Source organism: Bacteroides sp. AR29 (assembly GCF_900217715.1).
Classification (GTDB): Bacteria; Bacteroidota; Bacteroidia; order Bacteroidales; family Bacteroidaceae; genus Bacteroides; species Bacteroides uniformis.
The window spans coordinates 57,672-115,342 of record NZ_OBMS01000009.1 but is presented as its reverse complement, the minus strand read 5'-3'; the positions used below and the strand labels follow the sequence as shown (position 1 = coordinate 115,342).

The following is a 57,671-nucleotide window of genomic DNA, read 5'->3' as shown; positions in this document are numbered from 1 at the left end:
AATCAGCAGGAAGTAGCCGCTTATGAATATTAAACTGCCGAAGAATGCGGCAAGGATGTAGATAAGCCTTTTTCTGCCATTGTCTGTCAGCGGATACTCGGGTGATGCTATGACTTGCAGGTTGGCTGTCGTCATCTTGATGTTCTGTAAGCGGAGGTGTGCTTCGGCAAGGCCTGCTATCTGTCGGCGGTAATTGTCTTCGGCAATGCCCACGGCACGCTCTTTCCGCTTGATTTGGGTGCCTACGGGTGAAAAATCCCGGTATTGGTCGACAATCTCACGCTGGCGGTCAACCAATACTTTCACTTCAGCTTTGGCTTTTGCCTCATTGATGCATGCCGTCAGCCATTCTGTCACCATATCCTGAATACCTACACCTTCTTTGGAAAAACTGTACTCATTCAAATTATCGGAGAGATGGCTTATCTTTTCTTCTGCCTTTTGCAGGGCTTCTTTTTCTTTTTGAAGTTTACTACTGTTCTGCTGACTTTGTTCTGTGGTGAAAATTTCCTGTTCGAGAATGCTTTGATTCAGGGTACTGACTTTTTCCAGCTCTTGCAACAAATTAGTATTTGTGCGTATAATCTTGGCACGTATATCCATTTTATTCTCTAACATCTGGCGCAAGGCGACCGCACTTCCATAGATTCGCTGGATTTCTTCCATGCGATCATCAGTACCATATTTAGTCAGAGCCAATGCTTTGGATTGTTCATTGTAGTTGATGACTTGTTTCTGAACACTATAGTCTGTCAAATCATCTTCTTCTGCAGTAAGTGCTTTTTTGGCTATGCGCACTTGCTCTTCAAAATAGGCGATAGCACTGTTCGTGGCACTGAACCGGAGTTGCTCATAAGCCTTTAACAGTTCATCTTCCAATATCTTGAGCGTATTTTGTGTAATGCCGGGATCGGCAGAGGTATATACTAATTCTATCAGATCACTGGTACCCAACCGTTTGATGATAATTGAATTTAATGCATTATAGCTATAAAACGGATAAGGGCGGTTGAATATGGAATAGACGAAATTGCTACTGTTCTCCTTTCTGTAATTCATTAAATTAGTTACGGTTTTATCCAAAGAGGAACGGTCGACCAAAGCCAATACTTCTTTGGGAAGGATTTGGACAAGTTGTCTGTAATGTTTGGCTTGAATGTACATATTGTCTTTCCACTCATCACCGTGTACAAGATTGGTGGCAAGCAGTCGTACAGAGACCTTTGCTAAAGTGTTTTTGGACTTGCCAATATTAATGATATTGTCGAAAGTACTGTTGATGTTGATAAGCTGGCTTCCATCCAAATTGGTACCATTGGTTACGCCTGCATATAAACTACTGTTTACCGTATAGCTGTATGGTAAAAATTGAGTGAAGTATATGACCAATGCCGTAACAAGGAGGCTTCCCCACAATAACCAATAACGGATGCGGTAAAAGAAGCTTGCCAAAAATTGTACTATATTCATAATCGGTTTATTTGTCTGATATAACTTTTACATTAGTCAGCATCTCCAGTAATACGATAGAATTGTGTAAAGCTACACGACTCTGTTCATACGTGGTCACGGCACCAGTGCGGCGCGCACGTTCCAAAGAGAGTGAAATGATGTCAACGGTTCCTTGTATGAAGTTGTTTTCTGAAATTTTCATCTGTGCGTTATACAAGGCGGCCGTTTCTGCTTTGGCTTTTATAGTGGCTAATTGTTCGGTAACTGCATTGTAGGCTTCCAATACCTTTAGTCTCCGTTCTTCCATGACATCTTCTTGCATATATTGCAATTGTTCTATCTGATAGCGGTAGTCTTTCAGTTTCAGCGGTCGGTTGAACAAGTCTCCTAAAGTGATGCCGACGCTGGCCCCGACATTGAAGTTGTGCTGGGCACTTGACATCGTCGTCTGGTACATAGGGGTGAACTCGTCACTGGCATTGCCTATAATATTATAGCGTCCGTAGGAATAGTTACCGTTCAGTCTGAAGTAGTTCCACCAGTTCCGCTTTTCCAGGCGATATTGGTTCTTGACTTGCTCTACTTGGGATTGGGCTCTTTTTACTGACGCATTCTCTGTCACTGCATCAAGAAAGACAGATAGAGGGGGCAACTCTAACTTCTCAATATCTATTGATGTCTTCGGACTGATTAAACCCAATGTGTTGACTTCTATTTTTTTGTCCTCCATCTTGAGTTGCTCCAATATCTTGATGCGCTCCTCCCGTGTCAACTCCTGCTGCGCAGCCACAGACAAAGGTACCCCCAACAATCCTAAGAGGATTACACTGTAAATGATGGACGTGATATATCTTTTTATCATCTCTAAAGCCATATAATTCCTGTTATCTTTATTTTTATACATTCTCTTTCTGCACAAACGCTGTCAGCGTCTTGCACAGTATCTTCATGTCCAGCCAGAATGAAAATTCTTTGGCGTACTTAATGTCCAGTTGCTTGCGCTCTTCGGCCGACATCTTCCCGGCACCGCCTCGTTTCTCCACTTGCCACAGTCCCGTCAGTCCGGCGGGGGCCATGAAGCGCTCGATATATGCGTCGCTGGTCAGCAGCTCGGCCTCGTAGAGGGGGAGTGGGCGGTTGCCCACGATGCTCATGTCTCCTTTGAGGACGTTGAACAGCTGCGGCAGTTCGTCAATGCTGTACTTGCGGATGAAACGGCCTACGCGAGTGACGCGGGGATCGTTCTCTATCTTGACGAACGTATTCTGTTTTTCTTGGGCCTTCTTTTTGAGGAAGTCTTCTTCGGAGATGACGAAATCGTCTGAAATCAGCAGGGTAGCCTCCTCTTCGGAAGTGCCGGTCAGGTCGTCGAAGCGGATATCGGGCTGCTCGTCCGTCAGTTCTTCTTCCATCTTGTATTGGTTGAGTGCATTCAGCTCCTTCAGGCGCTTGTCTGCATTGGTGTACATGGAGCGGAACTTCAGGAAGTTGAATATCTGGTAGTTGCTGCCTACGCGCTGGGACTTGTAAATCACTTTTCCCTTGCTTTCCATGCGGATGGCTATGGCTGTCACAATGAATATCGGAGACAGTGCAATCAGTACGGCAACGGCAAAAAGGATGTCGAAGATACGCTTCCACACAGGCAGGTGGAAGGTGTTGAATATCTTACGGTGTGACTGGCTGAATTCCTGCAACTTATGCTCCTTGCGCAGTTGGAGGAATTTTGTCATTTGTTGCAGATTCCCCTCATGGGTCGTAGGGGAGAGGGTGTTATTGACACCTGCCTGCAGATAGAGTTTGCGGTTTTCCTTCTGCAGCTCCTCGGTGACAAGGATGATGTAGACGCGTGGGAAACGCTTGTGCAGGAAAGTGATGTTTTCACAGTCTTTTTGAGGGTTGCTTTGTTCGTAAAGGATAGATGTGTTATATCGTTCGCGGATGCCGTCGATGACTTTCGTTGCCTTGTTGCAGGATGAAACAGCCATGAACATGCCTCCCGTAACTTTACTTAAGTGGTCGATAGTGGCGCGGTTGCTGCCTATGTAGATATAATATAACATATCCATTGATTTTGTTGTTTAGAGGAATTTCTTGATGCGGGCTTTCAGTTCCATAGGATTGAAAGGTTTCAGTATGAAATCCTCGGCTCCGGCTTCGAGCAGGTTGATGCGCTCGGTGGTACTTTCCTCACTGGAAAGCATCACAACCGGAATGTCCTTGAAAAGTGAATTGCCTTTCAGATATGCCAGGAATTCACTGCCGGTCATCTTGGGCATGCGTATGTCCGAAATGATGAGAGCGGGCTCGTTCCCTTCATTCAGCCATTCTATGGCCCTGACGGGATCTTCGAAATAAACCAGCTCATTCTCTTTCCCTAAATAGACCGAGAGTACCTTGCCTATGGCAGGTTTGTCATCTACAAATAATATTTGTTTCATTGTTTATGATAATTGTTTGCTATATTTATCTATATACATTTTCTTCTACCGGGTGTTCGTACCATTCCGTATACTGGGTTCTGTCTTGGGCCCAATAGATGAATTCCGGATATGCGCTTGCCTCGGGGATATCAGTACGTGACACATTGATTGTTTCTTTGGGATAGCGGAAGCCATACGGCACGCAGATTGCCCACGTGTTGTTGCCTGCCAAGTCAAGATTCTCTTGCTGTATGGTTCCGGCGGCAGTGGCGCCATATCCCCAAAATTCGTAAAGATGGACTTCCATGCGTTGTTCCATGCTTTTATATTGATAACAGATGAAGAAGTCCAGATTGTCTTTTGAGAATGGGGGCTCTGTCCGGGTTTGGTCTGCCAGTTCAATAATGACTTCATAAGTGTACTTTTTGGCGGTTACTCCAATGCCGGTATTTACCATCTCACCCGGTTCAACTCCGAATACATTGTGCACCTCGCCTGCGATGGGGATTACGACACTCGGATCGGAATCTTCCATGTAAGTAACGTTGTTATACCTGAATTTGTTGTACGAGCTGTTGAATGACTCCTGGAAACGCGAATCGTCGCCTCCGGTCTTGACTTCCCGGATATCGGATTTATTGATTCCGGTAATCCGGAGCCCTACGCCCAACGGCTTGCTTGCTCCTGCTGCAGCAAGGGTCACGTCGAGCTGTATGCGCTTGATGTGGTTCGTCTTTTTCTCGCGGTGATAGTAGGTCTCCACGTCCAAGACCACGTCGTTGAAGTCATAGTCGCCTACCAACGGGAAGTTGTCTTCGAATACGTACGTATAGGAGACCGGGTCTGTAGGGGTTTCTGAGCCGGACTCGTCCGGAGTATTGCCTTCGCCCGTACAGTCTCCGGCAGGAATGGTGATGGGGGATTCTCCCCATTTGGATATGGTTCCTTCGGTGTTCTTGATAGCATCAAGGAATTTGGCTTCCCACCAGATGTCCTCGGTGATATCATCGTCAATTTCTTTCACTTCATAATGAATGTTTCCCTGGCTGGAGAAATTCCCTATATCTTCAATTTTATTGATTTTTACCAGTGCATATTCATTGTTTGGACCCATAAATTGTGCTTGTGACAATTCTGCTTCATCAAGTACGGTTATCATGGAGTTGTCACCCATCGTGATTTGGGTGTTGTAATTGTTGCTATGGTCCCCGAAATCCTCTATCTCTGCAGAAGAGGTGTCTCCCATGTTCAGTGTGCCTACAAATTCTTCCGCATATAGATAGCATCCGTTGTCTATAGTGATGTTGCTGTCGGTTTTCCCGATATAGGCTTTGCCCTGGTTGATGAATTTGCATCCGCTGTCGAAATTCATTTCATCGACACGCACGGTACCGCAATTATAGAATGCTCCTCCCTGGCTGACATGGAAATCGTCTATTTCCATAGTGCCGGCATTGTAGTTGTAGCTGCCTCCGGATGCATTGGTCAATTCGATGTCGTTCCCTTTGATGGTTCCACCCGCGTAGACGATAAACCGGCTGGATTGCACTAAAGTGAAGGTGTGCTCGTCCGGTATCACGATTTCCCCTCCGTCAATCACATAGAATTCGAAGCCTCGTTCAACGGTCATGTTGTTTCCATTGGGTTCCCAGCTGCCTTCAATGATGATGATGGCCGGATTGTCACTTCCCATGCCGTCCTTGCTGATTTTATTCCTATATATATTGTCTTTGGAGATTTTGTAGGCTTTTCCGTTTTGAAAATCGGTATTCGGCCTTATTTCTTCGGCACTTGATAGCATTGCGGTGATTTCCGCCTCAGACTTTTCCGGTGAATAGGTCTCGATGCTGACACTGCGTGTCCATGCGGCACGTGTAGTTGCAGGGGAACTGCCGAAAGCGGCATGGAGCTGACCGTTTTGGATGGATACGTATTTTACTATGTTGCGGCTGTGTGCATCGGTGCGGCACACAAAAGCGCTCGTCAGCACAGAAGGGCAGTCCATGACGGTAGTAAATACTGTTGTATTATTGGCGGTGCCTTCTGCCAGCAGTTTGGCAGATGACCGGCTGATTAAGGGGTTCTTGTCGTAAATACGTATGGTGTAGTCGATGCCGGTATCTTCGGATACAGAAACATTGACCCGGACCTGCTGAGTCATTTTCCAATCCATAGCCGGGTCTATGTTCTTGACCGGAAACCTATCCTGATAGGCTGCTTTCACTTTTTCGGGGTTAAAAACATCGTCTTTACAACCCTGCAGCAGTATGCCTACTGTAAGAATAACAAGCGGCAGAAAGCGTTTGTATAGGGTATTTTCTCCCATATTTTACATTTGTTTTGCTTGATTGTAAGCAAAAGTACGTTTATTTAAACTAATAAGCTTTATTAATGGGGGATAAAAGCGTGTTGGTTAACGCTTTTTAACGATTTTGTATGGATAGATAATGCAAGTTTGTCTTGAAAATTATCAATATTACTAAATGCCCTCTGTATTGCCGCTTTACTAAATCTTGGTGATTTCTCCTGCCAGGTCGGAATTCATGCGGTGGCGGATTTCGGCTTGGTCCAGTCCATGCCCCAGGAGGAACATGAGTTTGGTGACGGCACATTCGGGGGTACTGTCATAGCCGCTGATGACGCCTGCCTGGAGAAGTTGCAGACCGGTTTCGTAACGTCCCATCTCGACGGCGCCACTTTGGCATTGGGTGATGTTGACGATGACAATGCCACGTTCGCTGGCTTCTTTCAGCTGGCGGATGAACCATTCTTTCTGGGGGGCATTGCCGGAACCGAAGGTCTTGAGGACAACAGCTTTCAGACCGGGAACATGAAGCACGGAGTTGATGATGCTTTCCTGGATGCCGGGAAAGAGGGTGAGCACTACGACATTGGTGTCGAAAAGGTAGTGCGGCTTCATGGGGCGTGACGGGTCGGGACGGTGGATGAGGTGCTCGTTATAACGGATATGGATGCCTGCCTTTGCCAGTGCGGGATAGTTGAAGGAGCGGAAAGCGTTGAAATTCTCGGCATTGATTTTGGTGGTACGGTTGCCCCGCATCAGCTCGTTCTCGAAGAAGATGCACACTTCGGGGACGATAGGAGTACCGTCCGGATGCTTGGCGGCGGCTATTTCAATGGCGGTGATGAGGTTCTCTTTCCCGTCGGTGCGCAGGGTGCCGATGGGAAGCTGGGAACCGGTGAGGATGACCGGCTTGGAAAGGTTCTCGAGCATGAAACTGAGGGCGGAGGCTGTATAGGCCATCGTATCGGTACCGTGCAGGATGACGAAGCCGTCGAAATTGTCGTAGTTGTAGTTGATGATTTTTACAATCTTTGCCCAGAGGGAAGGTTCCATGTCGGAAGAGTCGATCGGTGGGTCGAACTGATAGGAAGAGATGCGGTAGTTGAAGCGCTTCAGTTCGGGAACATGCTGTAGCAGTTGGTCGAAGTTGAAGTTCTCAAGCGCACCGGTCTCGGGATTTTCTATCATTCCGATAGTTCCGCCAGTGTAAATCAATAGTACGGAAGGGCAATCGACTTTCATGATATTCGTATTAGAGCTTTTTTCGGGCACAAAGATAGTGAAATATGAGATGGGGAGAAAATAAAAGAGACAAGTCTTTGCAGATTTTGTCTCTTTTATTTTTTCATTGCGAAAAATATATTGTATGAAATTTGAATAAGCTCACTGTTTCAAATCTTCCTTCAACTGCCTGATAGCCTTTTCCGCATCTCCTTCCTTCTCGTTGAGCAGCGTGACGAAGCGGCTGCCGATAATGGCACCGGATGAGTGGGCGCAAGCGGCATCGAATGTCTGCTTGTTGCTGATGCCGAAGCCTACCATGCGTGGATTGCGCAGGTTCATATCCTCTATCTTCTTGAAGTAGGCTTGCTTCCGGGTGTCGAAGTCTTTCTGGGCACCGGTGGTGGCGGCACTGGACACCAGATAGATGAAGCCGTCGGTGTGGGCGTCTATTTCGCGGACGCGGGCTTCGCTGGTTTCGGGGGTAATGAGCATGATGACACGGATGTCATACTTCGAGGCGATGGCTTTGTAACTCTCTTCGTAATCGCGGAAAGGGAGGTCGGGAATGATGACGCCATCGATGCCGCATTCCACGCACTTCTGGCAGAAGGCTTCGAAGCCGAACTGCATGATGGGATTGAGGTACCCCATAAGGATGAGGGGGATGCGGACATCGCGACGGATGTCGCGCAATTGTTCGAAAAGCAGGCGGAGGGACATGCCGTTGTGCAGGGCGCGGGTGGCGGCGTTCTGAATGACAATGCCGTCGGCCATGGGGTCACTGAACGGAATTCCGATTTCAATCATGCTGACTCCGTTTCTTTCGAGGGCACGGATAACGTCGGCAGTACCGTCGAGGTTGGGACAGCCTGCACAAAAGTAAATGGACAGCAGATTCTTGGGGCTGTCCTGGAAAAGTTGGTTAATGCGGTTCAACATACTATTTTTATTTACTATTTTACAATTTACTATTTACTATTTACTATTTGGCTGCGCAATAACGCTGCATGGTACTATTTACTATTTGACAATTTACTATTTACTATTTACCATGTACAATGTACAATTTGCCATGCGGCGTATATTGCGCAGCCAAATAGTAAATAGTAAATCGTCAAATCATACCTCCCTTCAGTTCTTTCAGGAAGTTTGAGATGCGTTCCACATCCTTTATTCCCGGTGCCGTTTCGAAACGGCTGTTGATGTCGATACCTGCGAAATAGGGATGGCGAAACTCCCGGAGGGCTTTTACGCTGTAGGGGTTGATGCCACCGCTAAGCAGGAACGGGGTGGGACCGTTGTAGCGGTGCAGGAGGTTCCAGTCGAACTGGTTGCCGGAACCGCCGTACTGCGGGGTCTTGGTGTCGAAGAGGTAGTAGTCGCACAGACCATTGTAGGCAGATACGGCAAGCAGGTCCTTGGGCAGCAAGATAGAGAAAGCCTTGATGAGGTGCAGGCCTGCATTGCGCAGGGAACGGCAGTATTCGGGAGCTTCATGGCCATGCAGCTGGATGTAGTCAAGGCCGAAACGGTCGGTATACATTAGGATGTTTTCCTTACTTTCGTTGACAAAGACGCCGACGCGCTTGGCGCAGGCTGGCAGATACCCGGGCATCTGGCACAGACAACGGGGAGATTTGGGGTAGAAGATGAAACCAATCATATCTACACCTTGCAGTTCTACATTGCGGATGTTTTCTGCTTCGGTCATTCCGCATACTTTGATGAGAGGAGACATTTTATTTACGATTTACAATTTGGCTGCGCGATATAACGCTGTATGAGAGACTTATGTATTTACAATTATTGACTTTCAATTATCAACTTTCAGCTTTCAATTATTAATTAAGAGACTGTCTTGGATGAACTTTTTCAGGGTTTCGCCCGGGGTGGCTGTTTTCATGAAGGTTTCGCCGATGAGGAAACCGCGGAAGCCGGCGGCACGCAGGCGGCAGATGGTTTCGGGGTCGGAGATGCCGCTTTCGGAGACAAGGAGCGGGGATGCCGGTCCGTGGGTGGCTTCGCGCAGTTGCCGGGCTATCCGGAAGGAGTTCTCCACATCGGTGACGAAGGAGCCGAGGTTGCGGTTGTTGACACCGACCATGTCGACCTCCTTATTTATATAGGAGAGTTCCGAAGGGCTGTGGATTTCGAGCAATACCTCCAGCCCGAGTTCGTGGGCTTGGGTGGTGAGGGCGCTGCACTGCTCCGGACTGAGGCAGGCGGCAATGAGCAGTACGGCGTCGGCACCTACGATGCAGGCTTGCAGAAGCTGGTACTCGTCGATGATGAAGTCCTTGCGCAGAATGGGGATGCGGACGAGCGGACGGGCCGTGCGGATGTCGCGCAGCGTACCGCCGAAGAACTTCTCATCCGTCAGGATGGAGAGGGCGGCGGCGCCGGCGGCTTCGTAGGAGGCGGGTATTTCCTCTGCTTGGGCAGCCTCGTTTATCCAGCCTTTAGAGGGTGAACGGCGTTTGAACTCGGAGATGATTCCTGTAGAAGAAGCGGCAAGGGCCTGCTTCATGCTGCGGCGGTGGGCCGCATTCTCCCGGATGATGACTCCGGCCTGCTCCTGCAACTGTTCCGGAGAGACGGTCTGCTTTTGCAGTTCAATCTCTGTTTGCTTATGGGCGATGATTTCGGACAGTATATCTTTCATTGCTTCATTTATTAATCTCGATAAATTTTTTCAGTGTCGCCAGCGCCCGTCCGCTATCCAATGATTCGCGTGCGATGGCGATGCACTCTTCAATCTCTTTCTGCGGCTCCATCACCTGGATGGCAAAGGCGGCGTTGACAATGACGCATTGCGTTTGTGCAGGTGTGGCATGCCCCGTAAGGATATTGTCGAAGATGCGGGCGGCATCTTCCTTGCATACGCCGCCGAAGAGTTCTTCGGGACGGGCATCCTTGAAGCCGAGGGCCTGCGGACGGTAGATGCGCTCATAGTTGCGGGTCATCACCTTGAACTCGTCCGTCAGGGAGATTTCGTCGTAGCTGTCGAGGCTGTTGACCACGGCAAAGTCAATGCCGAGCTTATAGAATACGTTGGTGTATAGGCGCATCTGCGAGAGGTCTGCCACACCGAGCAGCTGATATGCCGGGCAGCATGGATTCACCAACGGGCCGAGCAGATTGAACAAGGTGCGCACTCCCAACGTCTTGCGTACGGGACCGACAAACTTCATCGCCGGATTGAAAAGCTGGGCATGAAGGTAGGCGATGTTGCACTCCTCCATGCTGCGTTTCAGCGTGTCGGGGTTGTTGGTGAAGCGTACGCCGTGCTGCTCGATGACATTGCTGGCTCCGCTCACGGAAGTGGCTCCGTAGTTGCCGTGCTTGGCAACCTTGTAGCCGGCTCCCGCCACCACGAAGCAAGCGCAGGTGGAGATGTTGAAGGTGTTCTTTCCGTCGCCGCCCGTACCTACAATGTCGATGGGGCGATAGGGGGCGAAGTCGATGGGAAGGCGTGTCTCCATCAGTGCTTCGCGGAAACCGATAAGCTCGTCCACAGTGATGCTTCGCATCTGGAAGGCAGTGAGCAGGGCTGCTATCTGCGCCTCAGGATACATTTCCTTGGTGATGTTGAGGAGGATTTGTTTGGTTTCCTCCGACGTAAGCTCTTCGTGGTTGAAGAGACGGGTGAGTATTGCTTTCATCTTGATATTTACTATTTGACAATCGATTCTATTTACTATTTGACGATTTACTATTTACTATTTGAGTTACTCTGTTCTTGTTTGAAATACCGTTCATTTGCTTCCGGAATGCCACATGTTACCGTCCGGAATGCTACATGTCAGCAGGGACGAAGTGTGGCATTTTGTCTGACAAAGTGTGGCATTTGGCTTGATGAAGTGTGGCATTCCGGACGATGAAACGCCTCATTTGAAAAGCCAGTTTTTTACGATTGTTTTCCCGTCGGGTGTCAGTACGGATTCCGGGTGGAACTGGATACCGTGTATGTCATATTCTCGATGTTTCAGCGCCATGATTTGTCCTTCGGGGCTGATGGCGGTGATGGCAAGTTCGTCGGGAAACTCCTTCGTGTCCACTACCCAGGAGTGGTATCGTCCGACGGGAATCCTATCGGGTAAACCGCAGAAGATATAGTCTTCTTCGAGAGAAATACCTTCATAATCCTTTCCCCCTAATCCTTCATCCCTTATCCCTAATCCTTCATCCTTCCTCCTTATCTCCGTCTGTACCCCATGGAATACCTCTTCCAGATTGACCAACTTTCCACCGAACGCTTGTCCGATGGCTTGTTCGCCCAGACAGACACCGAGTATGGGTTTCCGTCCGGCATAGGTGCGGATGACATCCAGCAACAGTCCGGCTTCCTCGGGGACACCGGGGCCGGGTGAGAGGATGATTTTATCGTATGGCTCCAATTCTTCGAGCCGGAATTTATCGTTGCGCAGCACATCCACTTCTGCGCCAAGCTCTTTCACCAGATGGGCAAGGTTGTAGGTGAAGGAGTCGTAATTGTCTATGATAACTGTTTTCATCTTTTGTATTTACAATCTATTTTATTTACTATTTGACGATTTACGATGTACGATTGAAGTTACTTTATTTACGATGTACGATTTGGCTGCGCAATGTACGCCGCATGGCAAATCGTACATCGTAAATCGTCAAATCGTACATAAACTCACATTTTTTCTGCCATCTCAATCGCCTTTTTCAGTGCGCCGAGCTTGTTGTTCACCTCTTGCAGTTCGTACTCGTCGTTGCTCTTGGCTACGATGCCGCCGCCTGCCTGGAACCAGAGGACACCGTTGCGGCTGACAAAAGTACGAATCGTAATCGCCTGGTTCAGCGAGCCGTTCAGTCCGATGAAACCGATGCAGCCGCCGTAGGCTCCACGGTTGTGCGGTTCCAGCCGGCTGATGAGCTGCATGGCGCGTACTTTCGGGGCGCCGCTCAGGGTACCGGCAGGAAAGGTGTCGATGAAGGCCTTGACGGGGTCGGCCTCTTCGCGGAGCGTTCCGCTGACACGGCTGACGAGGTGGATGACATGGCTGTAATACTGCGTCTCCTTATAGAAGTCCACCTTTACATCGTGGCAGTTGCGGGAGAGGTCGTTGCGGGCAAGGTCCACCAACATCACGTGTTCGGCGTTCTCTTTGGGGTCGTCGTGCAGGTACCGGGCATTGATGGCGTCCTGCTCTGCATCGCCGGTGCGCTTCGTGGTTCCGGCAATGGGGTCGATGTAGGCATGGCGGCCTTCGATGCGGCAATGGGTTTCGGGGGACGAGCCGAAAATGCGGAAGCCCCCGAAGTCGAAATAGAACAAATAGGGAGAAGGGTTGATGCTGCGCAGGGCACGGTAGAGCTTGAAGTCGTCGCCCGTGAAGCGCTGTTCGAAACGGCGGGAGAGGACTATCTGGAAAACGTCGCCGCGCAGACAGTGGGCGATGCCCCGGCGGATATTCGCCTTGTGCTCCTCGTCCGTAAGCGGGGAGGTGGTGGGGCCGACGGCGCGGAAATCGTAGGCGGTGTAGTTGCGGTTATGGATGGCCTTCTGCACCTGGTCCAGTTCGCTGGTCTCGCCGTCTTGCAGCATCTCCAGCAGCAGCATCTCGTTCTTGAAGTCGTTGAAGACGATGAGGTACTTATATAATATGTATAGCATGTCCGGTGCGTCGTTGGTAGCTTCGCGGCTGTCCTTCACGGGGATGTCCTCGAAGTAGCGGACCGCATTGAAGGACGTGTATCCGTAGAGTCCGCAGTAATTGCTGTATTCACCTTCCACGTGGAAGCGGGCGCGGAAATCGTTCAAGGCATTCTCCACCCGGTATGCATCGGTTATGGGATGCTCTTCGCGGCTGTCGTCCGGCAGGCGGAAGATAGCCGTGCCGTGGTCTATGCTGACACTAGCCAGCGGACACAGAGCGATGAACGAACGGTTGTTCTCACTGCCGTGATAGTCGGAACTCTCCATAAGTGCGCTCTGCGGAAAGATGTCACGCACCTTCAGATACGTGCTCACCGGCGTATGCAAGTCACCGAGCATGGTGCGGCTGATTGTTTTATAATCATATTGTTTCATTGTATCTTGTATTTTATTTCATTGTATCTCGTATTTTCAAATAACTCATCACTTATAACTCATCACTTATAACTCATCACTCATCACTCATCACTCAAATACGTCTCTATATCCTTATCCCCCCGTCCCGACACCGTCAGCACCACCACGTCCGTCGGCTTGAACCTCATCTTCTCCAGCGCACCCAGTGCGTGGGCGCTTTCCAATGCGGGGATGATGCCCTCGAGCCGGGTCAGTTCGTAGGCGGCACGGATGGCTTCGTCGTCGTTGACGGCGAGGACGATGGCACGCTTCTGCTTGGCAAGGTTGGCGTGCATGGGGCCGATGCCCGGATAGTCCAGTCCGGCAGAGATGGAATAGGGCTCTTCTATCTGTCCGTCCTCGTTCTGGATGACGTAGGTGCGCGAGCCGTGGATGATGCCCATCTTGCCGAGGGCGATGGTGGCGGCTGTCATTCCCGTTTCAATGCCTTTTCCGCCGGCTTCGGCGAGGACGATTTGCACGTGCGGGTCGTTGACGTAGTGATAGATGGTGCCGGCTGCATTGCTTCCTCCACCTACGCAGGCGATGAGGTAGTCGGGGCATTCGCGTCCCTCGTGTTCAAGGAGCTGCTTCCTTATTTCTTCGCTGATGACGGACTGCAGGCGTGCCACCATGTCGGGGTAGGGATGCGGGCCGACGGTGGAACCTATCACGTAGTAGGTGTCCGACGGATGGCAGCACCAGTCGCGGATGGCTTCGTTGGTGGCGTCCTTCAACGTCATATTGCCACTGGTGACGGGAACGACGGTGGCGCCGAGCATCTTCATCTTCTCCACATTGACGCGCTGGCGCTCTACGTCGGTCTTACCCATGTAGACGATGCATTCCATGTTCATCAAGGCGCAGACGGTGGCTGTGGCCACCCCGTGCTGCCCGGCTCCGGTTTCGGCGATGATGCGGCGCTTGCCCATGCGGCGTGCCAGCAATACCTGCCCGATGCTGTTGTTGATTTTGTGGGCACCGGTGTGGTTCAGGTCTTCACGCTTGAGGTAAATCCGGCAACCGTACTTCTCGGACAAGCGGTGTGCCAAGTAGAGTGGGGAAGGGCGTCCCACGTAGTCGCGCAGCAACTGGTCGTATTCACGCTTGAAGTCCTCACTTTGCAGCACCTTGAGGTAGGTGTTCTGCAACTCTTCTACACATTTGTGGAGGATTTCGGGAACGTATGCCCCGCCGAACTCTCCGTAATAACCTTCTTTGTCAACTAAGAAATTCATCATGTTATTTACTATTTGACGATTTACTATTTACTATTTCAGAAATTAAAACGCATTATTGCTTAAACGAAAAAAGCCCCGTCGCTTGGTGCGACAGGGCTCTTTTTGTTTTTTACTATATATTACATATATACATACGAGCGCTGCTCCCTTACGACTGTCGGAGTTGTAACGGGTGCCACCACCAATATGTATTTACTAACATTGTTTTCATTGACTTTTTTTGTTTTATCGGGGGCAAAGACAGTGCAAACCGAATGTATAATAAAATGAACTTGTTCATTTTTTATGCTGAGGTGCAGCCTGTCTTCGTTTTCGCGACAAATATAAGCACTTTGTTTTAACTGCCAAAATAAATATGACTTTTTTTCTGGATAAGAACATTTTTCTTGAAATATTGTTCTTATAAGTGTAGTAAAAACGAATATTCATTCAAAAAAAGAAAGGAACAAACTATGAATAGAAAACATTTAGTTGCCATAGGCGTGGTTATTGCTGTACTGTTGTTATTATACTGGCTTTTTGTGGCCGAAGATATGAATGCCTGGCTGAATGTAAACTGATTTTTCGGGATTTTCGTGTGGAGTTATTCGGATAAAGATGTATCTTCGCAAAAAAACATAGACTCATGAAAGGATTAAGTTATTCATTTTTGCGTGCTATATGTGCGCTGGTTATCGGTTTGGTGCTGGTGATGTTTCCCGACCAGGCGGGTGATTACTTTGTGATTACGATAGGGGTCATTTTCCTGGTGCCTTCGCTTATCAGCATCATAGGCTACTTTGCACAGAGCACGGAGATGCGCAGCCGTTTCCCTATCGAGGGAGTGGGCAGCCTGCTGTTTGGCTTGTGGCTGATTATCATGCCCGGTTTCTTTGCCGATTTGCTGACATTTGTATTGGGATTTATCCTGGTGATGGGAGGAGTGCAACAGATTGCCTCGCTTTCCGCTGCCCGTCGCTGGATGCCGGTACCGGGAGGTTTTTATGTGGTTCCGGTATTGATTCTGCTTGCCGGCTTGGTTGCGCTGTTCAATCCTACGGGAGTACGCTCCACGGCATTTATCATTATCGGTATCAGCAGTCTGGTCTATGCGGCTTCGGAACTGCTGAACTGGTTCAAGTTTACGCGTCGCCGCCCCAAAGCACCGGGTACAAAGGACTCCTCTTCAAGAGAAATCAATAACATTGAAGATGCTGAAATCGTAGAATAAAAAAACAGACCATGCGTTGGTTGTAAACAGATGGTCTGTTTACCCTGAACGCATGGTCTGTTGGCATTGAATAGATGGTCTGTTTCAATCAAGCGGACCATCTGTTCTTTTTATTCTTGCAGCCACTTGTTTATCAGTGAAATGGCTTCTCGTTTTTGAGCGTCGGGCAGTGTGCCGATGCGTGCCCGATGGCTTCCCCCGGGCTCTACGAATACATGGATGTTTTTCTTTCCTTTCAGCCAGGTCACTCCGGCAGCTGTCCACGGGTCGTTCTGTCCGTAGATGAATATCATTTTCGGGTCATTCTCTTTTAGGAATTTCGTGATTTTCTTGCTTAGGGTCTTGTCGAAGGGCATGTCTTTCAGCTCTTCGGGAAGCATCAGGCGATGCAGGTAACCCTTGCTCGATTGGATGGAAAGATACTTCTTGAAAGGCTTCGTATCGTAGCCATAATAGCCCAGCTCGCGGGCGGCCTGCACGAAGAATGAGGCTGTGGGACTGTCGGCAATGAAGTAGTCGGGATTACTGATGTCGAGCAGATGGGCAAATATCTCATCGTCCGAGGCCGTGGTGGCAGGAATGCTGCTGACGGGAGTTCCCCACTGCCAAAGGGCAAAAGAATACTCCAGCACGCAATAGTCGTATATCTCTTCAACGGGCGCACGGAACTTGAGTCCTTTTTCATCGCAATATTTCTCAAAGCGGGGAAGCAGTGCGGCTTTCCGTTTCAACACTTCCAACTGGAAGTCCTCAATCCGTTTGCGGTCCTCCGGAGTAGACACTTTCCTGAGGAAAGGCTCGTGGCGTCCGTCTTCCACCCCGTAGCAGAGCGGAGCTACATAAGGCACGGAAATATCCACGTCGTCCGGATAGAACGTGCGGTAGAGCAGGGTAGTCTGCCCGCCCTTGCTGATGCCGGTCGCAATCCATTTGCCGGGATAGATGCTTTTAAAGGCGTTGCGGACGGCGTGCAGGTCGTCTGCAGAATTCTCGGCGGTGAGGTATTGCCAGTCTTTAGGCTCAGGGGTGGATTCCAGGAAATAACGGTATTCCACAAAAATCATGTTGGCATCGAGCAGCTCGGAAAGTTCCTCGCGATACTTGGGATTGAGGGCATAGGCGGCTCCATAGCCTTCGGTTACAATCACCGTGGGACGGTCGAAGCCGACGTGGGAGACAATCACACGCTGGCGGAAACTGCCCTTTTCGGGACGACGGTGGTCCAACGGCTGGGTAAAATAGGTTACATACTTCTCGGAGAACCGGGTGGACTCCAACGGACGGGTTTCCGTAATGGTGGAAATCCGACCCAGTTTTTGCTGCAGATCGGTTTGTGCCGGGGCGGCAGCCGAAACGGACAGCAAGGCAAACAGCAGGAACGCTGCATAGCAGTTACGTAAATTCTTCATGATGACAGGATTGTTTTATCTGACGGGCAAAGATAGGTTATTTCCCGCTTACCGCCAACAGTTGGCATGGACGAAAAAAAGAGAGAGAACTGCCTCGCGGCACCTCTCCCCCCTGCAAACTTAAAACAACCAACAAAAGAATGAGATAGGGATTAAGGATTCATCCTTCATCCTTCATTTTTCATCTTATAAACAGTAACTCGCGATATTTGGGCAACGTCCACATCTGATTGTCGACGATGAGTTCCAGCTTGTCGATGTGGTAACGGATTTCCTCCATCATCGGTACGATGTTGTCGTGGTAGGCGATGGCTTTTTCACGTTCACTCTCAATTTTGTTGGCCACTTTGCGCGCCTCGATCATGGCATCCACATGCTCCTTGATGAAGGCGGTACGGTCGGCAATCTCTTCGATGAGTTCCAGATTCTTGGCAGACAGTTTTGCAGCCTTCTCTGCGGGGAACAGGTCTTTCATCTTGTAGACGTTGTCAATCAAATCCGACTGATACTGTGTAGCTACGGGGATAATGTGGTTCATGGCCAAATCTCCGAGCACGCGGGCTTCAATCTGTATTTTCTTGGTGTACATTTCCCATTTCACCTCGTTGCGGGCTTCCAGTTCCTTCTTCGTCATGACACCGATGGACTCGAACATCCGGATGCTCTCCGGTTTCAGGTAGTTGTCGAAAATGACGGGGACACTTGTCTCGCAGTCCAGACCGCGGCGGGCTGCTTCGGCTTTCCATTCATCGCTGTAACCGTTGCCGTCAAAGTGGATGGGTTTGCAGACTTTGATGTACCGGCGGATGACTTCGAGGATGGCGGAGATTTTCGGCTCACCCTTTTCAATCAGTTCGTCCACATCTTTCTTGAATTCCACCAACTGCTCGGCAAGGGCGGAGTTCAGCGCAATCATGGCACTGGCGCAGTTGGCCTCGGAACCCACGGCGCGGAACTCGAAGCGGTTGCCGGTGAAGGCGAACGGGCTGGTGCGGTTGCGGTCGGTATTGTCTATCATCAGTTCCGGAATCTGCGGGATGTCCAGCTTCATGCCTTGCTTGCCGCTGAGGCTGACGAGGTCGTCCTTGGTGCTCTCTTCGATGTGTTCCAGCACCTGGCTCAACTGCTTGCCCAGGAAGGAAGAGATGATGGCCGGAGGCGCTTCGTTGGCACCCAGCCGGTGGGCGTTCGTCGCACTGGAGATGGAGGCTTTCAGCAATCCGTTGTGACGGTATACGGCCATCAGCGTATTCACTACGAAGGTGATGAAACGCAGGTTCTCTTCGGGCAGTTTGCCGGGTGCGTGGAGCAGGATACCGGTGTCCGTACCCAGCGACCAGTTATTATGCTTGCCGCTACCGTTGACACCCTTGAAGGGCTTTTCGTGCAGCAGTACGCGGAAACCGTGGTTACGTGCCACTTTACGCATCAAGGCCATGATGAGCATGTTGTGGTCTACCGCCAGGTTGCATTCCTCGAAGACGGGAGCCAGCTCGAACTGGTTGGGAGCCACTTCGTTGTGACGGGTCTTGACGGGGATGCCGAGTTTCAGCGCTTCGATTTCCAGTTCCTTCATGAAAGCGGCCACACGGCTGGGGATGGCCCCGAAGTAATGGTCTTCCAGCTGCTGGTTCTTGGCGCTGTCATGGCCCATCAGCGTGCGTCCGGTCATCAGCAGGTCGGGGCGTGCGGCGTACAACCCTTCGTCAACCAGAAAATATTCCTGCTCCCAGCCCAGATAGGCAACCACTTTCTTTACTTCCGGATTGAAATAGTGGCATACGTCGACGGCAGCCTTGTCTACGGCACGCAGGGCTTTCAGCAACGGTGCCTTGTAGTCCAGAGACTCACCGGTATAGGCGATGAAAATAGTCGGGATGCAGAGCGTGTCGTCTACGATGAATGCCGGGGAGGAGGGGTCCCATGCCGAGTAGCCACGTGCCTCGAACGTATTGCGGATACCGCCGTTCGGGAAACTGGAAGCGTCCGGTTCCTGCTGCACGAGCAGTTTGCCGGTGAATTCCTCCATCACGCCGCCTTTGCCGTCGTGTTCCACAAAAGCATCGTGCTTTTCGGCAGTACCTTCGGTCAGCGGATGAAACCAGTGCGTATAGTGGGTCGCCCCCATTTCAACCGCCCATTTCTTCATACCTGCGGCAACCTCGTCGGCTATGCTGCGGTCCAGCGGAGCTCCGTTGTCAATCACATCCGTCAGTTTGGCATACACCTTGCTCGGCAGATAGCGGAACATCTTCTCCTTGTTGAATACATACTTGGCAAAATACTCTGACGGACGTTCCGCCGGGACTGCCACTGCAACGGGTTTCTTCTTGAACGCCGTTTCTACTACTCTGAATCTCAATTTTGACATAATACCTTAGAGTTGTAATTGTTGGTTTAATAAAATATAAAATCATTATGCACCGTAGGCAGACTCGCCGTGTTCGTAAATGTCGAGTCCTTCTTCCTCCACACGTTTGGAAACGCGGAGGCCGTGGATTTTGTCGAGTCCTTTGAAGATGATGAATCCCATGCCTGCTGCCCATGCGCCTACTACGAGTGCACCGAATACCTGCGCTCCGAGAAAGCTCCAGCCTGCACCGTAAAACAGTCCCTCACTGGTGGAAAACAGTCCGGTGAGGATGGTTCCCGTGAAACCGCAGACGCCGTGTACGGAACTGGCCCCTACGGGGTCGTCAATTTTCAGTGTCCGGTCGATGAATTCCACCGAATAAATCATCAGGATGCCGCAGATGGTGCCGATGATTACCGCCCCGAAGGGAGAAACCATGTCACAACCGGCCGTGATGCCTACCAATCCGGCCAGAATGCCATTCAGTGTCAGAGACAAGGAGGGTTTGCCATATTTCATCCAGCTTACCGCCAATGCAAAGAAACCGCCTGCGCAGGCTGCCAGATTGGTGGTGAGGAATACATGCGAGATGGCCCTTGCATCGTCCGTAGTGGCTGCTGCCAACTGTGAACCGGGGTTGAAGCCGAACCATCCGAACCAAAGGATGAATACACCCAGTGCCGCAATCGTGAGGTTATGTCCCGGAATGGCTCTTGACTTGCCGTCTTTGCCGTATTTCCCGATGCGCGGGCCGAGGATGGCCGCACCTACCAGGGCAATCCAGCCGCCTACGGAGTGGACGATGGTGGAACCTGCGAAGTCATGGAAAGTTGTTCCGAATGTTTCCATCATGAAGGAACCTGCCTCACCGTTCATCAGCCAGCCGCCGCCCCAAGTCCAGTGACCGGAAACGGGATAAATCAGCACACTGATGAAGATGGTGTAAACCAGGTACATGGAGAATTTGGTACGTTCTGCCATAGCGCCGGACACGATGGTGGCAGCCGTTGCGCAGAATACAGTCTGGAATACCAGGAAACCTTCCGTGGGAAGCCCGCCTCCGTCGTAGAACGAGAGGTCGAAGAAATGGGGCATTCCTATGAATCCGCCTGCACCGAACATCAGTCCGAAACCGATGAACCAGTAGAGCAGGCTGCCAAACATGAAGTCAACGAAGTTCTTCATCAGGATATTGGCCGTATTTTTTACTCTTGTAAAACCGGCTTCGACCAGTGCAAAGCCCGGCTGCATGAAGAATACCAGCATGGCGGCAAGCAGCATCCATACGGTGTTCAGTCCGTTGGTCAGTTCACTTAAAATAAGTTTATCCATAATTTCTTGTTGCTTTTAGTTGTATTGTATTTTCTTGGTTGTGGTTTGTAGCTGCCCGTTATCTTTCTTGTTCGGCATTGTAGAGTGCGATGTCGCCTCTCTCTGCAGTACGTATGCGTATGGCATCCTCAATGGGGATGACGAAGATACGTCCGTCGCCGATTTCACCGGTTTGTGCAGATTTGATGATGGCTTGTACGGTCTTTTCCGCATTCTTGTCGCGCACCACGATGGAGATAAGGATGCGCTCGATGGAACTGGTGTCGTACATGACACCACGGTAGATACGGGCTTGTCTGGATTTCCCGATGCCCCGTACATCATAATAGGAGAACCATTCGATGTCCGCTTCGAGCAGCGCGTCCTTCACGTCCTCGAACTTGGTCTTTCGGATAATAGCTTCAATCTTTTTCATACCTTAAATAATTTACGATTAGACAATTTACGATTTACTATTTGCCTTTCGGTGTGTGTAAATCATAGGTTTTTCATCTTAGAAACTTAGTCCGACTACGAAATAGGCACCTTCAGACCTTGGATTCCAGGTTGCTTTGGCAAACAACGGGAGGGAGAAGGAATCGGTGATTTTGATGTCTTTTGATACTCCCAGGCTGACGTCGCATACGGCAAATCCGTTGGCTCCATAGAAGTCCGTGGCCCAAGGGGTAGCGCCTATCTCGGCCGTCCAGTCCAGACCGCCCAGTGTGAAGGGGGCTGCCACGGAGATGTAGGATGAATAAGCACGGTCACCGTCTTTGTCAACACCGTCGTCGCCTGCAAAGTTGGTGTACCAGTTTACGGCTACGGGGCCGAAATCATAGCCGATTTGCGCCTCGAACAGATGTGAGTTGGCAGCATTGTGTGCACCGTACTGGAAGTATTTGGCTGTCACCCCATCTCCGGTCACATTGTACCAGTAGTCCGTCACCGATACGCTGAAGCCTCCGGTTGAATATCCCAGTATGAGGTCGAACTCTTTCGTGTCCGAACTCTCGATGCCTACGGAGCCCCAAGCTCCCAGAGAGAAACCTTTGTAGGCGATGGATGCGCTCGGCTGGAGGCTTACCCCTCCCAAATCCTGGCCACGCCACACGTAACCGCTTACGAGGTCGACGCCTGCCGACGCTTCCACTTTATCCTGAGCCTTTGCCGTGAAAGGCATTGCCATTGATAACAGCGCCATTGCCATTATTCCCCATTTTACACTTTTTGTTTTCATACCTTTTTACCTTTAAGTTTAGAAAAATTCCGGATGATCAGTCCGACTCGATTATAGCAAGTACCTCGCTAATTCAATTGTTTTTTTATTTCAGCCACTTCCGGATGCGCTTCATGGCTTCCACGCAGTCTTCGTGCTTGCCGAAGGCCGTCAGCCGGATATATCCTTCACCGCTGGGGCCGAAACCTACACCCGGTGTGCCCACTACATTGGCTTCGTACAGCATCTGTTCGAAGAACCGCCAGGAACTTGTTCCGTCGGGTGTTTTCAGCCAGATGTAAGGAGCGTTCACACCGCCGTAGACTTTCAGCTCGGCCGCTTCAAGGCCCTGCTTCATGGTCCGGGCATTGTCCATATAATAATCTATCGTTTCCTTTATCTGCCGCTGTCCCTCCGGTGTGTAGATGGCTTCCGCCGCTCGCTGGGTGATGTAGCTGGTGCCGTTGAACTTGGTAGATTGGCGGCGGTTCCAGAGCTTGTTCAGCGGGATGCGTTCGCCTTCCAGCGTGGCGGCAGTGAGTTCTTTCGGCACAACGGTGTAGCCACAGCGTACTCCCGTGAATCCGGCAGTCTTCGAGAAGCTGCGGAACTCGATGGCGCATTTCTTCGCTCCCTTTATCTCATAGATGGAGTGGGGCACGTCGTCTTCGCGGATGAAGGCTTCGTAGGCGGCATCGAACAGAATCAGCGTGTCGTTGGCGAGCGCATAGTCCACCCATTTCTTCAGCTCGGGCTTGGTCAGGGTGGTGCCCGTGGGGTTGTTGGGGTAGCAGAGGTAGACGATGTCGATGCGCTTGTCCGGAATCTCCGGGATGAAGTCGTTCTCGGCGGTACAAGGCATGTAGGTGACGTTGCTCCACTGGCCGTTTTCCTCCAGTACTCCGGCACGTCCGCACATCACGTTACTGTCTATATAGACCGGATAAATCGGGTCGGTCACTCCCACGCTGTTGTCGTGGCGGAGAATGTCGCCGATGTTTCCCGTGTCGCTCTTTGCTCCGTCGTTCACGAAGATTTCCGTAGGACCGAAGTGGATGCCTCGCGGAAGGTAATCGTGCTTGATGATGGCTTCTATCAGGAAGTCGTATCCCTGCTCGGGACCATATCCACGGAATGTCCGTGCGTCAGCCATCTCCTCCACTGCCTTGTGCATCGCTTCGATGCAGACCGGTGGCAGTGGCCGGGTAACGTCTCCGATACCCAGACGGATGACCTCTTGCTTGGGATGTGTTATCCTGAAAGTATTTACCTTCTTGGCTATGTCTGAAAACAGATAACTGCCCGGTAGCTTTAAAAAATGTTCGTTTACTAATGCCATAATCTTTTCTTGGTTGATAGTTGGTGGTTAGTCAATTAATTCAATTTTGCCGTCGAATACTTTGGTGGCTTCTCCCGTCATCAGTACATGCCTGGTGGCGATGTCCCATCGGATGGTGAGTGAGCCTCCGTCCATGATGATGATGGATTCCCTTCCTGCGCGTCCGGTGAGGAAGGCTGCCACGGCGGTGGCACAAGCTCCGGTTCCGCAGGCTTGGGTGATGCCCGAGCCTCGTTCCCAGACACGCATCCTTATTTTTCCTTCTCCCAATATCTGGGCAAATTCTACATTGATGCGTCCGGGGAAGAGAGGGTGATTCTCCAGTTTGGGACCGATGACTGTAAGGTCGATGGCTTCAATATCATTGACAAAGATTACCAGATGCGGGTTTCCCATGGATACGGTGGTCCCTACATATCGTTCTCCGTCCATTTCGATGGGCTGTTCTTTCATCGGTTTGGCTCCTTTGCCGTCGTAGTCTGCCGGTTCGTCGGCAGGTATGCCCATGTCTACGGTTACAGAGTTGACCTTTCCGTCTGCCAAGTGCAGGTTTAGCATCCTTATACCTGACAGTGTATCGAGTGCGATTTCTGTTTTGGAGGTCAGTCCGTAGTCAAAAAGATATTTTCCGATGCAGCGGCTTGCATTGCCGCACATCCGGGCCTCCGAGCCGTCGGCATTGAATATCCGCATGCTGAAATCGGCCTTGTCCGAAGAACCGATAAGTACCAGACCGTCACTTCCAATTCCCGTATGCGGTGCACTCCATGCCCTCGCAAGTTCTTCCGGATGGCTGATAGGATATTGGGCCGTATCTACATAAATGTAGTCGTTTCCGGCACCGTGCATCTTGGTGAATTTTATAGCTCTTGTCATTTTGTCCTTTATCGGTTGGTTAATATATCCTTTTGTTTTATTTCGATGCAAATATACGACGTTTTGTTTTGTAATTAACTGTAAAGCATATCTATTTTCTATTATTTTTTAGCGAAACTTTCATTCAATGAGAATATCTACTGTCAGGCTTTCAATTTAAAAGCATATGGCTTTGTTTTTATATAAATTGTAATCCATGTGAAAGTTTAGTTTGACTCAAAATAAGAAAAAAGATTTTTTATAAGACTAATTGCTATCTTTTTGAAAACAAGAAACCGCTCCATTGCGGACATAATGAAGCGGTTTGTTTGGTTTTTGTTTCTAAATGTATAAGGAGCGGCTATTTTTTCTTTAAAATTTCTTCCAGCACTACCGGCTCATTGGTTGTGATGAAATCTACTCCTTGGCTGATGAGCCATTCCATGTCTTTGGCTTCGTTTACGGTCCAGGCGTTTACTTTCATGCCGAGGTCGTGGCATTCCTTTATCCATTCGGGATGTTTTTGGAAGACACTGAAGTGATAGTCGGGACCGGCACAACCCCATGCTTTCAACTCTTTGGGGGTAAGGTCACCGGTCAGGTAGTAGACGGGGGTGCCTTTGGGTGCCAGACGGATAAATTCCTTGGTGGCATGTTGGGAGAAGGTGATATATTCCGTACGGTCCTCCAGCCCTTTGTCCTTTATCATTTTTACGATACCCTCTACGGCTCGTGTTTCCTGTTCGGGAGTCTTGTGGGCTTTCAGTTCGAGGATAAGGCGGGTTTTCAGGCTTTTTGCCTTGTCCAGATACTGTTGCAGGGTAGGGAGTTGTTCGCCGTTGTCCAGTTGTACGGCGGTGCATACCTTGGCTGTGGCATCTTGCATAGTCACGCCTTTAAAGGTGGCGTCATGATTGACAACCAGCTGATTGTCTGTGGTGAGCCAAACGTCGAACTCGGAGCCGTAGCAGTGGATAGAATCAGCCTTTACAAGTGCGGCAAGGGAGTTCTGAGCCGAACCGTCTGTAGTCCAGAAACCACGGTGGGCAATGACTTCCTGGGCCTGGATAGTGCCGCATGCAGCAAAGAGCAGGGCGGAAGCAAAAAATAGTTTTTTCAGATTCATAATGATTAGGGTGTTTTGTTTTGAACACAAAGATAAGTATTATATTTCTTTTATTAAATCTAACCCCTGAGTAATTTCAGTATGTACTTTCCGGGCATCACGATGCGGGCTTTCAGTTGGGGTGAGCTGTTCAACTCATATAGGATTTTCCAGATTTTCCCTCCCAGTTTTCCAAAATCTGTCAGTCTTAGGATGGCATTCAAATCGTGGATGTCGGTTACTTTCTGCCTTGCCAGCTCTTCCATCAGGCCTTGGTAATTATGCGTCTGTCTGTTGAGCGTGTACTCCGGTGGAGTCAGAAGAATCTCCTCCTTCCTTCTTCCCGTCTCCCCTTGGGGAGATAGAGAGGGGTTTTCTTTATTCTCTTTATTTAGTTTATTTGCTAAAGCGCTGCTTGTCTTGGCATCCCTGATTCTCTGCTGGTTAACCAGTCCACCGCGACGTCCGGCCTCTTTTTTAGCTTCTTGTTGGGCGTCCCATGGCTCCATGCGGCGGCTTAGTCCGGGGGATGAGAAGCTTGTCTCGTTCACCTCGAACAGCGCATAGTCATAGATGATTCGCTTCAGTGTGGCGGTTGTCACCCTTGCTTTTTGTGCCAGTATGGGAATCACTTTCAGGCTGGCTTTATATTCATTCTGCAATCTGAGGAATTCGAGCACTGTCCAGTAAATGCCATATCCTTTCATACCTTCTTCTTGTATCATAATCATTAATTTTAGGTTGCTGCCGGCATTGGCATCATGTAGTAAATAAGCCTCCATAGCTTTTGATATTGGTGTTTTTTTGTTAGTTTACTATCGGTCTCCATTCCATAAAGTTCTCAATCAGAAAAGTCCGCCAGCCTTGTTGTTCCGCGTCCCAATAGGCTACGTGAGCTTTAATGCTTGTCATGTCATGTTTCTTTTTGAAGTCGCTTTCGTAGGAAACAAGGGTTCCTTTTCCCATGTAGAAGCTGCCGTCCTGCTTTCGGTAGGCTATCAATGCATATCCGTATTGCATGTATTCCAGTAGGGAATTTATGCGCTGTGCCATCCATTGTACAGACTCCATGCTCAATGTCGTGTTTTCCATAATCCGTTTTTCCCATAGCTTTTTTGCTTTTTCTGTTTTGGATACAAATTGCTCCTCAAATTCAGTTTTCTCTTTTCCCATTTTTTATGTTTTTAGGGTTAGTAAATGTATGATAATCAGCAATGAAAAAGGGCTACTCCTTTCAGTACGGATGGCTACGCCCTTGCCTTGTTGAGGCTACACCATCCGACAAGAAAGGTGTAGCCCTTCTGTCCGGTTGCTGACGGAGGCAAAATTACTGCCTTTCCAGGTACTGAACTATCAGTGATTTATCCTTACATCATATCCGTATGGGTCAATCAGTGTGGTATCTTCCCGTTTTATGATGGCCCATACCTTCTCCAATTCGGTGATTATCGTACTGTAAGTCAAAGGCTTTTGCTCTCCTCTGGTTCTCTTTGTGAAGTTTTCGGATGCTACGAGCAGTTTGGCTATATCCGTTATTTTTCTAATTTTTGTGCCTTCAAAATAGCCTGATTTAAAGGCTCTTAAGTAACCTACATAAACATGGGTCTGGTCTCCGTAGTAAACCCGTTCTGACAATAGCTTTTCATCCACTATGGAACTGTGTTCTTTTACTTTTGTTGCTCTTAGTTTCTGTGTATCAGATTGATACGACATGCTTCTCTGTTCGTTACTGTTGAGATGCTTCTTTTTTTGAGTTCTTTCATTTGTGTAATTCTTTGTTCGTTTAACTGTTTTTTATTCTGGTTAAAAAATGCGAAAGTATAAAAAGTGAGGGAGAAATAAGGGAATTTTGGAGGGAAATGTGAAGGGCGAGTTGTAAATAGTTGATATATAAGATGATATGCTGTTTTAAAAACGTACGTTTAATGAACGCAAAGATAGAGACGTTTTTTGTAATGGCAAAATGTTTGATAGAAAAATGTTCCTAATAATAAATAATGATAAGTATATTGCATTGAATTTCAGTAGTATATGCAACATATGTAATCAGTTAAAATCTTCTTATTTTTAGCTTCTTGAATATGTCTTGTATAAGTCCGAAATAGGTGTTTTTTAAACGTACGATTAAAAAACGCTTTTTTGTTTCTAATACGTTCGTTTATAGTCTCTTACCAAAAGGTAATGAACAACCGCAGAGAATCTGTTGACAAGAAGAGCATAGTACTTGTCAAACTTCCCATAAAATGCTCGCAAGTGATTGAACTACAGTTTTGTAATAGTAGTTCAAAGCCCCCAAGGAATACCTTTTTCTAAGTAAAATTAGCAAGAATAGAAATGGATAAAGAGACCGAAGTTTGGTTTGCCATGCGTGCTACATACCGCAGGGAGCTTGAAGCTATGCATCTTCTCGAAAAGGCAAATCTTGGCTGTTTCATTCCCATGCAATATAAGATAAGTATCCGTAGGGGCAGGAAAGTCCGTGCTTTGGTTCCTGTCATCCGTAATCTGGTTTTTGTCCACGCACGTCCTTCCGAAGTGCAGCGATTTAAGTCTCAAATTACTTATTTGCAATATATTACTGATACCCGTAGCGGTCAGAAAATAATCATTCCCGACCATGATATGCAGCGTTTCATAGCCGTCGCCGGTACCTACAATGACCATCTTCTCTATTTCCAGCCCGAAGAACTGAATCTCTCCAAAGGTACGAAAGTCCGTATCACCGGTGGCGACTTCGAGGGTCAAGAAGGTGTTTTTCTAAAGGTAAAAGGTGCCCGTGATCGTCGTGTAGTGATTGCTATACAAGGTATCATCGCCGTTGCCATGGCGACCATCCATCCAGACCTCATCGAAGTAATCAAATAATCGTCGATAATCAATGATTAGTCATTGGTGATAAAATCATAACTCTGAAATCATAAATCAAAATAGCATGTCTCTTTTAGAAGAAGCACTCCTCCTTCAGCGTGCCGCGCACGATCTGATGTATTTGGGTATGGACGGCAGTCCTATCTATAGCGATGACTTGTCTCGTCGTAACAGCGAAGTCTATCGCTTGACCACAACTTTGTATAATTCTGGCACTTGGGGCACCACGGTGGAGGAGCAGGCAAATGTATGTCTTGCGCTCTTGAAGGGGTATAGTGCCTCGTTCATTGACCATGGTGAAAAACAGCAGCATGTGCAGGAGGTATTGAGGCGTTGCTGGGATACCCTTGATTCCCTTCCTTCCTCTTTGTTGAAACTCCGTTTGCTTACGGCTTGTTATGGAGAGGTTTTCGATGAGCCTTTGGCCGACGAGGGCCGTTCTATCATTGCTTCTTGGAGTGTTGCATCACTGACTGCCGAGCAGCAGGAAGCAGTTGATGAGTTTCAGAATGTGGTGGATAATCCTTATCCATGGGAGGAAATGGAATAAAAATGTATAAATAGAATTTCTCTTTGAAGAAAAAACGTATATTTGCATATAGCTTCTAAAAAAGAGAAATAAGATGGAACAGATGCGTAAACTGCCGATTGGTATACAGACTTTTGAAAAGCTGCGTGAAGAAAATTATCTTTATGTAGACAAAACAGCAATGGTCTATAAGATAGCATCCAATTCCACTCCCTATTTTTTGAGCCGTCCTCGCCGTTTCGGTAAGAGTTTGCTTATATCTACCTTCGAAGCTTACTTTCAAGGACGTAAAGATTTGTTTCACGGACTTGCCATCGAAAAACTGGAAACCCGGTGGGAGGAATATCCTGTATTGCATCTGGACTTGAATGCCCGTAAATATGAAACAGCCGGAGATTTGGTAGCCATGCTTAATCAATATCTGGAAAAGTGGGAATTGAAATATGGTGCGGAAAAGCAGGAGCGTAGTCCCGAAGAGCGCTTTGCCTATGTGATAGAGCAGGCGTATGCCCAGACGGGTAAGCAAGTGGTAGTGTTGATTGATGAATATGATAAGCCTTTGCTTCAAGCTCTTTCGGATGAAAAGCTAACGGAAGAATATCGTCGGATATTGAAAGCCTTTTATGGGGTACTGAAAAGTGCCGACCGTTATCTCCGCTTTGTTTTTTTGACGGGTGTGACGAAGTTTGCGCAGATTAGCGTGTTCAGTGATTTAAATCAGTTGCAGGACATCAGTACATGGCCCGACTATTCTTCTTTATGTGGTATTACTAAGGAAGAACTGCTCACAACGTTTACTCCGGAGATAGAACGTTTGGGTGTTTCCAATGGGATGGACTTCGATACAACTTTGGAGCGGATGACGAAGCTGTATGACGGTTATCATTTTTACCCTCATTGTGAAGGGGTTTTTAATCCTTTCAGTGTGTTGAATGCATGCAAGTCGAAGATTTTGGATAATTTCTGGTTTCAGACCGGTACTCCTACCTATTTGGTAAATTTATTGAAAGAGAGTGATTATGATTTGCGCCTTCTGATTGAGGGAGTTGAAGTGACGGCTTCCGCCTTTTTTGAGTATCGTGCGGAAGTAAAGAATCCGCTTCCCATGATTTATCAAAGTGGTTATCTGACCATCAAAGACTACGATAGGGATGTTTTATTGTACACTTTGGGTTTTCCCAATGATGAGGTACGCTATGGTTTCTTGAATTTCTTGGTTCCTTATTATACAGGAGTGACTGATGATGAAATCGGTTTCCACATAGCCAAGTTTATGCGTGAACTCCGTTCCGGTGATGTGGATGCATTCATGGAACGCCTGCAAGTATTCTTTGCAGGCATTCCCTACGAACTGAGCAACAATACCGAACGCCACTATCAGGCCATCTTTTATGTCGTCTTCACTTTGCTGGGTCAATTCGTACAGGCGGAAGTGCGCAGTGCGCGTGGTCGTGCCGATGCCGTGGTGCAGACAAAAGATGCCGTTTACGTCTTTGAGTTCAAGCTGAACGGCAGTGCCGAAGATGCCTTGAAGCAAATTGATGAGAGAGGTTATCTGATTCCTTATGTGCTGGATGGCAGGCGGCTGGTGAAAGTGGGGGTGAACTTCAGCAAGGAGACACGGAATGTGGAGAGGTATATTGTGGAATAACTCTTTAGCACTCATGCCTCGGCAAACTTCCTTTCCTATGAACGATAGGAATCCAAACTAATAATACTTAAAACTCAAGTCCTTTTTTGATATTCTTTATGTAAGCAGTCAAAAAATGGCTATTGATTGCTTTCCTTGCGGAAAAATGTTTTGAGATGGTTCATTATGCAGAACCGGGTAAAAAGCCCGGGTGGGGTTATTTCCCTTCTGAAAGCCATCCGGAGGTAGTAACCAATTTTGAAGGCACTAGGGCCACTCCTGAATTTCTGCAGGCTATTGCCTATGAAGTTTATGTAAAGAATGTGACTTTTGGTCTTCTTCACCAATGGCTGACAGATATGGGCATGACCATTTCTAAAAACACGTTGCGCAACTGGCTTAAGAAAGGTAAGACATACCTGGACGAACTGGTTTGTGTATTGAAGTCTATAGCTTTGGAAAAAGATTCGATTGTGAACTGCGATGAGACCTGGTGTAAAGTGCGCAAATACGATCACTATAAGAAGTGCTACATTTGGGTTCTGGTCAACAAGGCTCAGAAAACAGCCATTTTCTTCTATGAGAATGGCTCTCGCGGTCGTGATGTACTTACAGACTTTTTGGGCGATGCAGAGTTGAAGAGTATTATGTCCGACGGATACAATGCTTATGTATTTATCGGCAATGAGCTGAAATCAGCCCGGTTTAAAGATACTGTACACCAGGTTTGTATGTCACATGCCAAGAACAAGTTTGTCAAGGCTTCCAATCAGGGTGGTGAACCGACTGCAGAACGCTTTTCCGAAATTTTAAAGGAGTTCTTTATGAGGGAGCGTAAATACGATGATGCCGGATTAACTCCCAAGGAAAGGTTCCGAGAAAGGCAAAGCCTGGCAACGAAGGAACTTCTGATAGAGTTGCGCAGCTTGTTGGACAGTGAACTGACAAAGGATTCAGAATTTAGAAGCCGGTATTATAAAGAAGCTCTCAATTATCTGAACCGGTTCTGGAAAGAGATCTTTGCTTACTTGGATGATGGTGAATTACCGATAGACAACAACCTGGCTGAGCGAACCATTCGAAAGCTGACCACTCAACGCAACAATTCACTTCATTATGGTAGTGATGCCGGTGCAGAGATGGCAGCAACTTATCACAGTGTGATAGGAACGGTAAAGCTTCATGGCAGTTCTATCTGGAACTTCATCGGAACTTTTTCAAAAATATCTTTAACGGGTGCAGGGATTATGTTAACATGGTTCCTGACAAAATCACTTTGGCTGCCAGCCAATGTTAAATTCAAGACTAATTAATTAACAAAACTCGGTTTAGGGCACTGAAAAGTGCCCTTTCAAAGGGGGATGCCCTAAATTGAGTGCTTACTAAAGAATATGCGAAAGTAAAAGAAGAGCAGCCAAAGTTAGGATATGAATATATGCTTTTGACAATGTCGAAGATGTTTATCCCGGTTCATATGTTAAAAATAGATGGCTTGCAGTGGTACGAGATTGATGATGAACGGGATTTGAAGTACACGGAAGAAAATATAATAACGAATCTTTAAAGTAAATTGTAATGCAGGCAATTATTTTGGCAGCCGGTATGGGGCGGCGTTTGGGAGAGTTGACCAAAGACAATACCAAGTGCATGGTATGTGTCAACGGTGTTTCACTTATCGACAGAACTTTAACACAATTATCCAAGTTGAATCTTTCTCGTGTAGTCATTGTAATAGGCTATAAAGGAGAAAATCTGAAAAAATACATAGGTAATGAATATAAAGGTCTGAAAATAGAATATATAAGCAACTCTGTGTACGACAAGACTAATAACATTTATTCATTGTCATTGGCTAAAAAAGAACTTCAAGAAGATGATACACTGCTTATTGAATCAGATTTGATATTTGATGACGCGCTGTTTCCGATGATAGTGGATGATTCCCGTCCTAATCTGGCTTTGGTCGCAAAATGTGAAAGCTGGATGGACGGTACGATGGTTCGCATAGATTCGGATTGCAATATTATAAATTTTGTTCCTAAAGAGGCTTTCAGATACGAAGATGTCGATGTTTATTACAAGACGGTGAATATTTATAAGTTCAGCCGTGATTTCTCAATAAATGAATATGTCCCTTTCTTGGAGGCATATAGCCGTGTGATGGGAAATAATGAATATTATGAACAGGTGTTGCGTGTATTGACATTGCTTCATACTTCTTCTTTGAAAGCTTTACCTATCGGGGATAAGAAGTGGTATGAGATAGATGATGTGCAGGATTTGGATATCGCATCAATCATTTTTGCAGAGAGTGACAATCGGCTTTCATTATATCAGAAACGCTATGGTGGTTATTGGCGTTTTCCTCATCTTTTGGATTTTTGCTATTTGGTGAATCCATATTTCCCTTCTCAAAAGATGAAAGATGAGTTGAAAGCTAACTTTGACATATTATTGAGCGAATATCCTTCAGGCATGAAGGTGAACTCATTGTTAATATCCAAGTATTTCCATATTAGTAATAGTTATGTTGTACCAGGCAATGGAGCTGCAGAGTTGATAAAATCATTAATGGGATATTTAAAAGGAAATATCGGGGTAATTTATCCGACTTTTGAGGAATATCCGAATAGATGCGATAGCGAAAGGTTGATTGGATTTATTCCCGGTAATGTGGATTTTTCATATACAGTTGATGATTTGATAGAATATTATGCTGATAAGGACATACGGGTATTGTTATTGATAAATCCAGATAATCCTTCAGGTAATTTTGTTTTGCAAAAAGATGTATTACGTTTAGCTCTGTGGTGTAGAGAACGTTCTATTTATTTAATCGTAGATGAATCTTTCATTGATTTTGCAGAAGATGGAGCAAATAACTCTTTATTGCAGAATGATATTCTTGCAAGCAATCTTTATTTGATTATAGTGAAAAGTATTTCAAAATCTTATGGTGTTCCGGGATTGCGTTTAGGAATATTGGCTTGTGGCGACATTGAATTGATTGAACGAATAAGAAAAGATTTACCCATTTGGAACATCAATTCATTTGCAGAGTTCTATATGCAAATATTTGGTAAATATGAGTCTGATTACAAGAAAGCGTGTGGTAGATTTATATCAGAACGAAAACGATTTTACCAGAATCTTCAGAGAGTAGATTTTTTACGTGTTATTCCTTCACAAGCTAATTATTTTTTGTGTGAAGTACTCCCTCCTTATACGTCAAAACAATTGACACATGTTTTGTTGAATGATGAGATTTTGGTAAAAGATTGCAGTTCTAAGATTGCTTTTAATGGTAAAAACTATGTTCGTATTGCGGTGAGAGATAGAAATGATAATGATAAAATTGTAAAGATATTGAAAGAATTATCTGTTAGCTGAATATTATAATATTTGAAAAATATATAGTAAGCAGTCAAAAATTGGCTCATAATTGAAATCTCTATCTTCGCTGCGAACAAAAATTTTAGAATTTATGTATAGCAGTGAAGATCTTGAAAGGTTTTACTTTCAGTACCAGACCGAGGCTTTTCCTCATGGAGAATCTCTCCAATCGTTTTGTGTTAAGAACAAAGTTCCTTATAACATCTTTCAGAAATGGTACAGGGATACCCGTAAAAAAGTAGTTGAAGTCCAGGTTGATGGTGTTCCTGTAATCGGTCATGAGGAAAAATCCAGTGCCATTGATCAATCTCAACCGGTATCACCAGGCAGAAATGATCACCCGGTTCGTATTTGGGTTGAGATTCGTATCAGCAATGGCTTGCATTTGTCCCAAAAGAATTTAAGCTACCCGGATTTGGTTCGTATGGTAGAGCAGTTGGAGGGGTTATGTTGAGTGTTACCGGTCTGAATCATTTTTATTATGTCCGTGATTTTACCGATATGCGTTGTAAGCACAGCCGTGTGTTGTCTGTCATTCGTGAACGGCTTCACCGTGAGCCCAATGATGGAGACGTCTTTATAGTCATGTCTCGCAATCGCAGGATAGTCCGTATGTTTTCATTTGATAATCGTTCATATAGTCTGTTCGAAAAGAAGTTTGTAGCAGGCTATCAGTTCATGAAGGTGGAGCGGAACGGGGCAGATACTGTTTATCGGATTGCCTGGAAGGACGTGGTTTTGATTCTTGAGAATCCTATAGTTAAAACATTAAAAATCAGATAATCAATCTATTTATCCACTTGCGGTTTTGCGATTATTTTATTACCTTTAATGCTGTAAATCAAAGGTTTAAGTATGATCGATCTGCAAGATATAATTACAACAAAACGAGAGTTGTTGAGTAGGGAAACCTACTCACGCAACCCTATAAATTATAGTGCAGGTATGGCAGAGGATCAGAAAGAGCGATACATACAATACCTTGCCGAACAGAATCAGGATCTTCGGTTGACAAGTGATGCCATGAAGCTTGTTTTGGAGGATTTTATGGCTCAGATGAAGGATCTGAAGGCTCAGGTGTCCTCTATGGAATCGAAACATGCTGACCTTGAGAATCGGTTATCGGAAGAGCATAAACTTCGCAAATCGGCTGAGCGTAAGATAAAATCACTTCAGGAAAAACTTGATTATGCCCATCAGGAACGTTTTGGTGATAGACGTCAAAAGATACAATCTAAAGCTAAAACAAGTGATTCAGACCGCTGGAAGGAGAAAGATGATTATGATGGAACCGATGATACGCTTCGTACGGATTCAGTTGGTCATGCTCCATCTCAAGAGGTAAAAGAGTCTTCCAAGAAAGAGCGTGATTTATCCAATCGCCCTGACGGTTATAAAAGGATGGGAGTAGTTGGAGAGGCGACAGAGCATCCTTCCGATTTGACAAAGGTTCCCGGTCGCCTCATTGAAAGAAGAATGGTACGGGTATTCAGTTTTCGTACTTTCTTGACGGAAGAATGCTTCGAGATGGTTCATTATGCAGAGCCTGGTAAAAAGCCCAAGTGAGGCTATTTCCCTTCTGAAGGCCATCCGGAGGTGGTGACTAAATTCGAGGGTACTAAAGCTACTCCGGAGTTTCTGCAGGCTATTGCCTATGAAGTTTATGTAAAGAATGTGACTTTCGGTCTTCTTCACCAATGGCTGACAGATATGGGCATGACCGTTTCCAAAAACACATTGCGCAACTGGCTTAAGAAGGGCAAAAAATACCTGGACGAACTGGTCTGTGTATTGAAGACTATAGCTTTGGAAAAAGACTCGATTGTGAACTGCGACGAAACCTGGTGTAAAGTGCGTAAATATGATCACTATAAGAAGTGCTACATTTGGGTTCTGGTCAACAAGGCTCAGAAAACAGCCATTTTCTTCTATGAGAATGGCTCGCGCGGTCGTGATGTACTTACAGACTTTTTGGGTGATGCAGAGTTGAAGAGCATCATGTCCGACGGATACAATGCTTATGTGTTTATCGGCGATGAGCTGAAGTCAGCCCGGTTTAAAGATACTGTACATCAGGTTTGTATGTCACATGCCAAAAACAAGTTTGTCAAGGCTTCCAATCAGGGTAGTGAACCGACTGCAGAACGCTTTTCCGAAATTTTAAAGGAGTTCTTTATGAGGGAGCGTAAATACGATGCTGCCGGGTTAACTCCAAAAGAAAGGTTTCAAGAAAGGCAAAGCCTGGAAACTAAGGAACTCCTGATAGAGCTGCGCAGCTTGTTGGATAGTGAACTGTCAAGGGATTCAGAATTTAGAAGCCGGTATTATACAGAAGCTCTCAATTATCTGAACCGGTTCTGGAAAGAGATTTTTGCTTACTTGGATGATGGTGAATTACCTATAGACAACAACCTGGCTGAGCGAACCATTCGAAAGCTGACCACTCAACGCAACAATTCACTTCATTATGGTAGTGATGCCGGTGCAGAGATGGCAGCAACTTATCACAGTGTGATAGGAACGGTAAAGCTTCATGGCAGTTCTATCTGGAACTTCATCGGAACTTTTTTCAAAAATATCTTTAACGGGTGCAGGGATTATGTTAACATGGTTCCTGACAAAATCACTTTGGCTGCCAGCCAATGTTAAATTCAAAACTAATTAATTAACAAAACTCAGTTTAGGGCACTGAAAAGTGCCCTTTCGAAGGGGGATGCCCTAAATTGAGTGCTTACAAATATATATGGCAAAAGGCAGTATTGGATCAGTATTGGCTAATTCAGTGTTTTATACTTTTGGCAATATGTTGCTAAAAGTGTTTTCGTTTTTCTTGATTCCTCTATATACGGCTTATCTACAACCAGATCAGTATGGTATTCTAAATTTAGCAAGTGGTTTTACAGCTGTAGTGAGTTGTATTATAACTATGGGATTTCAATATGCTGTGATTCGTTTTTATGCAGATTTGAAAAATGATTTGTCTAAGGTCGCTCGTATGTTTGGAACAATCATATGTTCAATAGGAGGGGGAGGAATTGTTTTTTTATGTGGATTATTCCTATTTAGAAATTATTGGTGTTCCTGTATTTTTAAAGGAATTGACTTTTATCCAGTGATATTTCTTGCTATATTGATATCTTTTGTTACTTCTCTTTATTCTGTATATCAAGATGCTTTAAAAGGAATGCAGCAAGCTCGTAAATCAGTACTACTGACTTATGTGTTTTTCTTCATGATTTTAGTGGGAAATATATTAACAGTTGTTGTGCTGAATATGGGAGCTGTCGGTATATTATATGCTACTTTATTTGTGAATGTAATAATGGTAGGAATCATGTTTGTTGATTTGATTAAGCATGAGTTGTTTGTTTTTTGTATAGATAGAAAGATTTTAAAGGACTTGTTAAAATATTCATTGCCAATTGTGCCACATTCTGTGTCATATAATATTTCAAGTTTTGTAACGAGGATTATCATTAATAGTAAGATGTCTGTTTCTACTTTAGGTCTTTTTAGTCTTGCCTCACAATTTGGAGGGGTTGCTGATATTGCATTAAGTTCGGTACAATCTGCTTTTCAACCTTGGATGTTTAATCGTCTAAATGATTTCTATCACGATACAAATGATGCTGGAGTAGCGTTAACTGATATAGCAAGAATGTCTTATCTATTAATGTGGGTGTATGGATTGATATATATTATTATTGGTTCTTTTGCGCAAGAGGCAGTCTTATTAATGGCCAGTGAAAGTTATTTATCATCGTGGCTATATGTACCAATTATGGTTTTTTCTATAGCATTGAAAAGTCCTCTTTATTTTTATAATAATTTTTTATATTACAATAAAAGTAAGACTAAATTTATTTTCATCACAACTGTCATAGGTAGTGTTATAAATATATTTATAACATTTTGGTTGGTTCCGATTTATGGTATCTTGGGGTCTATTGTTGCTGATATTATAGCAATTTTCGTTCGGCTTTTTATTGTTATTCCAGTGGTATATTCTGATTCGAAGTCTGTTTATTCTTTTGTAAAATTTATAGTTTTGTCAATAGTGCCTATGATATTTATGGCAGTTGCCATCATTCCTTCTTATAGTAATGTGGAATCATTCTCCTGGTCGAATATTTTATATAAGATATTGGTAATCTTTGTATATATAGGATGTGTCTCTCTTGTATATAAGGAACAAATGAAGCGTTATATGATTGCTTTCTTTTCACATAAGTAGTTAAGTATGATAAGAAAAAAAGTAAAAAAACTGTTTGATTTTTTTTTAAAACGGTATGGATTGTATTATGTTACTGAATTGCAGCGCAAATATGTACGAGATGGGCAACGAAATTCTCGATGGTATAAATATGCATTTGCGGAATGTGGAGAACATTTGCAGATTTATGGGAATCCTTTGATCCATGATCCTGAAAAGATATATATCGGAACTCATTTTAGCATAAATAATGGTGCTCAAATATGTCCTCGTGGAAAAATTTACATTGGTAATCACGTGACAATGTCGCGTGGTTCGCAGATTACTGCAGGAATGATGGATACATCTGAATGGATTGAGAAGCGATTAATAGGAACAGTTAGCCATATAGAGAAAGATGTTTATATAGCTGATGGTACTTGGCTTTGTGTGAATTCAATAGTGCTTCCAGGAGTTTCGATTATAGGAAAGGGTGTTATTGTGGCTGCAGGTGCGGTGGTAACCAAGGATATTACAGACGATTTTGTAGTAGTAGCTGGCATTCCTGCTCAAATTGTGAAACGATTACAAAAGCAGTAAATATGGAATTGTCTAAAACAGAAGCTATTTTCCGTAAGGAAATGCATGAAAAGTTGGAAAATGATTTTAATGAATTTGTTTGTTATCAAAAATTAGTTCTTGATACATTGAATGCATTTCATAACGTTTGCATTCAGTCGCATATTGATTATTATCTTGCATATGGTACTTTATTGGGAGCAATAAGGGATAAAGGACAAATACCTTGGGATTACGATGTGGATTTATGGGTAAAATACGAAGATGTTGAAAGACTTATTAGTGCTCTTGACGAAAATTTGCCAGAGGATTATTATTATGTAACAAGGTATAAAAGTAAAAAACACAGGCATTTTATGATGCGTATTGCTCCTAAGGGGTATAGTAGTGAAGTACTGCATGTTGATGTGTTTTGGCTTTGGGGAGCCCCCTCATCCCCTATTAAGTTGAAAAGAATGAAACAACTTTATAATAAATGTAAGGTGTGGGGACTTTGGAAACTTTGTCCGATAAAATATTTAGAATGGAGGCAGGGAAAACCTCAACGGCTATATGCAAGATTTAAAAAAGAGGTTATGAGCTTTGTTCCAATATGGTATGTTGATGGATTACAAAAAAAAGCAGTTTCTTTGGCTGAAAATGATACCCCTTTTTATATTGATGAATATGGATTATTATTGGAAAAAAAATTTTTTGATAGTATTGATTTGGTGACACTGCAAAATGGTATGTTACTTAGTGTTCCAGTTGGTTATGACAACTTGTTGAAACAAATGTATGGAAATTATAACGAGTATTTGAATATTTGTGAAAGAATGAAGGAATTTGAATCTTCTTTGTGTAGGATAAGAGAACTTGGTAAAGGATAAGAGGCTGTACTTAATAGCGAGTTTTTGTTTTTATAAGATAGGACATCAAAAATAAAAAATTCTATGGCTACTTTATCGGTAATAATGAGTGTATATAATGAGCCTGTTGCTTGGATTAAGCAAGCTATAGCTTCAATATTAAATCAAACATTTAAGGATTTTGAGTTTATTATTGTGGATGATAATCCACGGGGAGATGAGCAGATAAATATTCTTCAATATTATAAAAACATTGATAGTCGAATTGAACTTGTCTTTAATAAAGAAAATGTGGGACTTGCTCATTCTTTGAATAAGGCAATAGAAATATCACGAGGAAAATATATTGCTCGCATGGATGCAGATGATATAGCAGCTCCTTCGAAATTTCAGATGCAATATGATTATCTAGAAATGCATCCCAATGTTGCAGTTTGTGGAACATGGGGCAAGAAATTCGGTAATATCCCTGTGCTTTCTTATAAAAAGTATGAAACTCCGGTTTCACCTGAACAAGTAAAGGTTGCTTCTTTATTTGCTTCTCCAATGATACATCCTTCGGTTATGTTGAGAAGTGATGTTGTGCGTAATTATATGTATAATGTAAATTTGCGTAAGGCACAAGATTATGATTTGTGGGGAAGATTGTTGCTGCATGATATTATATTGTGTAATATACCTTGTTGTTTACTTAAATATCGAATTACTCAAAAATCACAAACTACAGAAACTCTTTCAAAACAGGCGAGGGTTGCAGAAGAAGTACGAAAGGGGTTATTGGCGTATCTGGGAATAGATTTTTCAGAGAAGGAACTTGTTTTGCATAATGAGATTTGTAATGGCAGGATTTGTGATGTTGCTGCTGCAGAACAATGGTTGTTGAAATTGAGGGAATTTTTGTCGGTTCGCTATTCCAGCCAGACTTCATATATAAATCAACTGATTGCCGCTCGTTGGGCATTACTTTGTTTAAATGCAAATATATCATATAAAGTTTATAGGAAATCAGAAATATATTCAGGTTTTTCTTGGATTAACACTTTAAGATTTTTGAAAAGAAATGTATTATGACTGATATAATACTTTGTATTAGTAAAAAAGGACAGAAGAAAAGATGTAGCATTGTTCTTTATAGTATTCTTGCTTTTTTTCTCATATTCGCATTTCCAATTTTCCCTATGGTAAGTAGCGCTAAATTGGTTATGCTATTTATTGTATTTGAAATTCTTTATTTTAAGAATTTCAAGGAACGAATAGCAATGTTTGTGTATCAATTTAAGGCTTTTCCGCAAATCTATTATTTACTTTTTTTTTATACAATAGTAGTAACGGTTATTGCTTGTGCTATTGAGATGTCATTAGTATCTAAAGTGTTTTCTAGTTTTTTGCTTTATATTATTTCATTCTTTTTTTTTACTGAGGTTAATAAATATTTGGATGTCAGCAAGGTCGTTGTTTATTGTTTTTTAGTACAGAGCTTCATTATTATATTGGCTATATTTAGTGAATCTTTTTTTTCTTTTACGGCTCCTCTTAGATCTGCAGTTAATGATAATCATGAATTAGCTTATGGGCGTTTGAGGGGGAACGCTGTATGTGGGTATCAATTCTTTGGAATTGCTACTATGTTCACATTTATTGTTATTTATCTGATATTGCATTTGAAAGATTTCAAATATGGTATATTGTTATTGTTACCTATATGTTTTGCTTCCATTTGTAGTGGCCGTTTTTCAATTGTCGGCATTTTTATTGGTGTAGGTATGCTTATAGTAAAAAATGTTGTAAACGGAAAATTTAGTAATGTGATTTGGGTTTGCGCGATAGGGATATCTTTATTAATAAGTGCTATTGCATTATTATATAATAATGTAGACAATATTGAAGATCCTTTGATGTACAAGGTAGTACAACATTATTTGATAGATCCGATAGATTCTGTTTTGTTTCAAGATTCGTTTCAGACTTCTTCTACAGATCGATTATTGGAGATGTATGAGGAAGATGATATTAAACAATATTTCTGGTTAGGAGCAGGAAGATATACCAATCCAGATGGACATTATTTTGGAGGGGTTGATATAGGTTACTATCGTATGTTGGGTTATTATGGTATAATAGGTTTTCTGCTTATTACTTATACTTTATATTATTTAATTTATTGTACTCGTTCTGATTTAGATATATATACGAAGCATGCTTTTTTTATAAACTTTTTGGTACTTAACTTTAAAGGGGATGTTCAAGTATTTAATAATAATATAATACCTATAGTAGTGGCCTTTTTGTTTTTCTCTTCTAAGGAGAAACTTTTATTTAAAATTTAGAGATAATGTTTTATGAAAAAAACGGTTTACTTTATACTACAACATCTTTGTACTGGTGGAGTTGAGATTTGTGTAACTAACGTGGCTAATGCATTAGTAAGGCGAGGATACCAAGTGGTCTTTTTATCTTTATTGCAAAATAACGAGTTGGCAGAAATCATTGACCCTTTGGTGAAAATAGATTATTTGACTCCATTGAAAGCGGGGAGTAATTTCTCTGTGTTTTATAAGCTTAGAAGAAAACTATTATGTAGAGTTGCCTTGTATAGGAAATTGAGAAAGATTAGAGAATCTATCGTGATTTCAACAAGGAATGAATATAGTGTTATGGTTTCAAAATTAGTTTCTTCTGATAATTTGAAGATTGCCCAGCTTCATCATGATTATATTGATAGAAAAGGAATTATAAATGATTTTAAGTATAAATATAACCGCATTGATTATTTTTTTATATTAACTGATGATGTCCGTGTTGAAATCATGGATATAATGAAAGGTAATAATACATATACTAAATGTGTGACAGTTCCAAATTTTATTCCTAGACAAATTTCATTAAGGAGTAATAAACGAACAGAAATAGCTCTTGCTGTAGGGCGATTGTCAACAGAAAAAGGTTTTTTGCGACTTTTGGATGTTTGGAAACTAGTTGATAAGCAAAGTGAAGGTAAATATCAGTTATATATAATTGGAGAGGGGAGCGAACGCATGCATCTTGAAATGAGAATAAAAGAATTGAAACTTCACAATGCAGTAAGACTATTAGGGCTGCTACCAAATTCTGAAGTAGCTGAATGGATGCAAAAATCACGTATCTATTGTATGTCTAGTTTCACTGAAGCTTTTTCTATGGTTCTTTTAGAAGCTATGGGTAATGGTTTACCGCAAGTGGCTTTTGATGTTAGAGTAGGCCCTAGGAATCTTATTCTTGAAGGTGAAACAGGGTATTTAGTTAAAGATGGAGATATTGAAACTTATGCGGCTCGTGTATTATCTATGTTTTCTGATTCTAATCAGTGGCAAAAAATGTCTATTGCTTCTAAATTGCGTTTTAATGCTTTTAGTGAAAAAAATGTGATAGATAAATGGGAGCAAGTTTTTAATCGAGAAATATAGAGGACAAATACTGCCCAATGAAGCAATTTATATCAGATACTTACCATTATATAATGAGTATAGTGATGATATTTCCTATCCATTATATAAGGATTTCATTTCTTCGTTTCTTGCGTATGCAGATAGGAAAATATACAGCTATTTGTAGAGGTGTGGATATTCGAACTCCATACCGAATATCTATTGGGGCATACACTACAATAAATAAACATGTAGTGTTGGATGGCCGAGGAGGTATTGTGATTGGTAATTGTGTTGATATAGCGCAAGATGTAAATATATGGTCTTTGCAACATGATTATAATAGCCCTGCTTATGCGACGAAAGGTGGTAAGGTTATTATTGAAGATTATGTATGGCTCGCTTCTCGCGTAACAGTGTTACCGGGTGTCACTATTGGACGTGGGGCTGTGGTTGGAGCTTGCAGTGTTGTGACGAAAGATATACCTCCTATGTGCATAGCAGTAGGAAATCCTGCTAAAGTGATTGGTAAAAGGGAAGATTGCCTTAAATATAAATTGGGGCAACGGGGCTGGTTCAGATAAACATATTTGTGTATGAAAGTTTTATATATAGATCCGCAATCCATTTATAATTTGGCACAATATGATTATAACTTATTGAATAATGTCAATGCTGAAATAACCTATTGTTGCAATGTTAAATATGATGCAAAGATTCTAGATAAGGTCAACTATAAGTATGTCTTTGGATATAGTGAATATTCGTTGCAAGCATTAAAAGCATTAAGCTATATCATATCTATATTTAAAATAATGCTTATTGTATGTAAAGTACGACCGGATGTTATTCATATACAATGGTGGAGATTATGGTTTATAGATTATATAGTGTTGTCTTATTTTAAAAAATATTGTGGCAGTATTGTATTTACAGTCCATAATGTTATGCCACATGATAGTGGCACTGCATATAAAAAGCGTTGCACTAAATATTATAACAAAGTTGATAAATTGATAGTCCATGTAGAAAGAACCAAAGAGCAACTTATTAATGAGTTTAGTATTCTTCCAGAAAAGATTTATGTAGTTCCTCATGGTCTTTTAAGTGCAAATGTTGACCGTACGCTTGTAGACAAGTATTATATGGAATTGGAAAACAAATGGAATGTGCAAAATAGAGTTGTGTTTTCGTGTATCGGATATCAAAATCATTATAAGGGAACTGATATTGTTAAATCTATTTTGGAGAATAATCCATTTTTACAGAATAATTCCAAGGTGTTGTTTATAGTGGCAGGAAAAGGGAATGTTTTTACTTCTGAAACAATGTGCTTATATAATAATCTGCTAGTTATAAATCGTTTTATTCCAACGGAACAGTTGGAAGCTATAATGGATGCTACAGATGTTCAATTGTTACCTTATCGGGTTATTTCTCAAAGTGGTGTGTTACTGTCGACTATAGAAAAAGAAATACCCTATATTGCAACCGATGTTGGAGGGCTGTTGGATCCCATTCATATAGCTCCTATAGGTTGGAGCATTCCTATGAATTCAGCAGAGGTATTTTCTTCTTTGTTGGAATTTTTAGTGCAACATCCTGAGGAAATACTATGTAAGAAAAATAATAGGATTGGGTGGGAAAGTGTCAAACAATACTATGATTGGGAAAACATTGGAAGGAAGACAATGGAGTGTTATATGCACGTCCTATAAAATGTTGGCCTTACGCTCGATATATAAAATCATTTATTGATATTTTTATGAATATAGCAATCGTAGGTACTGGCTATGTAGGCTTAGTATCTGGCACCTGTTTTGCCGAATTGGGTGCCAATGTAACGCGTGTAGATGTGAATACACAGAAGATAGAAAGGAAAGAGTTCCGCATGCCTAGTTGGGGAATGATAAAGAAAGGAATGAAGGGGAATCCGGAACTGATAGACGGTAGGAATATGTTCGGTGCTTCGGAATTGGAGGGAATTGATTATTTGAAAATTGGATAGTTGCTATGATAGAGGGTTTGGTTTCCATAATAATGCCATCGTATAATGCTGCACGTTTTATAGGTGAAAGCATAAATTCCGTGTTGTTGCAAACATATTCCAACTGGGAACTGCTGATTGTGGACGATTGTTCAAAAGACAATTCTGTGGAGGTGGTTCGTAAGTTTGCTAATATAGATAAAAGGGTTGTATTGTTTTCGTTGGAAAAAAATGTAGGAGCGGCTGCGGCTCGTAATGTGGCTATAGAACATGCACAAGGACAATATATCGCTTTTTTGGATAGTGATGATGTGTGGGATGAATATAAATTGGAGAAGCAACTGGCCTTTATGAAGCAATATTCTTATGTCTTTACATTTTCCAATTATTATGTAATGGAAGAAAATGGGAAAAAAACGGAAAATATTGTAAAAGTCCCTTCATCGTTAAGCTATCATCAATATTTGCGAAATACGATTATTGGCTGCTTGACAGTAATAATTGACAGGCAACAGACCGGTGATTTCAAAATGCCTTTGATAAAAAGTAGCCATGATATGGCTTTGTGGTTGCTGATAATGAAACGTGGATTTAAGGCGTATGGACTGAAAGATGTGTTAGCCGGTTATCGTTTGGTTTCCACATCAAATACAGCAAAGAAATGGAAAGCAGCAAAGGATGTATGGAAGGTATATCGGGAAATTGAAGGCTTATCTGTATTGTATGCGGCTTATTGTTTTTGTGGATATGCAATAAATGCAGTTTTAAAGAGGATTTAATTATGAATGTTGTACCTAAAGAAACACTCTTTTCTTGGCTATGGAGAAAAACTCATAAAGAAAATCTACCCCCCCCCCCCCCCCTCCCTATCATTGTTATTATTCTTTACTTACTATCATTTCAAAGCCTATAAGGAAATGGTTCTCGGCAGTGCTGATACCAACAATCCCTTTTTCTAATCTAAGGGTGCAATGCTATAGATGGTGTGGCTATAAGATAGGTAAAAATACTTTCATCGGAATGCGTTGCTATTTGGATGATATGTGTTACGACAAAATAGAAATCGGGAATAATGTGACAATCTCCTATGGTGTCTTTTTTGCCTGTCATGGCCGAAAGCAAGGGCATAATAAATTGATTATAAAAGATGGCGCATACATTGGTATGAATTCTTCTATTATCGCTCGCAGTGAAGAAGGAGTAGTGATAGGGGAGAATGTGGTGGTAGGTGCATGTAGCTTGATGAATAAGTCTGTTGCAGATAATTCAATAGTGGTTGGTGTTCCGGCTAAAGCAATAAATAAGAAAGAATAGGTTACTTCAATTTTTTTTGTGTATTCTATGGATGAACTCATTGATAAGGTATGGAGTGGTGCCACTGTAGCGAAGGGCAGAAATCCAGATGTATGGCGAAAAGATTTTGCCGGTGCTTGGATAAGGCGTGACCATTATGGAGTATTCAGTAAGTTTGGTTGGCAAATTGACCATATAAAGCCTAAATCGGCGGGTGGAGATGATTCTATTGATAATCTTCAAGCTCTGCATTGGCGTAATAACAAGTCAAAAGGTACTAACTATCTTGAGATTGAAACATGTATCACCTCCAAAGGATTTGATAATATATATAGAATCAGAAGATGGCGACTCAGTATTCAGAAATAGACCAAGAAACAGGACTGACTGTAAACCCAAAAAATGCGCAAAGCGAGAATGTCGTTAATCGGAGGCTTTTTATTATAGCAGTTTTTATCACACTATTGGTTATAGTTGTTTTCGCTTGGATTTTTGGTCATAACAACATCTATGATGGTGGGAGGAATGGAAAGTCAGCCATGATGTGGTAGGTACTTATGGGGATTTTATAGGGGGAGTAATAGGTACATTGGTAGCACTATACTCAGCATATCTCCTTGTGAAGACTCTAGGATGCCAAATCTCTGTGAATAGTGATGTAATGGATACGAACAGAAATATAGTGAAAACCAATAATACCGCTATATATCAATCTTTCCTTCAAGTTTTTGATAATAAGTTTCATACGATGTTTGACAACTACAAAGAAGCGAAACAGGCTTACCGATATGAGAGTACGCGGAAACAACCACAGGTACTTATACAGTCAGATGGTGAAAAGAAGGAAGTCGTGACTACAGAACCTTTATCATATTACGATGCGGAAGCTCTCGATTTATTGGGCAAGCAGTTTACAGACAAAAATTATACAGACAAACGTACTTATCTTTCTCGTGTAAAGAGCGCACAAAACGTATTTGACGAGTTTTATTCTGAGCACAGACGGGAGATGTCGGTGCATTTCAGAAATCTCTATTTGCTCGCCAAATTAGTAGCGGAAACTGATAATGTGGATGAGGTAGGCAATCTGAAAATTAGAGAAACTGATAGAGTGGAATATGCTAAAAGTATAAGAGGACAACTCTGTGAAGGCGAGATGCTTTTATTAAGGTATAATTGCTTGACGGATAGAGGAGAGAAAATGCAATCTTTTGTCAATCAGTTTAATCTTATCAAACATTTGTCTGTGATGTCACTCTTGGAATTCAAAAAACATAGGGTAAAACTACGTTCTGATAGAGAGGCGAGCACATTGGATTCGCACTTCATCGAACTAAAGAAAAAACTTAAGGAGTACATTGGCTATGCAGCCAATGAGCAAACGGCTCTTTGGGAATTTTCCGTGAAATATTCCATCATTATGGAAATCACTCCTGACAAGAGGCAGTTTAAGTTGAAATTGAGAAGACGAAAGAATAGACCGCCAACAAGAAGCGACGGTACCCCACTTATCGAAAAAGCGCTCAACTTATTTGTTTCAATGAATGAGTTGAAAGAACTCTATAAGGATTTTATTAGGGAATCTTTGATTGTTTCTAATTTCTACTTGTTCAATGGGAGAAACAATACGAATGTAACCGGAACTGAATCTGCTGATGATACATTTGAATATGCCATCATAGAATATACGAGCCAATATATTATATCTGTGGAACCTAACCAAGCGTAAAATCAAGTTGGGAAGATTTTTTTCTGGAGAGAAAGAGAAATAGTTGAACATAAATAATATTTCTTAATATGATACTAAAATGGATTTTGGACCGATTGGTGTCTCTGATTGGGTTATTGGTCTTGTGGCCAGTATTGGTGGTTATTGCCATTCTAGTGAGGGCAAAGATGCCCGGTGGTCCTGTTATCTTCAAGCAGAAGAGAGTGGGGCATCACGGAAAATTGTTTACCATGTATAAATTCCGTTCGATGACTGCCAACCATTCTGGAAGTTCCGTATCGGTAAAAGGCGAGAGGCGTATTACTCTTTGGGGAGCCAAGTTGAGGAAATACAAGTTGGATGAATTGCCGGAGTTGTGGAACGTGTTGATAGGCGACATGAGTTTTGTAGGTCCCCGTCCGGATGTTCCGGGGTACGCAGATAAGCTACAGGGGGCTGACAGGAGGATGCTTCTTTTGAAACCGGGGATTACAGGCCCTGCCAGTTTGAAGTACCGGAATGAAGAGGAACTGTTGGCAAAGCAGGAAGACCCTCAAAAGTACAATGATGAAGTGCTGTTTCCGGATAAAGTGAAAATCAATATAGAGTATTTGGATAATTGGTCTTTCTGGTATGATATCAAAATCATCATTTATACAGTACTTGGGAAGGATTTATAAAGCTCTTTCCTTTCTTTTTGTCCCTCACTATGTGAGGAAAGTGAATCATTTAGAATAATCATATATATTTTATGGACAAGCAAATTTATCTCTGCCTCGCCCACATGAGCGAATCCGGATATGAACAGAAATATGTAAAGGAGGCATTTGATACCAATTGGGTAGTACCTTTGGGACCTAATGTAAATGCTTTCGAGGAGGATTTGAAACAGTTTACGGGCGGCACACATGAAGTGGTGGCACTGAGTGCGGGTACGGCAGCAGTACATTTGGCATTGATAGCTTGCGGTGTTGGTCCGGGAGATGAAGTGCTGGTGCAGAGCTTTACTTTCTGTGCCTCTTCGCATCCTATCACTTATCTGGGTGCCAAGCCTGTGTTTGTGGGTTCTGAACCGGAAACTTGGAATATGGACCCTGTGCTGCTGGAGGAGGCGATAAAAGACCGTATCGCCAAGATAGGAAAGAAGCCAAAGGCGATTGTTCCGGTGGCTCTCTACGGTATGCCTTACGATTGCAAACGGATTATGGAAATTGCCGACCGTTACGACATTCCGGTAGTGGAGGATGCTGCCGAGGGCTTTGGCTCTAAGTTTGACGGACGGATATTGGGTACTTTCGGTAAGTTCGGTGTGTTGAGTTTCAACGGGAACAAGATGATTACGACTTCGGGTGGTGGCGCCTTGGTTTGTCAGAACGTGGAGGACAAGAATACCGTCATGTGGTATGCCACGCAGGCGCGTGATGCTTATCCTTACTATCAGCATACGGCCATTGGCTACAACTATCGTATGAGTAATATTTGTGCAGGTATCGGTCGCGGACAGATGACGGTGGTACAGAAACATATCGACCATCACAAGCATGTGCAGGTTCTTTATGAGGAACTGTTGAAAGAGGTGAGGGGCGTGCATATCCATCGGCAACCTGCCGATTCGTGTTATGACTCTAATTACTGGCTCTGTACGGCTACGCTGGATGCCAATGTGAGGGTACAAGGTCAGGAGAATGCCTATAAAGAGGTGATAAAAACAGCCGTAGGCGGTGCTGCCGGTGTGATAAAAGCTGTGAAGAGTGCCACGACAGACTGTCAGCCCAATGACAACGTGGAGGCATTGCGTGTGTTTATGGCGGCAAACCGGATTGAAACCCGTCCGGTGTGGAAGCCCATGCACAAGCAGCCTGTGTATGCGGATGCTTCGGTTTACACCAACGGGGTGGAGGAGGAGATATTTAAGGTTGGTTTCTGTCTGCCGGCAGGTCCGTGGGTGACGGATGCGGATGTGGAATACATCGTTGAAAAGATAAAGGAAGCTATTTTTTAATGTAATTGCGCGAAACACATTAATCCATCAATCATAAACGTGAACGTATTAGTAACTGGAGCTGCCGGTTTTATCGGTAGTAATCTTTGTATGCGCCTATTGGAGGAACTGTCCGATACCCTTGTAGTGGGTTTGGACAATCTGAATGCTTATTATGATGTGAATATCAAGCGATGGCGGTTGGAGCAATTGACCGAGTTTAGAGAACGGTTTATTTTTATCAAGGGAAGTATTGCCGATAAATCACTTGTCGATAAGATATTTGATGAATATCAGCCGCAAATCGTTGTGAATCTGGCAGCACAGGCGGGTGTGCGCTATAGTATCACCAATCCGGATGCTTATATTGAAAGCAATCTGATAGGTTTTTATAATATATTGGAAGCTTGTCGCCATTCGTATGATGAGGGCAGGGAGGGGGTAAAACATCTGGTCTACGCTTCTTCATCGAGCGTGTATGGTTCGAATAAAAAGGTGCCTTATTCTACCGATGACAAGGTGGATAATCCGGTGAGCCTCTATGCTGCTACAAAGAAAAGCAATGAACTGATGGCGCACGCTTACTCTAAACTTTATGATATTCCGTCCACAGGTCTCCGTTTCTTTACGGTATATGGTCCCGCCGGACGTCCGGATATGGCCTATTTTGGCTTTACCGATAAGTTGCTCAGAGGTGAGAGAATTAAGATATTTAACTACGGGAATTGCAAGCGTGACTTTACATATGTGGATGACATTGTGGAAGGCGTGATGCGTGTGATGGCAAAAGCTCCTGAACGTAAGGTGGGTGAAGACGGTCTGCCTGTACCGCCTTATAAAGTTTATAATATAGGTAATAATCATCCTGAAAACCTTCTGGATTTTGTCCAAATATTGCAGGAGGAACTGATAAGGGCAGGTGTATTGCCTGCCGACTATGACTTCGAGGCGCATAAGGAATTAGTACCGATGCAACTGGGTGATGTGTCGGTGACTTATGCAGACACTTCTGCTTTGGAACGGGATTTCGGTTTCAAACCGAGTACTCCGCTTCGGGAAGGCCTCAGAAAGTTTGCCGGATGGTATAAGGACTTTTATATGGAATAATCCATTATTGATTTTATGATAACCCAATTGAATTGATATGAAAGATTTTGCGAATTTGCGAATAGCTGTAGCCGGTACCGGATATGTAGGACTGTCTATTGCGACACTGCTGGCACAACATCATAAAGTGATTGCTGTGGATGTGGTACCTGAAAAGGTGGAACTGATTAATAATAAGAAGTCGCCTATTCAAGATGAATATATCGAGAAGTACCTTTTGGAAAAGGAACTCAATCTGACAGCTACGCTGGATGGCAGGTCTGCCTACAAGGAGGCTGACTTTGTGGTAATAGCGGCACCTACCAATTATGATCCTCAGAAAAATTTTTTCGATACGCACCATATAGAAGATGTGATAGACCTTGTCCTTGAGGTGAATCCGGATGCCGCGATGGTGATTAAATCAACCATTCCCGTAGGGTATTGCCGTTCGCTTTACGTGAAGTATGCCCCAATGTTCCAGTATAAGCCGGAATTGAAAGGAAAGAAATTTAACCTACTTTTCTCTCCGGAATTTCTAAGGGAGAGCAAAGCACTTTATGATAACTTGTATCCTTCGCGTATTATCGTTGGTTATCCGAAGATGATTGATTTGGAAGGCCGGGTGTCAGCGGAAGAGAATGCGGCAGTTCGTGCCATCGGAAATCCTGAAGCAGAAGAACTTGCACGTATATTTGCCCGGCTGCTGCATGAGGGTGCATTGAAAGAGAACATCGACACGCTCTTCATGGGCATGAAAGAGGCAGAGGCAGTGAAGCTTTTTGCCAATACTTATCTGGCACTGCGTGTGTCGTATTTTAATGAACTGGATACATATGCCGAGATGAAGGGGCTGGATGCGCAAGCCATAATCAATGGTGTAGGTCTGGATCCCCGTATCGGTACACATTATAATAATCCCTCTTTCGGTTATGGTGGGTATTGTCTTCCCAAGGATACCAAACAGTTGCTTGCCAACTATAACGATGTGCCTCAGAATATGATGTCGGCAATTGTGGAGAGTAATCGTACGCGTAAGGACTTTATAGCCGATAGGGTGCTGCACATTGCCGGTGCATACGGAAGTAACAGTGTATATGATGCGGAGAAAGAAAAGGAGGTGACCATTGGTGTATTCCGGTTGACCATGAAGTCAAATTCGGATAATTTCCGCCAGAGTTCCATTCAAGGGGTGATGAAACGTATCAAGGCTAAAGGTGCCAAGCTGGTGATTTATGAACCTACATTGGAAGATGGCAGTACTTTCTTCGGTTCGCTTATTGTGAATGACTTGGAGGAGTTTAAACGTATCTCGCAGGCCATTATTGCCAACCGCTATGACGCATGTTTGGATGATGTGGCTGACAAAGTCTATACGAGGGATATTTTTAAACGTGATTAAATAAGGTATCTTATAATTAATACTTTATCACTTTTCTCAGAAAAACTACTCCCAAGCACCTTTTTTCTTTGGCTACATAGTTTTTAATCCTCACCTTTGCATCGTTGATCAACGAAACGTGTGAATAGGAAAACGAATTTAAATCTCTAAAGAAAAAAAGTATGAGTGTAATTTTCAGGACGGTGGAGAGACCGTCGGACCCCAGGGTTGAAAACTCTCCCAAGAAGTATTATCCGCAGTTGGTGACATTGGGGCAAAGCGTGGATTTGGCGTTTATTGCACAGAAGATGCAGGACCGCTCTTCTCTGTCTATCGGTGACATCAAGAGTACGATGCAGAACTTTGTGGAAAAGCTGAAAGAGCAGTTGCTGGAAGGAAAGACGGTTAATATAGCCGGGCTGGGTGTCTTTATACTGGCAGCCAAATCGAAAGGTGAGGAAAAGGCTGATGACGTGACAGCCAAGAGTGTGGAGAGCGTCCGTATCTGTTTTCAGGCGAATAGGGAACTGAAGATATCGAAGGCTGCTACCCGTGCTGGAGAAAGGCTGGATTTGGTGAGTTTGGATGATTATCTTAAGGGGAAGACTTCTACAGATGGCGGCTCCGGTTCGGAAGGAGGAGGCTCGGATTCGGATGGAGACCAAGGTGAGAATCCACTGGGATAACAGTAGCTATGAATTATTAATCAGATAATGGATAATCTTTATGAAGAAAACGTGGAATGTGATTTTGAAACTTATTATTGCCGTAGCGAGTGCTGTGGCAGGTGTGATTGGCGGACAGACAATGATGTTTTAGTCCGATAGGATTTGATAAATAAAAAATGAGAAGAGCTGCTGGCAGGAAATCTGTCGGCAGCTCTTTTTTTAATCCTTGTATGCTTCTTCGTGTACCCCCGCTACTGCTCGTCCGCTGGGGTCGTTCTTTCCTTGGAAAGAGGCGTCCCATGCCAGCGCTTCGGCGGTGGAGCATGCCACACTGGGTACGCTGGGAACACTCCGGGCTGCGCTTTCACTGGGGAAATGCTCTTCGAAGATGGTACGGTAGTAATACTCTTCCTTATTTTGCGGGGTATGTATCGGGAAGCGTTCGGCGGCATGTGCCATCTGTTCGTCGCTGACGGCAGCGGCAGTGACGGCTTTCAGCGTATCAATCCAACTGTAGCCCACACCGTCGGAGAACTGTTCTTTCTGCCGCCAGGCAACGCTCTGAGGGAGCATGTCGGCAAAGGCTTCGCGGACTACTTTCTTTTCTATCTCCTTGCCGGGGCACATCTTGACTGCCGGATTGATGCGCATGGCAACATCCAGGAATTCTTTGTCGAGGAAGGGGACACGTCCTTCCACTCCCCAGGCTGCAAGGCTTTTGTTGGCACGGAGGCAGTCGTACAGATGTAGTTTGGAGAGCTTGCGCACGGTTTCTTCGTGAAAGGCTTGCGGTGTGGGCGCCTTGTGGAAGTAAAGGTAACCGCCGAACACCTCGTCTGCACCTTCGCCGCTGAGTACCATCTTGATGCCCATGCTTTTGATGACACGCGCCAGCAGATACATGGGGGTGGAGGCGCGGACAGTGGTTATGTCGTAAGTCTCAATGAAATAGATGACGTCGCGGACAGCATCGAGGCCTTCTTGAACGGTATAGTTTATCTCGTGATGCACGGTACCGATATGACGGGCCACTTCGCGGGCTTTAATCAAGTCGGGAGCACCCTTCAAGCCGACGGCGAAGGAATGGAGCTGTGGCCACCAGGCATCTGCCTTGTTGTCTGTCTCGATGCGTTTGGCGGCATATTTCTTGGCGATGGCAGAGATGACGGAAGAATCGAGTCCGCCACTGAGCAGGACACCGTAGGGGACGTCGGACATCAACTGGCGCTGTACGGCGGCTTCAAGTGCGTCGTGCACAGCCGTGACTTGTGTGCTGTAGGCTGTCCGGCCTATCGAAGCCGGCGCGGCATTACGTTCGGCGGCAGGAGTGTAGTTGTCCTTCACAGCGGCATAGTCCATCCAGTCGCGGGTGTACCAGCGGTGCATCTTGCCCTCGCGCCCACGGTAGTAGTGGCCGGGAAGGAAAGGCTCATACTCGTCGCAGAAACCCTCAAGAGCTTTCAGCTCACTGCCGAAGTAGATGTGTCCGTCTTTGTCGCGTCCTATATAAAGGGGGATTACGCCGATGGGGTCGCGAGCGATGAGGTAATCGTCCGTTTCTTCATCATAGAGGGCGAAGGCGAAGATGCCGTTCAGCTCTTCGAGGAAGCGGATGCCTTTGTCTTTGTAAAGGGCAAGGATGACTTCGCAGTCGGAACCTGTCTGGAAGGCGTATTTTCCGGCATAGCGGGCACGGATGTCGCGATGGTTGTAAATCTCGCCATTGACGGCAAGCACCTGTTTGCGGTCGGGTGAATATAAGGGTTGTCCACCGGATTCCGGGTCGACAATGGAGAGGCGTTCGTGGGCGAGGATGGCGGATCCGCCTACGTAGATACCACTCCAGTCCGGTCCGCGATGACGGATTTTCTGCGCCATCCGTAGCGCTTTGTTTCTCAACTCAGGAGTTTGAGACTGTATGTTGAAGATTCCTGCTATTCCACACATGAGAATTAAAAATTAAAGGTTAAAAATTAAAGAAAGGGAAATCATTTCTTGTTTTCTTTTAGAGGTTCGAGGTAACGATCTATTTCTGTTGCCACTCGTCGTCCGTCGGCCAAGGCACGTACCACGAGGCTGGCGCCGTGGGCGGCATCGCCTGCCACGAATACGTTCTCTGCAAACTTCGGTTGCTCGGGCTTGAGGAAACCCATGGCAAGAAGCACCATATCGGCTTCGATGACCTCTTTCTTACCCGTAGATTTCATGGTAGGGCGGTTACCGTCTGTTGCCGGAAGCCACTCCACTTCTTCCACTTCCACACCGCATACCTTGCCATTCTTCCCGATGAACCGGGTAGAGGCGAGGGACCATCGACGGGTACAGCCTTCTTCGTGGCTGCTGGTGGTTTTCAGTACGACGGGCCATTGCGGCCAGGGAGTATCCGGGTTGTGTCCTATGGGTGGTTGGGGCATAATTTCAATCTGGGTTACGCTGACGGCTCCCTGGCGGATGCTGGTGCCTATACAGTCAGACCCGGTATCGCCGCCGCCGATGACGAGTACCCGTTTGCCGCGGGCGTTGACGAGTTGGTCTTTCGGGAAGGTATCTCCATCCAGAATATGGTTCTGCTGTGCCAGCATGTCGAGGGCAAAGTAGATGCCTTTCAGCTCCCTGCCCGGAATGGAGAGGTCGCGGGCGGTGGGCGTACCGGTACAAATGGCGTAGGCATCGAATCCGACGGGCAGTTTCTGTACATCGACATGGACTCCCATCTTGAACAAGATTCCTTCGGCCTTGAGGATTTTCATGCGGCGGTCGATGACGGCTTTGTCCAGTTTGAAGTTGGGGATGCCGTAACGCAACAGTCCTCCCGGCATCGGTTTGCTGTCGAATAGGGTAACTTCGTAACCTTTGGCGTTCAGCCGTACGGCAACGCTCAATCCGGCAGGGCCGGCGCCGATGACGGCTACTTTCTTTCCGTTGCGTTCGGGCTGGAGGGGGGTGATGTAGCCCTCGCGAAAAGCAGCCTCGGCAATGGCGGCTTCGTTCTCGCGGATAGTGACCGGTTCGTTGCACGAGAGTTTCAGTACGCACGACTTCTCGCAAAGGGCAGGGCAGATGCGTCCCGTAAATTCCGGAAAATCATTCGTACTGTTCAGTATTTGATAGGCTTCGCGCCATTTGCCCCGGTAGAGCGCGTCTTGGAATTCCGGGTCTTTATTGCCCAGCGGACATGCCCAGTGGCAGAAGGGTACGCCGCAGTCCATACAGCGCGAGGCCTGGAGCTTGCGGTCGTGGCTGTTCAGTGTCTGTTCCACTTGGCTGAAGTCTGTGATACGTTCGTGTATCGGACGGTAACCCGCCTCTTGGCGGGGGATATTGAGGAATGCTTTTGGATCTCCCATGATGAACAAATTAAAAAGTTAAAGAATTAAAGAATGAAAGGGGAATTTCCTCAGTCTTTCATTCTTTCATTATTAATTCGCGATTCAATAATCGCGTTGCATTTCTGCAATCTTCTGTTGCAATTTCTGCATCTGCTCCTCTTGCAGCACTTTTTTGTATTCGATAGGGACTACCTGGATGAACTGGTCGGCATAGCGTGGCCAGTCATCGAGCATGGTGCGTGCCAGTTTGGAACCGGTGTACAGGTAGTGCTGGCGGATGAGCTCGTGCAGTTCCTTGCGGTAGGAGGCCTCTTCGATGAGGCTCAGTTCTACCATTTCCATGTTGCAGAAATAGTCGAAGTTGCCGTCCCGGTTCCATACGTAGGCCACACCGCCGGACATGCCTGCGGCAAAGTTGCGTCCCGTCTGTCCGAGTACTACCACACGCCCGCCGGTCATATACTCGCAGCAGTGGTCGCCTACACCCTCCACTACGGCTGTGGCACCGGAGTTGCGGACGGCAAAGCGCTCGCCTGCACGGCCGTTGATGTAAACTTCACCGCTTGTGGCGCCATAAAGCAGGGTGTTGCCTGCAATCGTGTTTTTCTCTGCCTCGAAGTTGCTCCGTACCGGAGGCAGGACAGCGATGCGTCCGCCACTCAGACCTTTGCCCAGATAATCGTTGGCCTCGCCTTCCAGCTTGAAGTTGACACCCGGGACAAGGAATGCCCCGAAACTCTGCCCGGCAGAGCCTTTGAACTTCACGTTCAGCGTATGTTCGGGCAGCCCTTTTTCTCCGTATTTTGCGGCAATGACACCAGAGAGCATGGCGCCGCAGGCACGGTCGGTATTGGCGATGGTGTACTCCAGCGAGATTTCCTTCTGGTTCTCTACGGCTTCGGCGGCGGCATGTAGCATCTCTACATCTTTCACATGGTCGATGCCATGCTGTTGGTCGGTGACGTGGCGGATGGCGGCTTCATTGTCTACGCGTGCCAGTAGTTTGTCGAAGCTTATCAACTGATGTTTCCTGATTCCGTCATCCGGCTTGCGGACGATAAGGTCTGTACGTCCAATGATGTCGTCCAGGCGTTCCACCCCGATTTCCGCCAGGTATTCGCGTACCTCTTGGGCCAGGAAAGTGAAGAAGTTCACCAGATACTCGCTGCGTCCGCGGAAGCGCTTGCGCAGTTCTTCGTTCTGTGTCGCCACCCCTACGGGGCAGGTGTTCTGGTGACATTTGCGCATCATTACGCAACCCAGTACG

The 57,671-nt window shown here is 45.0% G+C and carries 52 protein-coding genes and 3 pseudogenes (2 of these 55 cut by a window edge); 28 read left to right on the top strand and 27 right to left on the bottom strand.

Annotation, left to right across the window (positions count from 1 at the left end; all coding sequences use genetic code 11):
• The 13 genes from CSD97_RS08025 to trpB all read right to left on the bottom strand — a co-directional run.
• Positions 1-1,470: the 5' portion of a hypothetical protein gene (locus tag CSD97_RS08025; protein ID WP_098032245.1), read on the bottom strand. The gene continues 690 nt to the left of window position 1, outside the view; 1,470 of the gene's 2,160 nt are visible here — the first part of the coding sequence; its start codon is at positions 1,468-1,470; its stop codon lies off the left edge, out of view.
• 7 nt (positions 1,471-1,477) lie between these two features.
• Complete coding sequence (locus CSD97_RS08020) at positions 1,478-2,314, bottom strand: TolC family protein (protein WP_055288653.1); 837 nt, start codon at positions 2,312-2,314, stop codon at positions 1,478-1,480.
• 34 nt (positions 2,315-2,348) lie between these two features.
• The gene (locus CSD97_RS08015) at positions 2,349-3,515 is read right to left on the bottom strand and encodes a sugar transferase (protein ID WP_034523446.1); all 1,167 of its coding nucleotides are present in this window, start codon (positions 3,513-3,515) and stop codon (positions 2,349-2,351) included.
• Positions 3,516-3,533: 18 nt separating this feature from the next.
• Positions 3,534-3,893: a response regulator gene (locus CSD97_RS08010; RefSeq protein ID WP_005837322.1), complete on the bottom strand. Its 360-nt coding sequence runs from the start codon at positions 3,891-3,893 to the stop codon at positions 3,534-3,536.
• 25 nt (positions 3,894-3,918) lie between these two features.
• Positions 3,919-6,201 (bottom strand): LruC domain-containing protein, encoded by a 2,283-nt coding sequence (locus tag CSD97_RS08005; RefSeq protein WP_035448692.1) that lies wholly within the window; start codon positions 6,199-6,201, stop codon positions 3,919-3,921.
• 180 nt (positions 6,202-6,381) lie between these two features.
• The gene (ansA, locus tag CSD97_RS08000) at positions 6,382-7,422 is read right to left on the bottom strand and encodes an asparaginase (protein ID WP_005827512.1); all 1,041 of its coding nucleotides are present in this window, start codon (positions 7,420-7,422) and stop codon (positions 6,382-6,384) included.
• Positions 7,423-7,563: 141 nt separating this feature from the next.
• On the bottom strand, positions 7,564-8,343 hold the full coding sequence (gene trpA / locus CSD97_RS07995; RefSeq protein WP_008664364.1) for a tryptophan synthase subunit alpha: 780 nt from the start codon (positions 8,341-8,343) through the stop codon (positions 7,564-7,566).
• Positions 8,344-8,518: 175 nt separating this feature from the next.
• Entirely contained in the window at positions 8,519-9,142 is a 624-nt protein-coding gene (locus CSD97_RS07990) for a phosphoribosylanthranilate isomerase (RefSeq protein WP_057280998.1), read from the bottom strand.
• A gap of 96 nt (positions 9,143-9,238) precedes the next feature.
• Positions 9,239-10,066 (bottom strand): indole-3-glycerol phosphate synthase TrpC, encoded by an 828-nt coding sequence (trpC, locus tag CSD97_RS07985; RefSeq protein ID WP_098032244.1) that lies wholly within the window; start codon positions 10,064-10,066, stop codon positions 9,239-9,241.
• A 4-nt stretch (positions 10,067-10,070) separates the two neighbouring features.
• Entirely contained in the window at positions 10,071-11,066 is a 996-nt protein-coding gene (gene trpD, locus CSD97_RS07980; protein ID WP_005827521.1) for an anthranilate phosphoribosyltransferase, read from the bottom strand.
• 225 nt (positions 11,067-11,291) lie between these two features.
• The gene (locus CSD97_RS07975; protein ID WP_098032243.1) at positions 11,292-11,918 is read right to left on the bottom strand and encodes an aminodeoxychorismate/anthranilate synthase component II; all 627 of its coding nucleotides are present in this window, start codon (positions 11,916-11,918) and stop codon (positions 11,292-11,294) included.
• A gap of 146 nt (positions 11,919-12,064) precedes the next feature.
• Positions 12,065-13,465, bottom strand: coding sequence for an anthranilate synthase component I family protein (locus CSD97_RS07970; RefSeq protein WP_098032242.1), 1,401 nt, complete (start codon positions 13,463-13,465; stop codon positions 12,065-12,067).
• Between the two features lie 83 nt (positions 13,466-13,548).
• Positions 13,549-14,724 (bottom strand): tryptophan synthase subunit beta, encoded by a 1,176-nt coding sequence (gene trpB / locus CSD97_RS07965; protein WP_005837312.1) that lies wholly within the window; start codon positions 14,722-14,724, stop codon positions 13,549-13,551.
• 628 nt (positions 14,725-15,352) lie between these two features.
• Here trpB and CSD97_RS07955 point away from each other — a divergent pair.
• Positions 15,353-15,937: a DUF308 domain-containing protein gene (locus tag CSD97_RS07955; RefSeq protein ID WP_098032241.1), complete on the top strand. Its 585-nt coding sequence runs from the start codon at positions 15,353-15,355 to the stop codon at positions 15,935-15,937.
• A 110-nt stretch (positions 15,938-16,047) separates the two neighbouring features.
• Here the strand turns inward: CSD97_RS07955 and CSD97_RS07950 are convergent, their stop codons facing one another.
• The 11 genes from CSD97_RS07950 to CSD97_RS07900 all read right to left on the bottom strand — a co-directional run bounded on the left by CSD97_RS07950 (position 16,048) and on the right by CSD97_RS07900 (position 27,241).
• Positions 16,048-17,346, bottom strand: a complete 1,299-nt coding sequence (locus tag CSD97_RS07950; RefSeq protein ID WP_098032240.1) for a S28 family serine protease — start codon at positions 17,344-17,346, stop codon at positions 16,048-16,050.
• A 181-nt stretch (positions 17,347-17,527) separates the two neighbouring features.
• A complete protein-coding gene (locus CSD97_RS07945) occupies positions 17,528-19,717 on the bottom strand; it encodes a glutamine synthetase III (protein ID WP_005837309.1) in 2,190 nt (729 codons plus the stop codon).
• Between the two features lie 45 nt (positions 19,718-19,762).
• Complete coding sequence (locus tag CSD97_RS07940; RefSeq protein WP_005837308.1) at positions 19,763-21,031, bottom strand: ammonium transporter; 1,269 nt, start codon at positions 21,029-21,031, stop codon at positions 19,763-19,765.
• Between the two features lie 58 nt (positions 21,032-21,089).
• Entirely contained in the window at positions 21,090-21,446 is a 357-nt protein-coding gene (locus CSD97_RS07935) for a P-II family nitrogen regulator (RefSeq protein WP_005827548.1), read from the bottom strand.
• A 78-nt stretch (positions 21,447-21,524) separates the two neighbouring features.
• Entirely contained in the window at positions 21,525-22,250 is a 726-nt protein-coding gene (locus CSD97_RS07930; RefSeq protein WP_005837306.1) for a hypothetical protein, read from the bottom strand.
• Positions 22,251-22,335: 85 nt separating this feature from the next.
• Positions 22,336-23,568, bottom strand: a complete 1,233-nt coding sequence (locus CSD97_RS07925; protein WP_022401217.1) for an LL-diaminopimelate aminotransferase — start codon at positions 23,566-23,568, stop codon at positions 22,336-22,338.
• A 27-nt stretch (positions 23,569-23,595) separates the two neighbouring features.
• Positions 23,596-24,444 carry a diaminopimelate epimerase gene (dapF, locus tag CSD97_RS07920; protein WP_098032239.1) on the bottom strand — a complete coding sequence of 283 codons (849 nt, stop codon included), beginning with the start codon at positions 24,442-24,444 and terminating at the stop codon, positions 23,596-23,598.
• A 340-nt stretch (positions 24,445-24,784) separates the two neighbouring features.
• Complete coding sequence (locus tag CSD97_RS07915; RefSeq protein ID WP_005837303.1) at positions 24,785-25,549, bottom strand: glycerophosphodiester phosphodiesterase family protein; 765 nt, start codon at positions 25,547-25,549, stop codon at positions 24,785-24,787.
• Between the two features lie 59 nt (positions 25,550-25,608).
• Entirely contained in the window at positions 25,609-26,310 is a 702-nt protein-coding gene (locus CSD97_RS07910) for a Lin1244/Lin1753 domain-containing protein (RefSeq protein WP_005827562.1), read from the bottom strand.
• Positions 26,311-26,335: 25 nt separating this feature from the next.
• The gene (locus CSD97_RS07905; protein WP_035448671.1) at positions 26,336-26,701 is read right to left on the bottom strand and encodes an SH3 beta-barrel fold-containing protein; all 366 of its coding nucleotides are present in this window, start codon (positions 26,699-26,701) and stop codon (positions 26,336-26,338) included.
• Positions 26,702-26,881: 180 nt separating this feature from the next.
• Positions 26,882-27,241, bottom strand: coding sequence for a hypothetical protein (locus tag CSD97_RS07900; protein WP_098032238.1), 360 nt, complete (start codon positions 27,239-27,241; stop codon positions 26,882-26,884).
• 615 nt (positions 27,242-27,856) lie between these two features.
• Here CSD97_RS07900 and CSD97_RS07895 point away from each other — a divergent pair.
• The 27 genes and pseudogenes from CSD97_RS07895 (at position 27,857) to CSD97_RS18830 (ending at position 53,226) form a co-directional block, all read left to right on the top strand.
• Positions 27,857-28,393, top strand: coding sequence for a UpxY family transcription antiterminator (locus CSD97_RS07895; RefSeq protein WP_034532860.1), 537 nt, complete (start codon positions 27,857-27,859; stop codon positions 28,391-28,393).
• Positions 28,394-28,460: 67 nt separating this feature from the next.
• Complete coding sequence (locus CSD97_RS07890) at positions 28,461-28,946, top strand: UpxZ family transcription anti-terminator antagonist (protein WP_005827574.1); 486 nt, start codon at positions 28,461-28,463, stop codon at positions 28,944-28,946.
• 73 nt (positions 28,947-29,019) lie between these two features.
• The gene (locus CSD97_RS07885; RefSeq protein ID WP_098032237.1) at positions 29,020-30,576 is read left to right on the top strand and encodes an ATP-binding protein; all 1,557 of its coding nucleotides are present in this window, start codon (positions 29,020-29,022) and stop codon (positions 30,574-30,576) included.
• A 131-nt stretch (positions 30,577-30,707) separates the two neighbouring features.
• Positions 30,708-31,852: pseudogene (locus CSD97_RS07880) on the top strand (IS66 family transposase); the annotation flags it as partial.
• 278 nt (positions 31,853-32,130) lie between these two features.
• Complete coding sequence (locus CSD97_RS07870; protein WP_098032235.1) at positions 32,131-33,945, top strand: aminotransferase class I/II-fold pyridoxal phosphate-dependent enzyme; 1,815 nt, start codon at positions 32,131-32,133, stop codon at positions 33,943-33,945.
• A gap of 94 nt (positions 33,946-34,039) precedes the next feature.
• A complete protein-coding gene (locus CSD97_RS18915) occupies positions 34,040-34,402 on the top strand; it encodes a hypothetical protein (RefSeq protein WP_044469345.1) in 363 nt (120 codons plus the stop codon).
• Positions 34,396-34,731, top strand: a complete 336-nt coding sequence (gene tnpB / locus CSD97_RS07860) for an IS66 family insertion sequence element accessory protein TnpB (protein ID WP_007761176.1) — start codon at positions 34,396-34,398, stop codon at positions 34,729-34,731. Before CSD97_RS18915 ends, tnpB begins: the two co-directional genes overlap by 7 nt.
• Before the next feature lie 72 nt (positions 34,732-34,803).
• Positions 34,804-36,597 (top strand): annotated as a pseudogene (locus CSD97_RS07855) (IS66 family transposase).
• Between the two features lie 94 nt (positions 36,598-36,691).
• Positions 36,692-38,182 (top strand): oligosaccharide flippase family protein, encoded by a 1,491-nt coding sequence (locus CSD97_RS07850; protein WP_098032233.1) that lies wholly within the window; start codon positions 36,692-36,694, stop codon positions 38,180-38,182.
• A 6-nt stretch (positions 38,183-38,188) separates the two neighbouring features.
• Positions 38,189-38,740: an acyltransferase gene (locus tag CSD97_RS07845; protein ID WP_098032232.1), complete on the top strand. Its 552-nt coding sequence runs from the start codon at positions 38,189-38,191 to the stop codon at positions 38,738-38,740.
• 2 nt (positions 38,741-38,742) lie between these two features.
• Complete coding sequence (locus CSD97_RS07840) at positions 38,743-39,588, top strand: LicD family protein (RefSeq protein WP_098032231.1); 846 nt, start codon at positions 38,743-38,745, stop codon at positions 39,586-39,588.
• 63 nt (positions 39,589-39,651) lie between these two features.
• Positions 39,652-40,638, top strand: coding sequence for a glycosyltransferase (locus tag CSD97_RS07835; protein ID WP_098032230.1), 987 nt, complete (start codon positions 39,652-39,654; stop codon positions 40,636-40,638).
• On the top strand, positions 40,635-41,894 hold the full coding sequence (locus CSD97_RS07830) for a hypothetical protein (protein WP_098032229.1): 1,260 nt from the start codon (positions 40,635-40,637) through the stop codon (positions 41,892-41,894). Before CSD97_RS07835 ends, CSD97_RS07830 begins: the two co-directional genes overlap by 4 nt.
• A 12-nt stretch (positions 41,895-41,906) precedes the next feature.
• The gene (locus tag CSD97_RS07825; RefSeq protein ID WP_098032228.1) at positions 41,907-43,010 is read left to right on the top strand and encodes a glycosyltransferase; all 1,104 of its coding nucleotides are present in this window, start codon (positions 41,907-41,909) and stop codon (positions 43,008-43,010) included.
• 17 nt (positions 43,011-43,027) lie between these two features.
• Positions 43,028-43,555 (top strand): acyltransferase, encoded by a 528-nt coding sequence (locus CSD97_RS07820; protein ID WP_098032227.1) that lies wholly within the window; start codon positions 43,028-43,030, stop codon positions 43,553-43,555.
• A gap of 12 nt (positions 43,556-43,567) precedes the next feature.
• A complete protein-coding gene (locus tag CSD97_RS07815) occupies positions 43,568-44,689 on the top strand; it encodes a glycosyltransferase family 4 protein (RefSeq protein ID WP_098032226.1) in 1,122 nt (373 codons plus the stop codon).
• A 47-nt stretch (positions 44,690-44,736) separates the two neighbouring features.
• Positions 44,737-44,850, top strand: a pseudogene (locus CSD97_RS18955) (NAD-binding protein); the annotation flags it as partial.
• A 134-nt stretch (positions 44,851-44,984) separates the two neighbouring features.
• Entirely contained in the window at positions 44,985-45,737 is a 753-nt protein-coding gene (locus CSD97_RS07805) for a glycosyltransferase family 2 protein (protein WP_098032224.1), read from the top strand.
• Positions 45,738-45,978: 241 nt separating this feature from the next.
• Positions 45,979-46,272 (top strand): hypothetical protein, encoded by a 294-nt coding sequence (locus tag CSD97_RS19055; protein ID WP_242496961.1) that lies wholly within the window; start codon positions 45,979-45,981, stop codon positions 46,270-46,272.
• Between the two features lie 27 nt (positions 46,273-46,299).
• On the top strand, positions 46,300-46,620 hold the full coding sequence (locus CSD97_RS07795; protein ID WP_098032223.1) for an HNH endonuclease signature motif containing protein: 321 nt from the start codon (positions 46,300-46,302) through the stop codon (positions 46,618-46,620).
• 292 nt (positions 46,621-46,912) lie between these two features.
• On the top strand, positions 46,913-47,980 hold the full coding sequence (locus CSD97_RS07785) for a putative phage abortive infection protein (RefSeq protein WP_098032221.1): 1,068 nt from the start codon (positions 46,913-46,915) through the stop codon (positions 47,978-47,980).
• Between the two features lie 68 nt (positions 47,981-48,048).
• Positions 48,049-48,639 carry a sugar transferase gene (locus CSD97_RS07780; protein WP_098032220.1) on the top strand — a complete coding sequence of 197 codons (591 nt, stop codon included), beginning with the start codon at positions 48,049-48,051 and terminating at the stop codon, positions 48,637-48,639.
• Between the two features lie 71 nt (positions 48,640-48,710).
• Entirely contained in the window at positions 48,711-49,961 is a 1,251-nt protein-coding gene (locus CSD97_RS07775; RefSeq protein ID WP_098032219.1) for an aminotransferase class I/II-fold pyridoxal phosphate-dependent enzyme, read from the top strand.
• Between the two features lie 39 nt (positions 49,962-50,000).
• Positions 50,001-51,047 carry an NAD-dependent epimerase/dehydratase family protein gene (locus CSD97_RS07770; protein ID WP_198411163.1) on the top strand — a complete coding sequence of 349 codons (1,047 nt, stop codon included), beginning with the start codon at positions 50,001-50,003 and terminating at the stop codon, positions 51,045-51,047.
• A 37-nt stretch (positions 51,048-51,084) separates the two neighbouring features.
• Entirely contained in the window at positions 51,085-52,428 is a 1,344-nt protein-coding gene (locus CSD97_RS07765; protein ID WP_098032217.1) for a nucleotide sugar dehydrogenase, read from the top strand.
• 161 nt (positions 52,429-52,589) lie between these two features.
• Complete coding sequence (locus tag CSD97_RS07760) at positions 52,590-53,093, top strand: HU family DNA-binding protein (protein ID WP_005827604.1); 504 nt, start codon at positions 52,590-52,592, stop codon at positions 53,091-53,093.
• Between the two features lie 40 nt (positions 53,094-53,133).
• Positions 53,134-53,226: a smalltalk protein gene (locus CSD97_RS18830; protein ID WP_005837261.1), complete on the top strand. Its 93-nt coding sequence runs from the start codon at positions 53,134-53,136 to the stop codon at positions 53,224-53,226.
• A gap of 68 nt (positions 53,227-53,294) precedes the next feature.
• Here the strand turns inward: CSD97_RS18830 and asnB are convergent, their stop codons facing one another.
• The 3 genes from asnB to gltB form a co-directional block, all read right to left on the bottom strand.
• Positions 53,295-55,022: an asparagine synthase B gene (gene asnB / locus CSD97_RS07755; protein WP_057253067.1), complete on the bottom strand. Its 1,728-nt coding sequence runs from the start codon at positions 55,020-55,022 to the stop codon at positions 53,295-53,297.
• Positions 55,023-55,063: 41 nt separating this feature from the next.
• Complete coding sequence (locus CSD97_RS07750) at positions 55,064-56,422, bottom strand: glutamate synthase subunit beta (protein ID WP_098032257.1); 1,359 nt, start codon at positions 56,420-56,422, stop codon at positions 55,064-55,066.
• An 84-nt stretch (positions 56,423-56,506) separates the two neighbouring features.
• Positions 56,507-57,671: the 3' end of a glutamate synthase large subunit gene (gene gltB, locus CSD97_RS07745; protein WP_057256481.1), read on the bottom strand. The gene runs 3,386 nt beyond the window's last position; only the last 1,165 of its 4,551 coding nucleotides appear in the window; its start codon lies beyond the right edge, outside the window; the stop codon is at positions 56,507-56,509.

Coding starts and splice junctions, on each gene's coding strand:
- CSD97_RS07885 (WP_098032237.1), top strand. CDS start 29,020: ATGGAACAGATGCGTAAACTGCCGATTGGTATACAGACTTTTGAAAAG.
- CSD97_RS08010 (WP_005837322.1), bottom strand. CDS start 3,893: ATGAAACAAATATTATTTGTAGATGACAAACCTGCCATAGGCAAGGTA.
- asnB (WP_057253067.1), bottom strand. CDS start 55,022: ATGTGTGGAATAGCAGGAATCTTCAACATACAGTCTCAAACTCCTGAG.
- CSD97_RS19055 (WP_242496961.1), top strand. CDS start 45,979: ATGCGTTGCTATTTGGATGATATGTGTTACGACAAAATAGAAATCGGG.
- CSD97_RS07780 (WP_098032220.1), top strand. CDS start 48,049: ATGATACTAAAATGGATTTTGGACCGATTGGTGTCTCTGATTGGGTTA.
- CSD97_RS08015 (WP_034523446.1), bottom strand. CDS start 3,515: ATGTTATATTATATCTACATAGGCAGCAACCGCGCCACTATCGACCAC.
- CSD97_RS07820 (WP_098032227.1), top strand. CDS start 43,028: ATGAAGCAATTTATATCAGATACTTACCATTATATAATGAGTATAGTG.
- CSD97_RS18830 (WP_005837261.1), top strand. CDS start 53,134: ATGAAGAAAACGTGGAATGTGATTTTGAAACTTATTATTGCCGTAGCG.
- CSD97_RS07945 (WP_005837309.1), bottom strand. CDS start 19,717: ATGTCAAAATTGAGATTCAGAGTAGTAGAAACGGCGTTCAAGAAGAAA.
- trpA (WP_008664364.1), bottom strand. CDS start 8,343: ATGTTGAACCGCATTAACCAACTTTTCCAGGACAGCCCCAAGAATCTG.
- CSD97_RS07915 (WP_005837303.1), bottom strand. CDS start 25,549: ATGAATCTGAAAAAACTATTTTTTGCTTCCGCCCTGCTCTTTGCTGCA.
- CSD97_RS07765 (WP_098032217.1), top strand. CDS start 51,085: ATGAAAGATTTTGCGAATTTGCGAATAGCTGTAGCCGGTACCGGATAT.
- CSD97_RS07940 (WP_005837308.1), bottom strand. CDS start 21,031: ATGGATAAACTTATTTTAAGTGAACTGACCAACGGACTGAACACCGTA.
- CSD97_RS07830 (WP_098032229.1), top strand. CDS start 40,635: ATGACTGATATAATACTTTGTATTAGTAAAAAAGGACAGAAGAAAAGA.
- CSD97_RS07910 (WP_005827562.1), bottom strand. CDS start 26,310: ATGGAGGCTTATTTACTACATGATGCCAATGCCGGCAGCAACCTAAAA.
- CSD97_RS07990 (WP_057280998.1), bottom strand. CDS start 9,142: ATGTCTCCTCTCATCAAAGTATGCGGAATGACCGAAGCAGAAAACATC.
- CSD97_RS07935 (WP_005827548.1), bottom strand. CDS start 21,446: ATGAAAAAGATTGAAGCTATTATCCGAAAGACCAAGTTCGAGGACGTG.
- CSD97_RS07795 (WP_098032223.1), top strand. CDS start 46,300: ATGGATGAACTCATTGATAAGGTATGGAGTGGTGCCACTGTAGCGAAG.
- CSD97_RS18915 (WP_044469345.1), top strand. CDS start 34,040: ATGTATAGCAGTGAAGATCTTGAAAGGTTTTACTTTCAGTACCAGACC.
- CSD97_RS07950 (WP_098032240.1), bottom strand. CDS start 17,346: ATGAAGAATTTACGTAACTGCTATGCAGCGTTCCTGCTGTTTGCCTTG.
- CSD97_RS07905 (WP_035448671.1), bottom strand. CDS start 26,701: ATGGGAAAAGAGAAAACTGAATTTGAGGAGCAATTTGTATCCAAAACA.
- CSD97_RS08005 (WP_035448692.1), bottom strand. CDS start 6,201: ATGGGAGAAAATACCCTATACAAACGCTTTCTGCCGCTTGTTATTCTT.
- CSD97_RS07955 (WP_098032241.1), top strand. CDS start 15,353: ATGAAAGGATTAAGTTATTCATTTTTGCGTGCTATATGTGCGCTGGTT.
- CSD97_RS08020 (WP_055288653.1), bottom strand. CDS start 2,314: ATGATAAAAAGATATATCACGTCCATCATTTACAGTGTAATCCTCTTA.
- CSD97_RS07970 (WP_098032242.1), bottom strand. CDS start 13,465: ATGAAACAATATGATTATAAAACAATCAGCCGCACCATGCTCGGTGAC.
- CSD97_RS07815 (WP_098032226.1), top strand. CDS start 43,568: ATGAAAGTTTTATATATAGATCCGCAATCCATTTATAATTTGGCACAA.
- CSD97_RS07850 (WP_098032233.1), top strand. CDS start 36,692: ATGGCAAAAGGCAGTATTGGATCAGTATTGGCTAATTCAGTGTTTTAT.
- ansA (WP_005827512.1), bottom strand. CDS start 7,422: ATGAAAGTCGATTGCCCTTCCGTACTATTGATTTACACTGGCGGAACT.
- CSD97_RS07890 (WP_005827574.1), top strand. CDS start 28,461: ATGTCTCTTTTAGAAGAAGCACTCCTCCTTCAGCGTGCCGCGCACGAT.
- trpC (WP_098032244.1), bottom strand. CDS start 10,066: ATGAAAGATATACTGTCCGAAATCATCGCCCATAAGCAAACAGAGATT.
- CSD97_RS07840 (WP_098032231.1), top strand. CDS start 38,743: ATGGAATTGTCTAAAACAGAAGCTATTTTCCGTAAGGAAATGCATGAA.
- dapF (WP_098032239.1), bottom strand. CDS start 24,444: ATGACAAGAGCTATAAAATTCACCAAGATGCACGGTGCCGGAAACGAC.
- tnpB (WP_007761176.1), top strand. CDS start 34,396: ATGTTGAGTGTTACCGGTCTGAATCATTTTTATTATGTCCGTGATTTT.
- CSD97_RS07900 (WP_098032238.1), bottom strand. CDS start 27,241: ATGTCGTATCAATCTGATACACAGAAACTAAGAGCAACAAAAGTAAAA.
- CSD97_RS07785 (WP_098032221.1), top strand. CDS start 46,913: ATGGATACGAACAGAAATATAGTGAAAACCAATAATACCGCTATATAT.
- CSD97_RS07750 (WP_098032257.1), bottom strand. CDS start 56,422: ATGGGAGATCCAAAAGCATTCCTCAATATCCCCCGCCAAGAGGCGGGT.
- trpB (WP_005837312.1), bottom strand. CDS start 14,724: ATGAATTTCTTAGTTGACAAAGAAGGTTATTACGGAGAGTTCGGCGGG.
- CSD97_RS07870 (WP_098032235.1), top strand. CDS start 32,131: ATGCAGGCAATTATTTTGGCAGCCGGTATGGGGCGGCGTTTGGGAGAG.
- CSD97_RS07825 (WP_098032228.1), top strand. CDS start 41,907: ATGAAAAAAACGGTTTACTTTATACTACAACATCTTTGTACTGGTGGA.
- CSD97_RS07930 (WP_005837306.1), bottom strand. CDS start 22,250: ATGAAAACAAAAAGTGTAAAATGGGGAATAATGGCAATGGCGCTGTTA.
- CSD97_RS07835 (WP_098032230.1), top strand. CDS start 39,652: ATGGCTACTTTATCGGTAATAATGAGTGTATATAATGAGCCTGTTGCT.
- CSD97_RS07925 (WP_022401217.1), bottom strand. CDS start 23,568: ATGGCATTAGTAAACGAACATTTTTTAAAGCTACCGGGCAGTTATCTG.
- CSD97_RS07760 (WP_005827604.1), top strand. CDS start 52,590: ATGAGTGTAATTTTCAGGACGGTGGAGAGACCGTCGGACCCCAGGGTT.
- CSD97_RS07845 (WP_098032232.1), top strand. CDS start 38,189: ATGATAAGAAAAAAAGTAAAAAAACTGTTTGATTTTTTTTTAAAACGG.
- CSD97_RS07775 (WP_098032219.1), top strand. CDS start 48,711: ATGGACAAGCAAATTTATCTCTGCCTCGCCCACATGAGCGAATCCGGA.
- CSD97_RS07975 (WP_098032243.1), bottom strand. CDS start 11,918: ATGAAAACAGTTATCATAGACAATTACGACTCCTTCACCTACAACCTT.
- CSD97_RS07805 (WP_098032224.1), top strand. CDS start 44,985: ATGATAGAGGGTTTGGTTTCCATAATAATGCCATCGTATAATGCTGCA.
- trpD (WP_005827521.1), bottom strand. CDS start 11,066: ATGAAAGCAATACTCACCCGTCTCTTCAACCACGAAGAGCTTACGTCG.